The 54,739-nt window shown below is 67.6% G+C and carries 59 protein-coding genes (1 of these 59 cut by a window edge); 18 read left to right on the top strand and 41 right to left on the bottom strand.

Features of this window, described 5'->3' with window-relative positions; all coding sequences use genetic code 11:
* Positions 1–43, bottom strand: the start of a protein-coding gene (locus GRF61_RS03890; protein WP_169149403.1) for a CBS domain-containing protein. 404 nt of this gene lie to the left of the window's left edge; 43 of the gene's 447 nt are visible here — the first part of the coding sequence; its start codon is at positions 41–43; its stop codon lies off the left edge, out of view.
* 157 nt (positions 44–200) lie between these two features.
* On the opposite strand from GRF61_RS03890, the gene GRF61_RS03885 reads away from it, so the two are divergent.
* Positions 201–1,001, top strand: a complete 801-nt coding sequence (locus GRF61_RS03885) for a ferritin-like domain-containing protein (RefSeq protein WP_169149402.1) — start codon at positions 201–203, stop codon at positions 999–1,001.
* Positions 1,002–1,152: 151 nt separating this feature from the next.
* Here GRF61_RS03885 and GRF61_RS03880 read toward each other — a convergent pair whose 3' ends face one another.
* On the bottom strand, positions 1,153–1,779 hold the full coding sequence (locus GRF61_RS03880; protein ID WP_169149401.1) for a c-type cytochrome: 627 nt from the start codon (positions 1,777–1,779) through the stop codon (positions 1,153–1,155).
* Between the two features lie 121 nt (positions 1,780–1,900).
* On the opposite strand from GRF61_RS03880, the gene yihA reads away from it, so the two are divergent.
* From yihA to GRF61_RS03865, 3 genes are all read left to right on the top strand, one after another.
* Positions 1,901–2,524 carry a ribosome biogenesis GTP-binding protein YihA/YsxC gene (yihA, locus tag GRF61_RS03875; RefSeq protein ID WP_169149436.1) on the top strand — a complete coding sequence of 208 codons (624 nt, stop codon included), beginning with the start codon at positions 1,901–1,903 and terminating at the stop codon, positions 2,522–2,524.
* Between the two features lie 266 nt (positions 2,525–2,790).
* On the top strand, positions 2,791–3,807 hold the full coding sequence (gene hemB / locus GRF61_RS03870) for a porphobilinogen synthase (RefSeq protein ID WP_169149400.1): 1,017 nt from the start codon (positions 2,791–2,793) through the stop codon (positions 3,805–3,807).
* Positions 3,804–4,328: a GNAT family N-acetyltransferase gene (locus GRF61_RS03865; protein WP_248281098.1), complete on the top strand. Its 525-nt coding sequence runs from the start codon at positions 3,804–3,806 to the stop codon at positions 4,326–4,328. The genes hemB and GRF61_RS03865 overlap by 4 nt, the downstream gene beginning before the upstream one ends.
* Here the strand turns inward: GRF61_RS03865 and GRF61_RS03860 are convergent.
* From GRF61_RS03860 to bioB, 3 genes are read right to left on the bottom strand one after another with little or no spacing between them, the layout of a single operon-like run.
* The gene (locus GRF61_RS03860; protein ID WP_169149399.1) at positions 4,311–4,964 is read right to left on the bottom strand and encodes a pyrimidine 5'-nucleotidase; all 654 of its coding nucleotides are present in this window, start codon (positions 4,962–4,964) and stop codon (positions 4,311–4,313) included. The genes GRF61_RS03865 and GRF61_RS03860 overlap by 18 nt on opposite strands.
* Before the next feature lie 12 nt (positions 4,965–4,976).
* A complete protein-coding gene (locus tag GRF61_RS03855) occupies positions 4,977–5,870 on the bottom strand; it encodes a methyltransferase domain-containing protein (protein ID WP_169149398.1) in 894 nt (297 codons plus the stop codon).
* A gap of 19 nt (positions 5,871–5,889) precedes the next feature.
* A complete protein-coding gene (gene bioB, locus GRF61_RS03850) occupies positions 5,890–6,882 on the bottom strand; it encodes a biotin synthase BioB (protein ID WP_169149397.1) in 993 nt (330 codons plus the stop codon).
* Positions 6,883–6,982: 100 nt separating this feature from the next.
* Here bioB and GRF61_RS03845 point away from each other — a divergent pair, with 100 nt between their 5' ends.
* Entirely contained in the window at positions 6,983–7,663 is a 681-nt protein-coding gene (locus GRF61_RS03845; RefSeq protein WP_169149396.1) for a ComF family protein, read from the top strand.
* Between the two features lie 75 nt (positions 7,664–7,738).
* Positions 7,739–8,203 carry a tRNA (cytidine(34)-2'-O)-methyltransferase gene (locus tag GRF61_RS03840; protein ID WP_169149395.1) on the top strand — a complete coding sequence of 155 codons (465 nt, stop codon included), beginning with the start codon at positions 7,739–7,741 and terminating at the stop codon, positions 8,201–8,203.
* 39 nt (positions 8,204–8,242) lie between these two features.
* On the opposite strand, the gene GRF61_RS03835 is transcribed toward GRF61_RS03840, so the two are convergent.
* The 6 genes from GRF61_RS03835 to GRF61_RS03810 form a co-directional block, all read right to left on the bottom strand.
* Positions 8,243–9,226: an NAD(P)H-dependent glycerol-3-phosphate dehydrogenase gene (locus tag GRF61_RS03835; protein ID WP_211165723.1), complete on the bottom strand. Its 984-nt coding sequence runs from the start codon at positions 9,224–9,226 to the stop codon at positions 8,243–8,245.
* Between the two features lie 5 nt (positions 9,227–9,231).
* Positions 9,232–9,684 carry an SH3 domain-containing protein gene (locus GRF61_RS03830; RefSeq protein ID WP_169149393.1) on the bottom strand — a complete coding sequence of 151 codons (453 nt, stop codon included), beginning with the start codon at positions 9,682–9,684 and terminating at the stop codon, positions 9,232–9,234.
* 10 nt (positions 9,685–9,694) lie between these two features.
* The gene (gene secB / locus GRF61_RS03825; RefSeq protein ID WP_133594147.1) at positions 9,695–10,156 is read right to left on the bottom strand and encodes a protein-export chaperone SecB; all 462 of its coding nucleotides are present in this window, start codon (positions 10,154–10,156) and stop codon (positions 9,695–9,697) included.
* A gap of 63 nt (positions 10,157–10,219) precedes the next feature.
* Positions 10,220–10,495 carry a glutaredoxin 3 gene (grxC, locus tag GRF61_RS03820; protein ID WP_248281097.1) on the bottom strand — a complete coding sequence of 92 codons (276 nt, stop codon included), beginning with the start codon at positions 10,493–10,495 and terminating at the stop codon, positions 10,220–10,222.
* A complete protein-coding gene (locus GRF61_RS03815; RefSeq protein WP_169149392.1) occupies positions 10,492–10,908 on the bottom strand; it encodes a rhodanese-like domain-containing protein in 417 nt (138 codons plus the stop codon). The genes grxC and GRF61_RS03815 overlap by 4 nt, the downstream gene beginning before the upstream one ends.
* A 43-nt stretch (positions 10,909–10,951) precedes the next feature.
* Positions 10,952–11,278: a metalloregulator ArsR/SmtB family transcription factor gene (locus GRF61_RS03810; protein WP_169149391.1), complete on the bottom strand. Its 327-nt coding sequence runs from the start codon at positions 11,276–11,278 to the stop codon at positions 10,952–10,954.
* Between the two features lie 127 nt (positions 11,279–11,405).
* Here GRF61_RS03810 and gpmA point away from each other — a divergent pair, with 127 nt between their 5' ends.
* The 5 genes from gpmA (at position 11,406) to moeB (ending at position 16,196) form a co-directional block, all read left to right on the top strand.
* On the top strand, positions 11,406–12,155 hold the full coding sequence (gene gpmA, locus GRF61_RS03805; protein WP_169149390.1) for a 2,3-diphosphoglycerate-dependent phosphoglycerate mutase: 750 nt from the start codon (positions 11,406–11,408) through the stop codon (positions 12,153–12,155).
* 17 nt (positions 12,156–12,172) lie between these two features.
* The gene (locus GRF61_RS03800) at positions 12,173–13,483 is read left to right on the top strand and encodes a peptidoglycan DD-metalloendopeptidase family protein (protein ID WP_169149389.1); all 1,311 of its coding nucleotides are present in this window, start codon (positions 12,173–12,175) and stop codon (positions 13,481–13,483) included.
* A gap of 55 nt (positions 13,484–13,538) precedes the next feature.
* The gene (locus GRF61_RS03795) at positions 13,539–14,900 is read left to right on the top strand and encodes a S41 family peptidase (protein ID WP_169149388.1); all 1,362 of its coding nucleotides are present in this window, start codon (positions 13,539–13,541) and stop codon (positions 14,898–14,900) included.
* A 21-nt stretch (positions 14,901–14,921) separates the two neighbouring features.
* On the top strand, positions 14,922–15,368 hold the full coding sequence (locus tag GRF61_RS03790; protein WP_169149387.1) for a hypothetical protein: 447 nt from the start codon (positions 14,922–14,924) through the stop codon (positions 15,366–15,368).
* Between the two features lie 63 nt (positions 15,369–15,431).
* Positions 15,432–16,196: a molybdopterin-synthase adenylyltransferase MoeB gene (moeB, locus tag GRF61_RS03785; protein WP_169149386.1), complete on the top strand. Its 765-nt coding sequence runs from the start codon at positions 15,432–15,434 to the stop codon at positions 16,194–16,196.
* On the opposite strand, the gene ribD is transcribed toward moeB, so the two are convergent.
* From ribD to GRF61_RS03730, 11 genes are all read right to left on the bottom strand, one after another.
* A complete protein-coding gene (gene ribD / locus GRF61_RS03780) occupies positions 16,187–17,281 on the bottom strand; it encodes a bifunctional diaminohydroxyphosphoribosylaminopyrimidine deaminase/5-amino-6-(5-phosphoribosylamino)uracil reductase RibD (RefSeq protein ID WP_169149385.1) in 1,095 nt (364 codons plus the stop codon). The genes moeB and ribD overlap by 10 nt on opposite strands.
* A complete protein-coding gene (gene nrdR, locus GRF61_RS03775; RefSeq protein WP_169149384.1) occupies positions 17,262–17,777 on the bottom strand; it encodes a transcriptional regulator NrdR in 516 nt (171 codons plus the stop codon). Before nrdR ends, ribD begins: the two co-directional genes overlap by 20 nt.
* Positions 17,778–17,863: 86 nt before the next feature.
* On the bottom strand, positions 17,864–19,114 hold the full coding sequence (gene glyA / locus GRF61_RS03770) for a serine hydroxymethyltransferase (RefSeq protein WP_169149383.1): 1,251 nt from the start codon (positions 19,112–19,114) through the stop codon (positions 17,864–17,866).
* Positions 19,115–19,531: 417 nt separating this feature from the next.
* A complete protein-coding gene (locus GRF61_RS03765) occupies positions 19,532–19,831 on the bottom strand; it encodes a ferredoxin family protein (RefSeq protein ID WP_169149382.1) in 300 nt (99 codons plus the stop codon).
* Positions 19,828–21,129 (bottom strand): FAD-dependent oxidoreductase, encoded by a 1,302-nt coding sequence (locus GRF61_RS03760; RefSeq protein WP_169149381.1) that lies wholly within the window; start codon positions 21,127–21,129, stop codon positions 19,828–19,830. The genes GRF61_RS03765 and GRF61_RS03760 overlap by 4 nt, the downstream gene beginning before the upstream one ends.
* Positions 21,130–21,141: 12 nt before the next feature.
* Entirely contained in the window at positions 21,142–22,236 is a 1,095-nt protein-coding gene (locus GRF61_RS03755) for an electron transfer flavoprotein subunit alpha/FixB family protein (protein WP_169149380.1), read from the bottom strand.
* 10 nt (positions 22,237–22,246) lie between these two features.
* Entirely contained in the window at positions 22,247–23,092 is an 846-nt protein-coding gene (locus tag GRF61_RS03750; RefSeq protein WP_169149379.1) for an electron transfer flavoprotein subunit beta/FixA family protein, read from the bottom strand.
* Between the two features lie 11 nt (positions 23,093–23,103).
* Positions 23,104–23,292 (bottom strand): 4Fe-4S binding protein, encoded by a 189-nt coding sequence (locus tag GRF61_RS03745; protein ID WP_169149378.1) that lies wholly within the window; start codon positions 23,290–23,292, stop codon positions 23,104–23,106.
* A gap of 270 nt (positions 23,293–23,562) precedes the next feature.
* Positions 23,563–24,243, bottom strand: coding sequence for a two-component system response regulator KdpE (gene kdpE, locus GRF61_RS03740; RefSeq protein WP_169149377.1), 681 nt, complete (start codon positions 24,241–24,243; stop codon positions 23,563–23,565).
* A gap of 26 nt (positions 24,244–24,269) precedes the next feature.
* Complete coding sequence (locus GRF61_RS03735) at positions 24,270–25,697, bottom strand: ATP-binding protein (RefSeq protein ID WP_169149376.1); 1,428 nt, start codon at positions 25,695–25,697, stop codon at positions 24,270–24,272.
* 152 nt (positions 25,698–25,849) lie between these two features.
* Positions 25,850–26,518 (bottom strand): histidine phosphatase family protein, encoded by a 669-nt coding sequence (locus tag GRF61_RS03730; RefSeq protein ID WP_169149375.1) that lies wholly within the window; start codon positions 26,516–26,518, stop codon positions 25,850–25,852.
* A 139-nt stretch (positions 26,519–26,657) separates the two neighbouring features.
* Here GRF61_RS03730 and GRF61_RS03725 point away from each other — a divergent pair, with 139 nt between their 5' ends.
* Both GRF61_RS03725 and GRF61_RS03720 read left to right on the top strand, forming a co-directional pair.
* The gene (locus GRF61_RS03725; protein WP_169149374.1) at positions 26,658–27,245 is read left to right on the top strand and encodes a TRAP transporter small permease subunit; all 588 of its coding nucleotides are present in this window, start codon (positions 26,658–26,660) and stop codon (positions 27,243–27,245) included.
* The gene (locus GRF61_RS03720) at positions 27,242–28,906 is read left to right on the top strand and encodes a TRAP transporter large permease subunit (protein WP_169149373.1); all 1,665 of its coding nucleotides are present in this window, start codon (positions 27,242–27,244) and stop codon (positions 28,904–28,906) included. Before GRF61_RS03725 ends, GRF61_RS03720 begins: the two co-directional genes overlap by 4 nt.
* Positions 28,907–28,938: 32 nt before the next feature.
* Here the strand turns inward: GRF61_RS03720 and mnhG are convergent, their stop codons facing one another.
* The 11 genes from mnhG to pmbA all read right to left on the bottom strand — a co-directional run bounded on the left by mnhG (position 28,939) and on the right by pmbA (position 41,434).
* On the bottom strand, positions 28,939–29,247 hold the full coding sequence (gene mnhG / locus GRF61_RS03715) for a monovalent cation/H(+) antiporter subunit G (protein WP_169149372.1): 309 nt from the start codon (positions 29,245–29,247) through the stop codon (positions 28,939–28,941).
* Positions 29,244–29,525: a K+/H+ antiporter subunit F gene (locus tag GRF61_RS03710; protein WP_169149371.1), complete on the bottom strand. Its 282-nt coding sequence runs from the start codon at positions 29,523–29,525 to the stop codon at positions 29,244–29,246. The genes mnhG and GRF61_RS03710 overlap by 4 nt, the downstream gene beginning before the upstream one ends.
* Positions 29,522–30,010 (bottom strand): Na+/H+ antiporter subunit E, encoded by a 489-nt coding sequence (locus tag GRF61_RS03705; RefSeq protein ID WP_169149370.1) that lies wholly within the window; start codon positions 30,008–30,010, stop codon positions 29,522–29,524. The genes GRF61_RS03710 and GRF61_RS03705 overlap by 4 nt, the downstream gene beginning before the upstream one ends.
* The gene (locus tag GRF61_RS03700) at positions 30,007–31,617 is read right to left on the bottom strand and encodes a monovalent cation/H+ antiporter subunit D (protein WP_169149369.1); all 1,611 of its coding nucleotides are present in this window, start codon (positions 31,615–31,617) and stop codon (positions 30,007–30,009) included. Before GRF61_RS03700 ends, GRF61_RS03705 begins: the two co-directional genes overlap by 4 nt.
* 46 nt (positions 31,618–31,663) lie before the next feature.
* Entirely contained in the window at positions 31,664–32,011 is a 348-nt protein-coding gene (locus GRF61_RS03695) for a Na+/H+ antiporter subunit C (RefSeq protein ID WP_169149368.1), read from the bottom strand.
* 3 nt (positions 32,012–32,014) lie between these two features.
* Positions 32,015–34,879 carry a monovalent cation/H+ antiporter subunit A gene (locus GRF61_RS03690; RefSeq protein WP_169149367.1) on the bottom strand — a complete coding sequence of 955 codons (2,865 nt, stop codon included), beginning with the start codon at positions 34,877–34,879 and terminating at the stop codon, positions 32,015–32,017.
* Positions 34,880–34,976: 97 nt separating this feature from the next.
* Positions 34,977–36,671, bottom strand: coding sequence for a TRAP transporter large permease subunit (locus GRF61_RS03685; RefSeq protein ID WP_169149366.1), 1,695 nt, complete (start codon positions 36,669–36,671; stop codon positions 34,977–34,979).
* Entirely contained in the window at positions 36,668–37,264 is a 597-nt protein-coding gene (locus tag GRF61_RS03680; RefSeq protein WP_169149365.1) for a TRAP transporter small permease subunit, read from the bottom strand. The genes GRF61_RS03685 and GRF61_RS03680 overlap by 4 nt, the downstream gene beginning before the upstream one ends.
* Positions 37,265–37,399: 135 nt before the next feature.
* Positions 37,400–38,482 carry a TRAP transporter substrate-binding protein gene (locus tag GRF61_RS03675; protein WP_169149364.1) on the bottom strand — a complete coding sequence of 361 codons (1,083 nt, stop codon included), beginning with the start codon at positions 38,480–38,482 and terminating at the stop codon, positions 37,400–37,402.
* Positions 38,483–38,662: 180 nt separating this feature from the next.
* Positions 38,663–39,787 (bottom strand): TRAP transporter substrate-binding protein, encoded by a 1,125-nt coding sequence (locus GRF61_RS03670; protein ID WP_169149363.1) that lies wholly within the window; start codon positions 39,785–39,787, stop codon positions 38,663–38,665.
* Positions 39,788–40,093: 306 nt separating this feature from the next.
* Positions 40,094–41,434, bottom strand: a complete 1,341-nt coding sequence (gene pmbA / locus GRF61_RS03665) for a metalloprotease PmbA (RefSeq protein WP_169149362.1) — start codon at positions 41,432–41,434, stop codon at positions 40,094–40,096.
* Positions 41,435–41,511: 77 nt separating this feature from the next.
* On the opposite strand from pmbA, the gene yjgA reads away from it, so the two are divergent.
* Together yjgA and mog are read left to right on the top strand one after the other, a co-directional pair.
* Complete coding sequence (yjgA, locus tag GRF61_RS03660; RefSeq protein ID WP_169149361.1) at positions 41,512–42,099, top strand: ribosome biogenesis factor YjgA; 588 nt, start codon at positions 41,512–41,514, stop codon at positions 42,097–42,099.
* Entirely contained in the window at positions 42,096–42,683 is a 588-nt protein-coding gene (gene mog / locus GRF61_RS03655; RefSeq protein ID WP_169149360.1) for a molybdopterin adenylyltransferase, read from the top strand. Before yjgA ends, mog begins: the two co-directional genes overlap by 4 nt.
* A 139-nt stretch (positions 42,684–42,822) precedes the next feature.
* On the opposite strand, the gene GRF61_RS03650 is transcribed toward mog, so the two are convergent.
* From GRF61_RS03650 to GRF61_RS03625, 6 genes are all read right to left on the bottom strand, one after another.
* Entirely contained in the window at positions 42,823–43,530 is a 708-nt protein-coding gene (locus GRF61_RS03650; protein ID WP_133594617.1) for a protein-methionine-sulfoxide reductase heme-binding subunit MsrQ, read from the bottom strand.
* An 88-nt stretch (positions 43,531–43,618) separates the two neighbouring features.
* On the bottom strand, positions 43,619–44,557 hold the full coding sequence (gene msrP / locus GRF61_RS03645) for a protein-methionine-sulfoxide reductase catalytic subunit MsrP (RefSeq protein ID WP_169149359.1): 939 nt from the start codon (positions 44,555–44,557) through the stop codon (positions 43,619–43,621).
* A 127-nt stretch (positions 44,558–44,684) separates the two neighbouring features.
* The gene (locus tag GRF61_RS03640) at positions 44,685–45,488 is read right to left on the bottom strand and encodes an anti-sigma factor (protein WP_169149358.1); all 804 of its coding nucleotides are present in this window, start codon (positions 45,486–45,488) and stop codon (positions 44,685–44,687) included.
* Positions 45,485–45,988, bottom strand: a complete 504-nt coding sequence (locus tag GRF61_RS03635; RefSeq protein WP_169149357.1) for a sigma-70 family RNA polymerase sigma factor — start codon at positions 45,986–45,988, stop codon at positions 45,485–45,487. The genes GRF61_RS03640 and GRF61_RS03635 overlap by 4 nt, the downstream gene beginning before the upstream one ends.
* Positions 45,989–46,045: 57 nt before the next feature.
* Entirely contained in the window at positions 46,046–46,462 is a 417-nt protein-coding gene (locus GRF61_RS03630; protein WP_169149356.1) for a hypothetical protein, read from the bottom strand.
* Between the two features lie 89 nt (positions 46,463–46,551).
* A complete protein-coding gene (locus tag GRF61_RS03625) occupies positions 46,552–47,799 on the bottom strand; it encodes a cation:proton antiporter (protein WP_169149355.1) in 1,248 nt (415 codons plus the stop codon).
* 141 nt (positions 47,800–47,940) lie between these two features.
* Between GRF61_RS03625 and aroG the strand changes: the two genes are divergently transcribed.
* Together aroG and dinB are read left to right on the top strand one after the other, a co-directional pair.
* The gene (aroG, locus tag GRF61_RS03620) at positions 47,941–49,029 is read left to right on the top strand and encodes a 3-deoxy-7-phosphoheptulonate synthase AroG (RefSeq protein ID WP_169149354.1); all 1,089 of its coding nucleotides are present in this window, start codon (positions 47,941–47,943) and stop codon (positions 49,027–49,029) included.
* 84 nt (positions 49,030–49,113) lie between these two features.
* Positions 49,114–50,208 (top strand): DNA polymerase IV, encoded by a 1,095-nt coding sequence (dinB, locus tag GRF61_RS03615; RefSeq protein ID WP_348982337.1) that lies wholly within the window; start codon positions 49,114–49,116, stop codon positions 50,206–50,208.
* A 41-nt stretch (positions 50,209–50,249) separates the two neighbouring features.
* On the opposite strand, the gene GRF61_RS03610 is transcribed toward dinB, so the two are convergent.
* Both GRF61_RS03610 and GRF61_RS03605 read right to left on the bottom strand, forming a co-directional pair.
* Positions 50,250–51,329: a porin gene (locus GRF61_RS03610; RefSeq protein ID WP_169149352.1), complete on the bottom strand. Its 1,080-nt coding sequence runs from the start codon at positions 51,327–51,329 to the stop codon at positions 50,250–50,252.
* A 268-nt stretch (positions 51,330–51,597) separates the two neighbouring features.
* The gene (locus GRF61_RS03605) at positions 51,598–52,611 is read right to left on the bottom strand and encodes an alpha/beta hydrolase (protein WP_169149351.1); all 1,014 of its coding nucleotides are present in this window, start codon (positions 52,609–52,611) and stop codon (positions 51,598–51,600) included.
* A 290-nt stretch (positions 52,612–52,901) separates the two neighbouring features.
* Between GRF61_RS03605 and GRF61_RS03600 the strand changes: the two genes are divergently transcribed.
* Positions 52,902–54,739: ABC transporter ATP-binding protein (locus GRF61_RS03600; RefSeq protein ID WP_169149350.1), on the top strand; the 1,838-nt coding region annotated here is incomplete at its 3' end.

Below are 54,739 nucleotides of genomic sequence, written 5' to 3'. Positions count from 1 at the left end.
TGCTGCCTTTCTGTTCCAGTATCTGCTGTACCGTGGTCGTCATGCCTGCTCTTCCTCCTGTTCGATGGCGGCACCGTAGCCGTTCGAGTGGATCGCGGCGCCGGAACGTCTTCCTCCCTGGCTCAGCTTGGAACAGCAATCGGCGGGGCGCAAGCTGGGGGAACCCCCAGCGCCGATATGCGCGGCTAAACTTCCATCCCATGAAACACTCGCTTCATGAAGCTGCGCTCGCCGCCTTGATGTGTGCCGATCCGGCCGCCAAATGCGCCGCCACCGCCGGCCTTGCTGCCGATTGGCAAAGTGGAGCGCTGGTCTGCGTGCCCGGAGGCGATGATCCGACCCCCATCGTCGAGCCCGGCCGCCCGGCACGGCCCGAGCTCATCCCACCGCAGCAATTGCCGCAGCGCAAAGTCGGCAGCCGGGAAGGGCATGCGGCGCTGCTGCATGCCATCGCTCATATCGAATTCAACGCCATCAATCTTGCGCTGGACTGCGTGCATCGTTTCCGCAGCATGCCTCCCGGCTTCCATGCCGACTGGGTGCGTGTCGCCGCGGAGGAGGCGTACCACTTTGGCCTGGTAGAGGCGCGGCTGGCGGCGCTCGGCCATGGCTACGGCGATTTTCCCGCGCATGATGGCCTGTGGGGCATGGCCTGCCGTACCGCCCATGATCTGCTGGTCCGCATGGCTTTGGTGCCCCGGGTGCTGGAAGCCCGCGGGCTGGATGCGACTCCGCCCATCATGGAGAAGCTGCGCACGATAGGCGATAGAGCCAGCGTCGGCGTGCTGGAGATCATCCTGCGCGACGAGATAGGCCATGTCGCTATCGGTGACCACTGGTTCCGCCTGCTGTGCGCGGCCCGCGGCCTGGAGCCGGAGCGGACCTATCTGCGGCTGATCGAGGACTTCGATGCGCCGCGCCCACACCCTCCATTGCACCGCGAAGCCCGGTTGGCCGCCGGCTTCAGTGAGGCCGAACTGCAGGCACTGGCCCGCAAGTGAGGCGCGCGCAAGGGCCGCGCCTGGAGGCTGGCCTGCCTGCCCTGCCCAGGCCAGGGCTGACGAGGGGTAGGGCATAAAAGAAAAAGCCCGGCGGGAAGCCGGGCTTTCGTTCTGTACTTGGGGAAGGGCTGGCCTTCCCCTGGCCACGCGTTTAGCGCAGGCCGGCTGCGTAGTCGGCGACCGCCTTGATCTCGGCGTCGGTCAACTTCAGCGCGATCATCTGCATCATGCGGCTCGGATCGTTGCTCCGGAGGCCGTCGCGGAAGCCCTTCAGCTGGGCTTCGGTGTACTCGGCGAACTGGCCGGAGAGCTTCGGATACTGGGCAGGTAGGCCGCCACCGGCAGGGCCGTGGCAGGCCGCACAGGCGGGAACGCCTTTGGAAGCGATGCCGGCGCGCCAGATTTTCTGGCCCGCCTCGACGGTGGTGAGGCTCTTGGCGGGCTCGGGCTTCTGTGTCTGGCTGGAGAAGTAGTGGGCCAGCGCCCTCATGTCGCTGTCTTCCAGCGTGGCCGCCATCGCGCTCATGACGGCGTTGTCGCGCACCGGTTTCTGGCCATCATGCGCCTTGAACTCGCGCAGCTGCTTGTACAGGTATTCCGGGATCTGTCCTGCGAGCTTCGGGTTGGCCGGGAGCTGGCTGTTGCCATCTGCCGCATGGCATGCGGCACAGATCGTTTCGGCGATCTGTTTAGCTTTGTCCAGGTCGGGAGCTTGCTCCTGAGCCTGAAGACCGCCTGCGACCAGCAGCAGCGGAAGCAGCAGGGAACGCTTGATCATAATGTCCTCGGAAAAGCCGTCAGTGGTTGTCTCAAACTTGGTATTCTATAACATCAACCTGGATTTGCGCGACGCCAGAAGGGTTTTTCCCGACGGGCCGCGCTTCGCTGATTCAAGCCCCATGCCGCTCTTCCGCAACGCCTGCTTCGAAACCTCCATTGCCAAGCCCTCGGGGCTTCCACCCCCTTCCGGCCCCGAGATCGCCTTCGCTGGCCGTTCCAATGCGGGTAAGTCGAGTGCCATCAATACACTCGCCGGGCATGTTCGCCTGGCATATGTTTCGAAGACGCCCGGTCGCACCCAGCTGCTGAACTTCTTCCGCCTCAATTGCGGTGCGCTGATGGTGGACCTGCCAGGGTACGGTTACGCGGCAGTGCCGGAGAAGGTGCGCAAGCAATGGCAGGGGCTGATCGAGTCCTACCTGAAGCACCGCGAAAGCCTCATCGGACTGGTGCTGATCATGGATTCTCGCCATCCGCTGACGCCGCTGGACAGGCAGATGATCGACTGGTTTGCGCCCTCCGGCCGGCCCATTCACATCCTGCTGACCAAGAGCGACAAGCTCACTCGCGGCCCGGCCACTGCCACCCTGCAGGCGGTGAAGCGGGAGTTGGCGCCGCTGGGAGACAAAGTGACGGTGCAACTCTTCTCCAGCCTGAAGAAAACCGGCGTGGAAGAAACCGAGGCAGTGGTGGCGCGCTGGCTGGCGGCTGAGGCGGGCGAAAAGAACGCGACGCCCGAGTAAACAAAAACCCCCGGCTAAAGGGGATAAAGCCGGGGGTAAAAATGCCTTAAGTAGATTAAGGCACCCGCTCAGGGAGGTGAAGCGGGAGACGGCTCAGCACCATCTGCTTGGTAAGATAGTGAGCCGAAACGGGAAGTTCCCAGCGCAATTCGTTACTGGATGTGTCTGTTTCGCGGCGCTCCTGCTGCGTTTTCCGGGCTGCGAGAGGAACGAAAAGGCTGTCTTCCCACCCGTTTTGCCCCTTCCGTATCGTTTTCGAGATCATCATGCGACCCACTGGAGCCTTTCCCGCCACGCGCATGCGCCGCATGCGCCGTGATGCCTTTTCCCGTCGGCTGATGCAGGAGTCCGTCCTGACCACTGCCGATCTGATCTACCCGGTTTTCGTCCTCGAGGGCGAGGGGCAGGTCGAAGCGGTGCCTTCCATGCCGGGCGTGAGCCGCGTCTCGCTGGACAGGCTGTTGGCGGTGGCCGAAGAGGCGCTTACCCTGGGCGTTCCGGCTCTGGCGCTGTTCCCGGTGGTGGGAGCGGAGGGCAAGAGCGATGGCGCCGAGGAAGCGTGGAACCCGGATGGGTTGGTGCCGCGTGTGGTCAGTGCGCTGAAGCAGCGCTTCCCCGAGCTGGGCGTGATCACCGATGTGGCGCTGGATCCCTATACCAGCCATGGCCAGGATGGGCTGATCGACCCCAAGGATCCGCGCGGCTACGTCATGAACGACGAGACGCTGGAAGCGCTGGCCAAGCAGGCCCTTTGCCACGCCCAGGCAGGTGCGGACGTGGTGGCGCCCTCCGACATGATGGATGGCCGCATCGGTCGCATCCGGTCGATTCTCGATGAGCACGAACTGATCTACACCCGCATCCTGGCGTACTCAGCCAAGTACGCCTCCAGCTTCTACGGCCCTTTCCGCGATGCGGTCGGCTCCGCCGGCAATCTTGGCAAGGGCAACAAGTACACCTACCAGATGGATCCCGCGAACAGCGATGAGGCCATCCGTGAAGTGGAGTTGGACATCGCCGAAGGCGCGGACATGTTCATGGTGAAGCCGGGCATGCCTTACCTGGACATTGTGCGCCGGGTGAAGGCCGAGCTGCAGGTGCCGACCTACGCCTACCAGGTCAGCGGCGAGTACGCGATGCTGAAGGCGGCGGCGTTGAATGGCTGGTTGTCCGAGCGCGCTTGCGCGCTGGAATCCCTGCTGGCTTTCAAGCGGGCCGGGGCCGACGGGATCCTCACCTACTACGCGCTGGATGCCGCCCGCTGGTTGAAGGAAGGCGTTTGAGTATTCCCGCTGTCCAGGGCCTGCGGCTGATGCGGTCGGGCGATCTGCCCGCCGTGCTGCAGGTCCAGCGTGCCGCCTATGGCGATGGCTACCAGGAGTCGGCGGAGGTGTTGGGGGCGAAGCTGGCGCTGGCGCCGGCTTTTTGCTGGGTGGTGGAGCACGGGGGAGCCGTGGGCGCCTACGTTTTTGCCCATCCCTGGCGCCGTCAGGCGCCGCCGCCCTTGCATAGCAGGCTGGCGCATTTGCCGCCGGCTGCAGACTGCCTGTTCGTTCATGATGTAGCGGTGCTGCCGGCCTTGCGCGGTGCCGGTGCAGCCGGCGCGCTGTTCCGGCAGGTGGCGGCGGAGGCGGCGCTGAGGCGCATGTCCTGCCTGACGCTGGTGGCGCTGGCGGACGCTATCGCCTACTGGCAGCGTCACGGCTTCAGCGCGCAGTCTACCGGCTTGCCGGAGGGCTACGGGACGGGGGCTGCCTTCATGTCGCTGCCACTCCCTGCTGCAGTTTCAGGCTGCAGTCAGTAGGTAGCCACAGGCCCGGCGCAGGGCCAGAACGTTGGAAATCTTGATGTCCACATAGGATGGCCGCCGCAGGCTGCGGCTGACCCAGACGGTGCGCATGCCCAGGCGGCGCGCGGTCTTCAGGTTGAGCGCGGTGTCTTCCACCATCACGCATTGGCGCGGGTTCAGGCCGAAATGGTGCAGCAGCCGGCGATAGCCTTCGATGCCGGGCTTGGGATGAAAGCCGAGTTGCTCGATGCCCACCACGCTGTCGAAGTGGCCGGCGATGCCCATTGTTGCCAGCACCGCGTCCGCATACAGCCGCGGGGCGTTCGAGAACACGATCTTGCGCCCTGGCAGCCGGCGTAGCATGGCGCCCAGCGCACGTTCGAACACCATCAGCTCATGCAGCCGGTCGAAGCGGTGGGTTTCACGCAGGAAGTGATGTGGGTCGGTGCCGTGATGGCGGATCAGCCCCGAGAGCGTGGCGCCGTAGCGCTGCCAGTAGTGCATGCGCAGGCTGTTGGCGGCTTCGTGGCTCAGCGACAGGTGCTGCTCCAGGTAGGCCGTCATGCTCCGGTTGATGTGCGGAAAGATGTGCGGGCTGGCGTTGTGCAGTGTGTTGTCGAGATCGAAGAGCCAGACGGGCGGGGTGGGCATGCGGAGTCTTGCTCAGCGCTGCGGACGCGGCTGGAAGCGGATGATGCTGCGGCCGTCGTCGGTGGTCTTGGGCGCGGCCTTCCAGGCGTGGCCCTGGATGACTTCGAAGGTGGCCGGCAGGCGGCCGTCCTGCCGCAGCTTTTCATAGACGGCGCGGGCCTGGGCCCAGCCGCCACGGCCGGAGAGGCCGCGCGGGCGCGCCTGGCTGGCGTTGGCGCTGCCGGTGGCGCGCAGATCCTCCAGCAGGCCATCGAGCGCGGTGTAAGTCAGCGTCACCATCTCCATGTCCATGACCGGATCGGTGAAGCCGGCCTTGACCAGTGCGTCGCCGAGATCGTGCATGTCGATGAAGCGGTGGATGCGCTCGCCGGCATGCTTGGGCAGCGCGTCGCCCAGTTCCTTCAGCGTGTCAGGGCCCAGCGTGGAAAACATCAGCAGGCCATCGACTTCCAGCACGCGGTGGATTTCCTGCAGCGCCGGCAGCGGATCGTCCAGCGCCGTCAGCATGAGGTTGGACCAGGCCAGCGAGATGCTGCCGCGCGCCAGCGGCAGGGCCAGCGAGTCGGCGGCGAGCAGCGGCGGCGCCGGCCGCGCGCCCAGCAGACGTTTCAGCAAACCGGCCTGCGGCGTGACCCGGGCGCTGGCCCGGGCCAGCATCGGCAGCGCGAAATCGGCGCCGAAGGCAGCAGCGTCCGGATAACGCTCGGCCAGGCGCAGCAGGTCCTGCCCGGTGCCGCAGCCGAGGTCGAGAATGCGTTTGGGCGTGATGCGGATGTAGTCCAGGCGTTCGTCCATGCGCCGGGCGATTTCGCGGCCTAGGGCGTCGGCGCCGTCGCTGGTGGCCGCGGCGCGGCCGTAGCGCCGGCGCAGCAGGTTGCGGTCTAGCTGGAAGTCTGCTGCTGTCACGGAAGGCGGAGCTTGGGGATCAGACTGCCTTCAGGCCGAGGCGGGCCAGCAGGTTCTCGTCGCGGTCGGCTTCCGGGTTGCTGGTGGTGAGCAGGCGGTCGCCATAGAACATGGAGTTGGCGCCGGCCATGAAGCACAGCGCCTGCAGTTCATCGCTCATCTGCTCACGGCCCGCCGACAGGCGTACGTAGCTGGCCGGCATGGTGATGCGGGCGGCGGCGATGGTGCGGACGAATTCGAGCGGGTCCAACTGCTCGCTCTCGGCCATCGGCGTGCCGGGGATCGCCACCAGGTTGTTGATGGGCACGGAATCCGGCGGCGGCTCCATGTTGGCGAGCTGGGCGATGAGGCCGGCGCGGCTGCTGCGGCCTTCACCCATGCCGATGATGCCGCCGCAGCAGACGTTGATGCCCGCATCGCGCACCTTGTCCAGGGTGTTCAGCCTGTCCTGCATGGTGTGGGTGGTGATGACCTGGCCGTAGAACTCGGGCGCAGTGTCGATATTGTGGTTGTAGTAGTCGAGGCCGGCGTCGGCGAGCTGCTCGGCCTGGCCGTCGCGCAGCATGCCCAGGGTGACACAGGTCTGCAGGCCCAGTTTCTTGACCTCGCGCACCATCTCCAGCACCGGCTCCATGTCCTTCTCCTTGGGGCCGCGCCAGGCCGCGCCCATGCAGAAGCGCGAGGCCCCCTTGGCCTTGGCGGCGCGGGCGTGCTCCAGCACTTCGTCGATCGGCATCAGGCGCTCGCGCTCGAGGCCGGTGTCGTAGCGGGCGGACTGGGAACAGTAGCCGCAGTCTTCGGAGCAGCCGCCGGTCTTGATCGACAGCAGGGTAGAGCGCTGGATCTCGTTGGCATCGAAGTGGGCGCGATGAACTTGCTGCGCGCGGAAGAGCAGGTCGAGGAAGGGGAGTTCGAACAGCGCCTGCACCTCGGCGACTGACCAATTCTTGCGCTGAGCCTGTCCCGGATTGTTCTGGCTGGTGGCGGGAGGGACGGTCAATGTTGTTGTCATGAGGTGCGTTCCGGGCTTAAATGCGGCAATCCAGCATGTTCATTCAAGGGCGGAAAACTTGTCAAATACGCCAGGGGCGTCAAGCGCATGGCGGCGCGGCATGCGCGCGGTGCTGGACGCGGTTCTGCCGCAGCGTTGCTGCGTCTGCGGGCTGGAGCAGGGCGGCGCGCCGGTGTGCCCGGAATGTGCTGTCGATCTGCCCCACGTGCGCAACGCCAGATGCCGGGTTTGCGCTCAGCCGCTGCCGGCTGGCGGCGTCTGCGGCCAATGCCTGAAGCGGCCACCGGCCTTCGATGCCAGTCAGGCGCTTTTCGATTACCGCTTTCCTCTGGATGGACTGGTGCAGGCGCTGAAGTACCGCCAGCGTTTCTCCCTGGCCGGCTTTTTCGCCGAAGAGATGATGGCGGCGATGTTTCCGCGCGAGCTCGATCTGATCCTGCCCATGCCGCTGCATCCGGCCCGTCTTGCGGAGCGCGGTTTCAACCAGGCGGTGGAGATAGCCCGGCCGCTCGCACGGCTGGCCGGTCTGCCACTGGTGTTGCGCGGCGTGGCGCGAGTGCGCGCCACGCCCAAGCTGGAGGGGCTGTCGCGGCAGGAGCGGCGGGCGGCATTGCGCGGCGCCTTCGTCTGCCGAAGCGATGTCAACGGCATGAGGGTGGCTGTGGTCGACGATGTGATGACCTCCGGCGCAAGCCTGGATGAACTGGCGCGTTGCCTCAAGCGCAGCGGCGCCGCATGGGTGGAGAACCTGGTGGTGGCACGGACGCCGCCGCCGGGTTGAGGCGCCGCCGTGGCCAACCGCCGCCGGCTTCTGGGCTAAAGTGCGCGCTTTCCGTCTGCCCCGCCTGTCCGGCCCATGTTCGATATCGTCCTGTTCCAGCCTGAGATACCGCCGAATACCGGCAACGTCATCCGCCTGGCGGCGAATGCCGGCGCGCACCTGCATCTGGTGGAGCCGCTGGGTTTCGTCATCACCGACAAGACGCTGGCGCGGGCCGGGCTGGACTATCACGACATGGCCCAGGTCACGGTGCACAAGGATTGGGATAGCTGCGTTTCGACCTTGGTCGGACGCCGCTTCTTCGCCCTGACGACCAAGGCGAGCGCCCGCTACGATCAAGTGGCGTTCCAGGCTGGCGATGTCTTCGTCTTCGGGCCGGAGAGCCGTGGGCTACCGGCGGAGATACTGGATGCGCTGCCGCCGGAGCGGCGGCTACGGATACCGATGAAGCCCGGTTGCCGCAGCATGAATCTGTCCAACTCGGTGGCCGTGCTGGTGCTGGAGGCTTGGCGGCAGCAGGGGTTTGCCGGCGGCGTTTGAGTTGGAAGGCGAGGCGCTGTCTGAGCCCTCGCTCTCGGCTTACTCGTGCTTGGGATCGCGGGACAGCAACTGTTCCACCACCTCGCGGGCGACCAGTCCGTCGTGCAGCAGGCCATGGACCGCCTCGCAGATCGGCATCTCCACGCCCAGCCGGCCAGCCAGGCCGACGACTTCGCGCGCGGTGGACACGCCCTCGGCGACATGGCCGAGCTCGCGCAGGATTTCGTCCAGGGTCTTGCCGGCAGCCAGCGCCAGGCCAACGCGGCGGTTGCGCGAGAGGTCGCCAGTGCAGGTGAGGATGAGATCGCCCATGCCGGCCAGGCCCATCAGCGTATCCGGGCGGCCGCCGAGGGCGGCACCCAGGCGGGCGATCTCCGCGAGCCCGCGGGTAATGAGCGCGGCGCGGGCATTGAGGCCGAAACCCATGCCGTCGGACACGCCGGCGGCGATGGCCATGACGTTCTTGACCGCGCCGCCGATCTCGCAGCCAACGAGGTCGGTATTGCCGTAAATGCGCAGCAGCGGCTGGTGCAGCTGGTTGACCCAGAACTCGGCGAAGGCCGCATCTGCCGCTGCCAGCGTTACCGCAGTGGGTTGCTGGCGGGCGACCTCGGCGGCGAAGCTGGGGCCTGTGAGCACGCCGCAGGCCGCGTCCGCGCCCAGTTCTTCGGTGACGATCTCATGCGGCAGCTTGCCGGTGCCGGCCTCCAGGCCCTTGCAGGCCCACAGCAGCGGCGTGTCCGGTTGCAGCTGGCGCAGCGTTCTGACCGTGGTGCGCAGGCCGGAGAGCGGGGTGACGACGAGGTGCAGATCGGCGCCGGTGGCCGTCGCGGCGAAATCCGCGCTCAGCGACAGCGCCGGTGACAGTGGAATGCCGGGCAGGTAGCGGGCGTTCTCGCCCGACTGCCGCATGGCGTCGATATGTTCGGAATTGCGCGCCCACAAGGTGGTTTCATGGGCGGAGGAGAAGGCCTGGGCGAGGGCGGTGCCCCAGGCGCCGGCACCGAATACAGCTATTCGCATCCGGCTCACAGCCCCCAGACTTCGCCGACGCGGATGTAGCCGCTGGCGCCGTCCTGGTGGCGGACCTTCACCCAGCCGTTGGCGGGCGCTTCCACGAGTTCGAGCACGAGGTCGCGCACCGCCTCGAAGGCCGGCGGGGCCTCCTCGGAGGCGTGCTGGCGCACCAGGGTGCGCGGGGCGGTGACCATCAGCGTGCGCTTGTCGCTCAGCGCGCCCCGTTCTATCCAGTTGATCGCTCCCGCCGGATCGCGCACCTTCACCCATTTGTCCAGCGCCACCACGACCTCCACCGGCGTACCGGGGGCGACGATGAACAGCCGCTTGCCTTGGTTGGATGGGGAGTCGTAGAGGATGGCCGGCGCGGCGACCGAGCGGAACTCGATGGCCTGGGCGAGCGGGCTGGCGCAGGCGAGCGCCAGGCCGAGTCCGAGAGAGAGGCGCAGGCGGGAAGCGATCATAGCAACGTCCTTACTGGACCGGGACCTCGCCCGGCTGGGCAGCGGCTTGCTCGCGCTGCTGCTGGTAGAGGGCGTCGAAGTTCACCGGCGCCAGCACCACCGGCTGGAAGCCGGCGCGGGTGATCGCGTCGGAAACCGCCTCGCGGGCATAAGGGAAAAGAATGTTGGGGCAGCCGACCATCATCACCGGCTCCAGGTCTTCCTGCGGGATGTTGCGGATCTGGAACACGCCTGCCTGGGCCACTTCGACCAGGAACACCGTCTTGGATTCCGGCAGCTCGGCCGACACGGTCACGGTCAGCACGATCTCGAACAGGCCGTCGTTGATGCCCTTGCCTTCGGTGCGCAGCTGCACGTTGATCTGCGGCGTCTCGCGCTCGAGGAAGACCTGCGGGGCGTTGGGGACCTCGAGGGAGAGATCCTTCACGTAGATCTTCTCGATGGAGAATACGGGTTGCGCGTTTTCGGTCATTTCGGAAAGCCTGCTCGGTGGTGTTTTGGTGAAGATGATTGTTACAGCGGGATGCCGGAGGGCTCAGGCCCCCTGGCCTTGAAGCAGTGGATCCAGGCCGCCCCGGTGGTCGAGGTCGTGCAGGTCGTCGCAGCCGCCGACATGGTAATCGCCGATGAAGATCTGCGGAACCGTGCGCCGGCCGCTGAGTTGCATCATTTCTGCACGGCGGGAGGGGTCGATGTCCACCCGGATCAGTTCCAGTTCGTCGCCCACCCCCTTGCTGCGAAGCAGGTGCTCCGCGCGATGGCAATAGGGACAGGTGCCGGTAGCGTACATGCGGATGTGGGGCATGGTCATTTCCTCTTGCGGCTCAGCGGCTGGCCTGCCTTCTCCCATTCCATGATGCCGCCGCGCAGGTTGTACACCTTCTCGAAACCGGCTTTGCGCAATTGGGCCAGCGCGCCAGCCGAGCGGTTGCCGGTGGCGCAGCAGAGGATGATTGGACGCGATTTGAACTTGTCGAGTTCGCCACTGCGCCGTTCCAGTTCGCCCGCGGGGATGTGGCGGGAGCCGGCGATGTGGCCGGCGGCATATTCGCCCTGATCCCGCACATCGACGACGATGGCGTCTTCGCGGTTGATCAGCAGCGTGGCCTGGACCGGCGAGAGTTGCGCCTTGTTGTTGCCGCTGCGCACGGTTTCCACGAGCAGCCAAGCGCCGCTGGCCACCGCCAGGGCGGCCCAGTACCAGTTCTGTTGCAGGAATTCCACCAAAACGTCGCTCCGGTTGGGTTGGGAAAATCGATGGACGGGCTCAATGCCTGGGCGGCACGCCGCAGAAGACCTCGCGCATGAGCACGATGAGTTGCAGGGTGCGTTGGTCGCCCACACGGTAATAGACCCGGTTGGCATCCTTGCGCGTCTGGAGTACGCCCTTGTCGCGCAGGATGGCCAGATGTTGCGAGATGTTGCTTTGCGAGGTGCCCACCGCTTCGACGATGTCCTGCACGCAGACCTCGCCTTCGCCCAGCACGCACAGGATCTTCAGCCGCAGTGGATGGGCGATCGCCTTCAGCGCCCGGGCGGCCATCTCGATGTGCTCGTGCTTGTCTATCAGCTCGAAGATGTCTTCTTTGTTCACGTGAAGGCCGGGCGGGCAAAACCGTTAGTATAAAATATCGCGCCGCGGTCTTGCTCGGCTGGCGCCGCATGGTTGCCGCCCGGGCCGTCATCCCCGTTCAAACCCCTAAACCGGACTCGATCCCCACATGTACAAGATCGTTCTGCTTCGCCATGGCGAATCCACCTGGAACAAGGAAAACCGCTTCACCGGCTGGACCGATGTAGACCTTACCGAGCAGGGTACGGAAGAAGCGCATCGCGCGGGCAAGCTGCTGAAGGCCGAGGGCTATGGCTTCGATCTCGCCTTCACCTCGGTGCTGAAGCGCGCGAACAAGACCTTGAACATCGTGCTGGAAGAACTGGATTCCCTGTGGCTGCCGGTTGAGCATTCCTGGCGTCTCAACGAGCGCCACTACGGTGCGCTGCAGGGCCTGAACAAGGCCGAGACTGCTGCCCGCTTCGGTGACGAGCAGGTGCTGGTGTGGCGCCGCTCCTACGACACTCCGCCCGACCCGCTGCCCGAAGGCGACGAGCGCCTCACCGTGGATGACCCGCGCTACGCCGGCCTGCCCAAGGCCCAGTTTCCGCGCACCGAATGCCTGAAGGACACGGTGGCGCGCGTGGTGCCTTACTGGGAAACGGTGGTCGTGCCACAGATTCTGGCCGGCCGCCGCATCCTGGTCGCTGCCCACGGCAACAGTCTGCGTGCGCTGATCAAGTACCTGGACGGGATTTCCGACGACGACATCGTCGCCCTCAACATTCCGACTGCCCAGCCGCTGGTCTATGAACTGGATGCCAACCTCAAGCCGGTGAAGCACTACTACCTCGCCGACGAAGAGACCATCCGCGCCGCCCAGGCTGCGGTTGCCAGCCAGGGCAAGGCCAAGGCCTGACTTTCCCGCTTCGCCAGATGAGGACATCACGCCGCGTACTGCGCTGCCTGCTGGTTGCAGTGGCGGTGTCGCTCGCCTGGCCGGCGCTGGCGCAGCAGGCGGGCGACCTGGCCGAGAAGCGCTCCGACCTGGACGACCTGAAGCGCCGCATCCGCGAGTTGCAGAAGGACATGGCGCAGACCGAGGCGTCCCGCTCCGGCGCGGCCACCGCGCTGGCGGAAGCCGAGCGGGCCGTGTCCCGGGTGGAGCGTGAGGTGCGCCGGCTGGGGGGCGAGAAGGCGGATGCCGAGCGCAAACTGGCGCTGCTGGAAGCCGAGCAGCGGGAAGTCGAAGGGCGCATCGCCGCCCGCCAGGACGAACTGGCGGAGTGGCTGCGGCGGCACTATATGCATGGCGCCGCCGATGGCGTGGCGCCGCTGCTGTCGGCGCGCGATCCCAACCAGCTCGCCCGCGATGCCCATTACCTGGAACACCTTGGTCGCGCCCGCCTGGGGCTGATCGAATCCCTGCGCGCGGATCTCAAGGAAAAGGCGATGCGCGCGGCCGAGATCGGCCAGCGCCGCGACCGCGTCGTCGCACTGGCGGCGGAGCAGCAGGCACGGCAGGCCGAGCTGGCCTCGGTCCATGAAACCCGCAAGCAGGCCCTGGCGCTGATTTCCGATCAACTGAAGACCCAGCAGAAAGAGGTGAGTGCCCTGCGTCAGGACGAGCAGCGCCTGGGCCGGCTCATCGATACCCTGGTACAGCGCGCCCGTGAAGCGGCGGCGCGCCAGGCCGCAGCACGCCGTGCCGCCGAGCAGCAGGCCGCGCGCGAGCGGGCGGCGGCTGCCGCGGCCAGCCCTCCATCTCAAGGCAGCCAGACGCCGCGCCGCTCCGAACCGGTGGTGGGCGAGGTCCGCCATGCCGCTGGAGCCACGCCCACCGGCGTCAGTTTTGCGCAGTTGCGCGGCCAGCTCAGATTCCCGGTGCGGGGAGAACTGGTGGGACGCTTCGGTGCTCCAAGGGCCGAAGGCGGCACCACCTGGAAGGGCGTCTTCATCCGCGCCGGCAACGGCAGCGAGGTGCGCGCGGTTGCGGGCGGCGAAGTGGTCTTCTCCGACTGGTTGCGTGGCTACGGCAATCTGCTCATCATCGACCACGGCGGTGACTACCTTTCGGTTTACGGCAACAACGATGCCCTGCTGAAGGAAGTCGGCGACAAGGTGGGCGGTGGCGACGCAATTGCCAGCGTGGGGGCCAGCGGGGGCGTTGCGGAATCAGGTTTATACTTTGAAATCCGTCATCAGGGCCGGCCGCTGGACCCGATGCTGTGGGTCAGGCTCAACTGACGAAACGAACGAAGATGCGGCCCGGAAGGCCGGGACGCGCCCCGATGGAGTCCTTATGCGCAGCAAGCTGAAGCAAGTCGGCCTGGTGATGACCGGCGTTTTCGCCGGGGTGATGATCAGCCTCAATTTCTCCGCCAACGCCGACAAGGTCACGCCGGCGCCGCTACCGGTGGAAGAACTGCGCGCCTTCGCCGACGTGTTCAACGCGATCAAGCAGGGCTACGTCGAGCCGGTCGAGGACAAGAAGCTGATCACCCAGGCGATCAGCGGCATGCTGTCCGGGCTGGATCCCCACTCCGCCTACCTGGACGCGGAGGCCTTCAAGGATCTGCAGGTCGGCACCCAGGGCGAGTTCGGGGGCCTCGGCATCGAGGTTGGCACCGAGGACGGCTTCGTCAAGGTCATCTCGCCGATCGAAGACACGCCGGCTTTCCGCGCCGGCGTCAAGGCGGGCGACCTCATCGTCAAGCTGGATGACACCCCGGTCAAGGGCATGAGCCTGAACGATGCGGTCAAGCGCATGCGCGGCAAGCCCAAGACCGACATCACACTCACCATCATGCGCAAGGGCGAGAACCGGCCGGTGGTGATCACGCTGACGCGTGAAGTCATCAAGGTGCAGAGCGTCAAGTCCAAGATCGTCGAACCCGGCTATGGCTACGTGCGTGTCGCCCAGTTTCAGGAGAACACCGCCTCCTCGCTGGTTCAGCACCTGGACAAGCTGGTCAAGGAAGGTCAGCTGAAGGGGCTGGTGCTCGATCTGCGCAACGACCCGGGCGGCCTGCTGCACGGTGCGGTCGGCGTCGCCGCTGCCTTCCTGCCGGCCAACACGGTGGTCGTCTCCACAGACGGCCGCACCGAGGATGCCAAGCGCGAATACCGCGCCGCACCGGAAGACTACCTGCGCGGCACCCGGGACGACTTCCTGAAGTCCCTGCCGCCCAGCATCAAGGATCTGCCGATGGTGGTGCTGGTGAACGGCGGCTCTGCCTCCGCTTCTGAAATCGTCGCCGGTGCGCTGCAGGATCACAAGCGTGCGGTGGTGATGGGCACCCAGACCTTCGGCAAGGGTTCGGTGCAGACCATCATTCCGCTGAATGCGAATACCGCGATCAAGCTCACTACCGCGCGCTACTACACGCCGGGGGGGCGCTCCATCCAGGCCAAGGGCATAGAGCCGGACATCGTCGTCGAGGAGAGCACCAACGGTTCCGCCCGTCGTGTGCGCGAGGCGGACCTGCAGGGCCACTTGGGCAACGACCGCGATCCGGAAGCCGAGCGCCTGCTGCAGAACAACGGCAAGGGCGACGACGAAGACATGCCGCCGCGCTTCGAACTGGCCGGCAAGGACGACTACCAACTGGCTCAGGCGGTGAATCTGCTGAAGGGACTGCAGATCGTCCAGAACAAGAAGTAATCGCGCTCATGGAGGTGGGTGATGCTGAGGGAAACGGCGTACAAGCTGGCCGGCAGGCGTCACCATCATCCGGCGCCGGGCGGAGGCGTGCTGAAGCGGCGGGTGCTGCGGCTGCATCCCCGCTGGCCGCAGCAGTGCGAACAGGCGATTGCGGTCCTCGCGGCGCTCCAGGGGGTGACGGTAGTACGTGGGGCCGCAGCTGAGCTGCTGGTGAGCTACTCGGTGCTGGAGCACTCCCTCCAGGGCTTGGAGGCCCGCCTGCGGGCTCAAGGGTTAGTGCTGGACGAGGGTTTGCGCTGGCAGCTGGGTCGCTGGCTGATCCGTTTCAGCGAGGAAACGCAGCGGCGCAATCTGGGGTCGCCGGAGCGTCTGCTGAAGCAATCCCACAAAGTGTATGTGCATGCCTGGGAGCACCACCCTCACGGCGATCACGACACCACGCCACCGGATCTCCGGGGCTACAAGTAGGCCGGCTTCGCCGGGTTGGAGAGCTTCGGACCGCACTGCGGTCCTTTTTCATTTCCTGATGTCATGAACGACGATCAACTGCTGCGTTACAGCCGCCACATCCTGTTGCCTGAAATCGGTGTGGAGGGGCAGGAGGCCATCCTGGGCGCCCGCGCGCTGATCGTCGGCGCTGGCGGCCTGGGGTCGCCGGCGGCCATGTATCTGGCCGCGGCTGGCGTGGGCACGCTGGTGTTGGCCGACGACGACACGGTGGACCTCACCAACCTCCAGCGGCAGATTCTGCACAGCGCGGAAGGCGTGGGGCGGCTCAAGGTGGAGTCCGGCCGGGATACGCTGCATCGCCTGAATCCGCTGGCGCGGGTGGAAACACGAGCGCTACGCTTGCAGGGTGAGGCGCTGGAGGCGGAGGTGGCCGCCGCCGACGTGGTGCTGGACTGTTCGGACAACTTCGCCACCCGTCATGCCATCAACCGCGCCTGTGCCCGCCATGCCCGGCCGCTGATTTCCGGCGCGGCGATCCGCTTCGATGGCCAGATCTCGGTGTTCGATCTGCGTCAGCGGGAGGCGCCCTGCTACCACTGCCTGTTCCCCGAAGGCGAGGATGTGGAGGAGGTGCGCTGCGCGGTGATGGGCGTGTTCGCGCCGCTGACCGGCATCGTCGGCGCCACCCAGGCGGCCGAGGCGCTGAAGCTGCTCAGTGGCTGTGGCACTACGCTGGATGGTCGCCTGCTGTTGCTCGACAGCCTGGGCATGAACTGGCGCAGCGTGTCCTTCGGGCGTGATCCGGCTTGCCCGGTGTGCGCCGAGCGCGCGAGGGCTCAGACCTGACGCGGGCGCGCCAGCAGGCGGAAGTCGTCGCCGATTTGGCGCAGGTCGCGGATGTCCAGGCGCAGGGCCTGGTCCAGCGCGCTCAGCGGCGCCAGGTTGAATAGCCCCTGCGCGGCATCGCCGACCAGCATGGGGGCGAGATAGAGCAGCAACTCATCCACACAGCCTTCCCGCAGCAGCGAGCCATTGAGTTTGAAGCCGGCTTCGACGTGGATTTCGTTGAGGCTGCGCGCGCCGAGGGCGCGGAAAAGCTGCGGCAGATCCACCTTGCCAGCCGTGTTCGGCAGCACCAGAACCTCGTGGCCGGCGGCCCGCAGTTCCGCCTCGCGTATCGGATTGCCGCCGGCTGTGGCGATCAGGATGGGCGGGCCCGCCAGCAGGCGCGCGGTGGATGGGAGCTCCAGCCGGGCGTCGATGAGGATGCGCAGCGGCTGGCGTTCGCAGGGCACGTCGCGCACGGTGAGCTGGGGGTCGTCTTCCCTGACGGTACCCATGCCGGTCAGGATGGCACAGGCGCGCGCACGCCAGCGATGGCCGTCGCGCCGCGCGGCTTCGCCGGTGATCCACTGGCTGACGCCGTTCTCCAGTGCAGTTTTGCCGTCCAGGGTGCTGGCGGCCTTCAGCCGCACCCAGGGGCGGCCGCGGGTCATGCGCGAGACGAAGCCGATGTTCAGCTCGCGCGCCTGGGCTTCCATCAGCCCGCTCTCGGCGATGATGCTGGTGGCCCGCAGGCGGGCGAGGCCACGGCCGGCGACCAGCGGGTTGGGGTCTTCCATCGCCGCGACCACCCGGGCGACGCCGGCGTCCACCAGCGCGTCGGCGCACGGCGGGGTGCGGCCGAAGTGGGAGCAGGGTTCCAGGGTGACGTAGGCGGTCGCGCCGCGGGCGGCTTCGCCGGCCATGCGCAGTGCATGGATTTCGGCGTGCGGCTCGCCGGCGCGCTGATGCCAGCCTTCGCCGACGATGACGCCGTCGCGCACCAGCACGCAGCCGACGCGGGGATTCGGTGTGGTGGTGTCGAGGCCCTGCTCGGCGAGCGCCAGCGCGCGCGCCATCGCGGCGTGATCAGCCGCCGAAAAGGTCATGTTCGGGGTCTGGCGTGGCCGGGCCGCTGCCGCGGCCGCGCTTGGGTCTGGCCTGCACTTCGCGTACGACTTCGGCGAACTCGTCCACGTCGGCGAAGTTGCGATACACCGAGGCGAAGCGGATGTAGGCGACCTTGTCGAGCTTCTTCAGCTCCTTCATCACCAGTTCGCCAATCTTCTCGCTGGGGACTTCCGGCTCGCCCAGTGACAGCAGACGGGCCTCGATGCGGTCTACCGCGGCTTCCACGTCTTCGGTGGTCACCGGCCGCTTGCGCAGCGCCAGCTGCATGCTGGCGGTGAGCTTGCGGTGGTCGAACTCGCTGCGGCTGCCGTTGCGTTTGACGATGTGCGGCATCTTGAGATCGATGCGCTCGTAGGTGGTGAAGCGCTTGTCGCACTTCACGCAGCGGCGGCGGCGACGCACCACGTCACCGTCCTCGTTCTCACGGGTGTCGGTGACCTGGGTGTTGGGGTCGTCGCAGAAAGGGCACTTCATGGACGTGGAGCCGTTTGGCCTGACGGGGAGGGTGCCGCCGCAGCGTACACCGCGGACCTTCCCCGTGGTGGCGCCTTACGACCGGCTCAGGCGCCGTAGACCGGGAACTTGGCGCACAGCTCGGCAACCTGGCCGCGCACCCGCTCCAGCACCGCCTCGTCGCTCGGCGCGGCGAGCACGTCGGCGATCAGGTGGGCGATCTTCTCGGCTTCGATCTCGGTGAAGCCACGGGTGGTCATCGCCGGCGAGCCGATGCGGATGCCGGAGGTGACGAAGGGCTTTTCCGGATCCTTCGGGATGGCGTTCTTGTTCACCGTGATGTGGGCGCGGCCCAGCGCGGCCTCGGCTTCCTTGCCGGTGATCTTCATTGCCCGCAGGTCGAGCAGGAAGACGTGGCTCTCGGTACGGCCGGAGACGATGCGCAGGCCGCGCTCCTCGCCCAGCACCCGTGCCATGACACGGGCGTTGGCGATGACCTGTTCCTGGTAGTTGCGGAAGGCCGGCGTGGCCGCTTCCTTGAAGGCCACCGCCTTGGCCGCGATGACGTGCTCCAGCGGGCCGCCCTGCAGGCCGGGGAAGATGGCGGAGTTGATCGCCTTCTCGTGCTCGGCCTTCATCAGGATGATGCCGCCGCGCGGGCCGCGCAGGGTCTTGTGGGTGGTGGAGGTGACAACGTCGGCGTGCGGCACCGGGTTCGGGTAGTAGCCGGCGGCGATGAGGCCGGCGTAGTGGGCCATGTCCACCCAGAAGATGGCGCCGACTTCCTTGGCGACCTTGGCGAAGCGCTCGAAGTCGATGCGCAGGGAGTAGGCGGAGGCGCCGGCGACGATGATGCGCGGCTTGTGCTCGCGGGCCAGCGCTTCCATCGCGTCGTAGTCGATTTCTTCCTTCTCGTCGAGGCCGTAGGCGACGACGTTGAACCACTTGCCGGACATGTTCAGCGGCATGCCGTGGGTGAGGTGGCCGCCTTCGGCCAGGCTCATGCCCATGATGGTGTCGCCCGGTTTGGCGAAGGCCATCAGCACCGCCTGGTTGGCCTGCGAGCCGGAGTTGGGCTGCACGTTGGCGGCCTCGGCGCCGAACAGCGCCTTCAGGCGGTCGATGGCCAGTTGTTCGACCACGTCCACATGTTCGCAGCCGCCGTAGTAACGCTTGCCCGGATAGCCTTCCGCGTACTTGTTGGTGAGCTGGGAGCCCTGGGCTTCCATCACCGCGTGGGAGACATAGTTTTCCGAGGCGATCAGTTCGATGTGATCTTCCTGGCGGCGGTTCTCGGCCTGGACGGCGGACCAGAGCTCGGGATCGACCTTGGCGAGGGTGTCTTGCGAGGAGAACATGGGGGCTCGAAACGCGTGGTTTTTAAAAGCGGATGTTACCACGCAGCCTGCACGGAAAAGTGGCATCGGCGTCGGTGAGCTGCATCCCGTGCGGGCGCTCAGCAGATGTGCTTCAGGGAAGGGGGGCGGGGCGGCCATTGCTGTTGCCGGCCTCGGGCTCTTCGCGCTTATCGCTTTTGAATCATGTTGTCCGCATGGATGCGGTTTCCGGCTTTTTTGCCCGGTGGCCGGCGGTGAGGCTGGCTGGGCTTGCGTCCAGCTCTTGTCACGGCGATGCTCTCCCGCGCCGTTCTGGATTCGGAGTTGCCGGCCTGCGGCCCGCCCGCTCTTCTGCAGGGCTGCGAAAGGCCTGGCCAGGTGCGGCTGCCGGCATCCCGCCGTGGTGCAGGGGTGCGGGAATGCCGGCGGCCTGCTTCGTCAGCCGAACTTGAACTGGATGCCGTAGCCGCCGCGCGGATATTCCCATTCCACGTTGCGGTGGGTGGTGCAGATCACCCGGCAGGTGCCGCATTCCAGGCAGCCGTCGGTGGTCAGCACCACCTTGCCTTCGGCGCCTTCGTAACAGCCGGCCGGACAGCAGACGGTGCACTGGCGGGTGGTGCAGCTGGCGCAGATGGCTTCATCCCTGATCTGGATGTGCGGGCGCTCGGCGTCGACCAGGTAGCGGTTCTGGTACAGCTTGTCTTCGACCTTGATGCTGACCGCTTTGTCGCTCATCGAAATGCCCTCCACAGTTTGTAGGCGTCGCCGAGCAGGCCGAAGAGGCTGCGTTCGGCGCGGAAGCCGCGATAGATGTCTTTCTGTTTGCTGCGCTTGTCCTCGCCATCCACCTTGAGCATGGCGTAGGCGGAACGGTTGAGCAGTTCCGGGTAGGTGGTGAGGAACTGCTTGTTGGTGTCGAGCAGGTCGGGCAGATCCTTGTACTTCTTCAGATCCTTGATGACGAAGCTGTCGTCCAGGCGCTGACGATAGAGCGCAAGGTTGGCGGCGCTCATCGCCTTGCCGGCGCGGCTGAGCTCGATGGCGGTCTCGGCGGCAATGCGGCCGGTGGTCATGGCGAGGTTGGAGCCTTCGCGGTGCACCGCATTCACGAACATGCCGGAGTCGCCGACGATCAGCCAGCCGTCGCCGTAGATCTGCGGGATGGCGTGGTAGCCGCCTTCGGGAATCAGGTGGGCGGCGTATTCCTTCATCTCGCCGCCTTCCAGCATGGGCGCGACCGAAGGATGCGCCTTCAACTGTTCCAGCAATTGGTAGGGCGTGATCTTCTGCTCCATGAAGTCGGACAGCAGGCAGCCGACGCCGACGCTGATGGAATCGCTGTTGGTATAGAGGAAGCCGGTGCCCATCATGCCGTGGGTGATCTTGCCCATCATCTCGATCACCACGCCTTCTTCATCCTGGATGTTGAAACGCGACTCGATGACGTCCTTGGGCAGGAAGTGGATTTCCTTCACCGCCAGCGCGACGTGCTTGGGGTCCAGCTCCGGGCGGAAGCCGGCCTTGCGCGCCAGGGTGGAGTTCACCCCGTCGGCGAGGATGACGAGGTCGGCGTAGATCCTGCCGTCGGCGCGGTCCACCTCGACGCCGATGACCTTGCCCTTGTCGTCGCGCAGCAGCTCCTTGACCGTGGTTTCGCAGATCACCAGCGCGCCAGCCTCCTTCACCTTGTCGGAGAACCACTTGTCGAACTTGGCGCGGATGATGGTGTAGCGGTTGTAGGGCGGCTTGTTGAAGTCGTCGGAGCGGAAGTGGCTGCCGACGTAGGAGCGCTCGTCCATCACCCACATGCGCTGCTCGATGATGTGGCGTTCCAGCGGCGCTTCCTCGCGGAAGTCGGGAATGATGCGTTCCAGCGCATCGGCATACAGGATGGCGCCCTGCACGTTCTTGGCGCCTGGCGTTTCGCCGCGCTCCAGCTGCAGCACCTTGAGGCCGGACTTGGCCAGGGTGTAGGCGGCGGCGTTGCCGGAGGCACCTGCGCCGACCACGATGACATCGAATTTCTCACTCATGATGCGGCTCCTTCAGCCTGCGCGGCGGGTGGTGGCGAGCTTCTGCCGGAAGGCCTCGGTGAGCGCCGGCAGGATCTGCAGCGCGTCGCCGACGATGCCGTAGTGGGCGAAGTCGAAGATGGGCGCGTTGGGGTCGTTGTTGATGGCGATGATGCAGTCCGCGCCTTCCATGCCGACGCGGTGCTGGATGGCGCCGGAGATGCCGGCGGCAATGTAGAGCTTGGGCCGCACCGTCTTGCCGGACTGGCCGACCTGGCGGTCCAGCTCGGCCCAGCCGGCCTGCACCACCGGGCGGGAGGCGCCCACTTCGGCTCCCAGCACCCGGGCCAGGTCCCACACCAGCTGGAAGTTCTCCTGTTTGGCGAGGCCCTTGCCGCCGGAGACGATGATGTCGGCGAAGGGCAGCTGCGGCTTGTCGCGGCTGTCGTCGGGGATATAGTCCAGCACCTTGGTGATGATGGATTCCTCGGCCATCGCCAGCGGGTGCTCCACGATGCGCGCGTTGATCAGTGCGCCGCGACCTTCCTGGCGCTCCGGCATCGCCATCACCCGCGGCCGCACCGTGGCCATCTGCGGCCGGTAGTTCAGCGTCACGATGGTGCACAGCAGGCTGCCGCCGAAGGTCGGGCGGGTGGCGGCGAGGCTGCGGTTTTCCAGGTCTATGGTGAGGCTGGTGCAGTCGGCGGTGAGGCCGGTGAGCAGGGTGGTGGCCACCGAGCCGGCGAGGTCGCGGCCCTGGGTGGTGGCGCCCAGCAGCAGCACTTCCGGCTGGTAGGTGTTGACCAGCTCGGTCATGCCGCGGGTGTAGGGGTCGTTGCGGTAGTCCTTCAGCACCGGGCTTTCCATCAGGTAGCAGAGGTCGGCGCCGTAGGCGAAGGCGTCGTGGCAGAAGCGCTGGCCATCGTCGCCGGGGGCGGCGAGCACCACGCCGGCCAGCTCCACGCCCAGCATGTCGGCCAGCTTGCGGCCTTCGCCCAGCAACTCCCAGGACACCGGATGGACCTGGCCGCGTTCGTGTTCGATGAAGACCCACACGCCCTTGTAGGCGGCCAGCCGCGGGTCGAGTTCGAATTTGCGCTTCTTCTTCACGGGTGCGTCGTTGCTCATGTTCGTCTCCTTAGCCGGCGCGGCGGGCGAGTTCCGCTTCCACCACCGGGAAGCGCTGGCCCAGGCGGGCGATGAGTTCGACGGCGAGGTCGGCCGGTCGGCCGCTGTCCACCGTCACCATTTCCGCCTTCTCGGCGCGCGGGCTGGGGGTGAAGACCTTGTTCACCACCGTAGGCGAGCCCTTCAGGCCGATCTTGGTGACGTCCTCGATGCCGGCGGCCACGCGGTCCCAGCGCGTCAGCTCGTGACGCGCCGCGCGCAGCTGGTCGGGCAGGCTGCCGCGGCGCATCTCGTTGGTGCCTTCCAGCATGGTCACCAGGCAGGGCAGGGCGGTCTTGAGCAGCTGCACGCCGCCTTCGGCGCGGCGTTCCACCGTGATCGTGCCGCTGGCCCCATCCAGTTCGTTGATGCGGGACACATAGGTGAGCAGCTGCAGTTCCATGCGCTTGGCAATGCCGGGGCCGACCTGGGCGGTGTCGCCGTCTATGGTCTGCTTGCCGGTGAACACCAGGGTGACCGGATGGGTTTCGTCGATCTTGCGGATGGCCGAGGCCAGGGCGAAGCTGGTCGCCAGCGTGTCGGCGCCGGCGAAAGCCTTGTCGGTGACGAGGATGATCTCGTCGGCACCGTAGGACAGCGCCTTGCGCAGCGCGGCTTCGGCCTGTGGCGGGCCCATGGTGATCACGGTGACCCGGCCGCCGTGCTTGTCCTTCAGCCGCAGCGCCTCTTCCAGGGCGAAGAGGTCGTAGGGGTTGATGATGGCGGGCACGCCCTGCCGCATGATGGTGTTGGTGACCGGATGCACCCGGATCTGGGCGCTGTCGGGTACCTGCTTGATGCAGACGACGCTGTGCATGGTGGCGGCCCTCAGGCGTAGGAAATACAGCCGTCGACCGGGCAGTTGTCCATGCACTCCGGATCACCGCCGTCGCACTCGGTACAGCCGTCGGCATCGATGCGATACACGCCTTTCCGCTCGGCGATGGAACTGGTCGGGCAGACGGATTCGCACATGCCGCAACTGGTGCACTGCACCGGATCTATCTTCAAGGCCATGACTCACTCCTGGATGGGGGATGAGTCCAGCTTAGGGATTGCGATGGCTAATTCCGGTAAACAGTCGATGCTGCGATGCAAAAAAAGCGTAAATGCGGAGAGAGTGGAGAGGCGGGCGGCTACTCGCGGAAAGCCTTTCTTTCGGCCTCGGCCTCGGCCTCGGCAGCGGGAGGATTCCAGGGCCTTCAGTGCGCTCCGGAGGGCGTGCGGGCGGCGCGGAAGCCGAGCGTGCTGGTTTGCCGCCACCGGGCGCGAGGGGCGCTTGCGGACTCAGGGCTGGAAGCGGTAGCCGACGCCGGTTTCGGTGAGGAAGTGCACTGGCTGGGCGGGGTCGGCCTCCAGCTTCTGGCGCAGGCGGCCGACGTAAATGCGCAGGTAATGGTTGCTGTCCGCATAGGCGGGGCCCCACACCTCGCGCATCAGGTGGCGATGGGTGAGCACCTTGCCGGCATTGCCGGCCAGTACCGTGAGCAGGCGGTACTCGATCTTGGTGAGATGCAGGGCTTCTCCGCCACGGGTGACGGTGCGGCGCACGAAGTCGACTTCCACGTTGCCGAAGGCGAGGCGGCCGGAGTTGTCCTCGTGGCGCACGTGGCGGCGCACCAGCGCCCGCACCCGCGCCAGCAGTTCGGCAACGCCGAAGGGCTTGGCGAGGTAGTCGTCGGCGCCTTCGTCCAGCGCGCGCACCTTGTCATCTTCCTCGCCGCGGGCGGACAGGATGAGCACCGGCACATGGCTCCAGCTGCGCAGGTGGCGCAGCACCTCCATGCCGTCCATGTCCGGCAGGCCGAGGTCGAGTACGATGAGGTCGGCCTTGCGGGTGCCGGCTTCGATCAGGCTGCGCTCGCCGGTGGCCGCGGTAAACACCCGGTAGCCCTCGCCCTCCAGTGCGTTGCGCACCAGGCGGCGGATCTGCGGTTCATCCTCGACGACGAGCACGGTCACGTCCATGGCGTTCGATTCTACTCCGGCGCCCATCACTCTTCGCCGATGGCCGGCGGGTTGCCGAGCGGCAGCCAGAGCTTGACGCAGGCGCCGCCTTCGGGGCGGTTGCGCACCTCGATCTCGCCGCCGTGGGCGGCAACGATGCGCTGGCAGATCGCCAGCCCCAGGCCCATGCCGGGCACCGAGGACTCCGGGTTGCCGCGCTCGAACAGTTCGAACATCCGCGCCAGCTTGCCGGGGGGGAAGCCGGGCCCGTGGTCGCACACCTCGATGCAGGCGCGGCCGCCGGCCTCATCCACATAGGTGCCGATCTCGATGGGCGCGCCGGCGGGTGAATACTTGGCGGCATTGTCGATCAGGTTGCACACCACCCGTTCCATCAGCACCGCGTCCAGCTCCACCAGCGGCAGATCGGGCTGCAGGCGGACCTTCACCGGACGCTCGGCCAGTTGCGGCTTGAGCAGGCGCAGGCTGGCGGCGATGACGTCGTCGAACAATTGCCATTCGCGCCGCAAGCGGGTCTTGCCGGAATGCAGCCGCGCCATGTCGAGCACATTGTTCAGCAGGCTGCCGATGGCGCGGGCCTGGCGCAGCAGTGCCAGCGAGGTTTCCGCTGCCGCGGGGGGCAACGGTTCGCGGGAGAGCTGCAGGCTGTCGGCCAGCCCGATCAATACCGTCATCGGCGTGCGCAGGTCATGGGAAACGGCGGCGAGCACCGAGTTGCGCAGGCGCTCGGCGGCAATCTCCACCTGGCTGTTCTGTGCCAGCTGCACGTAGTGCACCCGTTCCAGCGCGGTGGCGAGCAGCGACGCCACTGCCTGCAGGCGCACGTTCTCGGCGTTGCGTTCGCTTTCCTCCCAGGGGCTGTTCTCGTCCCCCTTGCTGTCCGCCACGTACAGCGTGCCCAGGGCGGTATCGCCCGCCTCCAGCGGATAGGCCCGGTTACCCTCCGGCGCCGGCTCCCGGCTACCGAGGTGCAGCGTCACCCGGCGGCCATGACGGGCCGAGTAAGCCGCCAGCGCCGCATGCACCTGTTCCACGTTGGAGCTCCCGGCCAACTCGCGGGCGAGTTCGTAGAGTGAGCGGGTTTCGCGTTCCTGAAGCGCCGAGTGGGTTGCCTGGCGGCGCAGGCCGTCGGCGAGCTGGGCGGTGACCAGGCCGACGGTGAGCATCACCACCAGGGTGACGACGTACTGCACATCGGTGGGGATGAAGCCGAAGTGGGGCGGCACGATGACGTAGTCGAGCAGCACCACGTTGGCGCAGGCGGTGAGTACCGCCGGGCCGCGGCCCAGGCGCAGGGCGACGAAGAAAACGACGATGAGGAAGAGCATGGCGATATTCGCCGGGTCCAGCAGGTGGCGCAGGGGCGCTGCGGCCAGTACGGTGGCCAGGCTGGCGAGCAGGGCGACACCCCAGGCGCGGGCGCGCCTGCGCGGGGTGGGGGCGGACCGGCTCATTGCTGGAAAGGCATCGTCGGCGGGGCGGGCATGCGGCTAACGATAGCGCAGCGCCCGCGAGGCGCTGCGTAAAAAAGCCGTCAATTTAACGTTGTCGGTTTCATCTCTTGTCCTGCCGGCGCCGTCGCGGCCGCAGCCCTGCGGGGGCACGATCAGGAGGTTGGGAGTTCGTCCAGGGCGCCGTCGAGGTGGTCCTGCACCGCCCAGGCGAGCAGGCGCCAGCCGTCGCCGTCGTGTTCTATCCAGTTCAGCGCGGCGTTGGGAATGGCGAAATCGCGCGCCGCCTGCAGCGGTTTGCCGGTGGCGAGACGGTGGGCGATATCGAGCACGCCGCCGTGGGTCACCACCAGCACTTGCTCGCCGGGGTGGCGGCGGGCGATTTCGTCCAGCGCCTCGCCGATGCGGCGGGAGAACACCAGCAGGCTTTCGCCGCCTTCGGGAAAGGCGAACTCCGGGTCGCGCTCCTTGAAGCTGCGATAGGCCTCCGGGTGCCGGGCGGCGGCTTCGTCGTAGGTCAGGCCCTGGAACACGCCGTAATGGCGCTCGCGCAGGCGGGGATCGTTCTGGATGGCGACGCCCTGGGCATCCGCCACCGCGGCGGCGGTGCGGCGGGCGCGTTCCAGGTCGCTGCTGTAGATCGCGGCGAAGGGCTGGCCGGCGAGGCTGCGTGCGGCGGCGGCGGCCTGGGCGAGGCCTTTGTCATTGAGCGGAATGTCGATGTGGCCTTGCAGGCGGCGCTCGGTATTCCATGGCGTTTCGCCGTGGCGGACGAGGCAAACCCTGCAGTGGCGCGGGTTGCGGGGAGAAAAAACACTGTTCATCGGTAGGTGGATACCCTAGCTGTTCGGCACCTTGGGCCATTGAAATAATCCCGCCACCGTGGTGGCCATGGCGCAGGCCGGTACAAGACGCGACGCTGCCACGGTGTGCGGACGGCTGTCCCCTCCAAAGGAGCCTCTCGTGTCGATCTTGCTGAGACTATCGCGGGCCATCGATCGTATCAACGAGTGGCTGGGACAGGGTGTGATGTGGCTGGTGCTGGTCGCGGTGCTGGTCAGCGCCGGCAACGCCCTGGTGCGCAAGCTCTTTCACACCAGTTCCAACGCCTTCCTCGAGATCCAGTGGTACCTCTTCGCCGCTATCTTCATGCTGGCGGCGGGCTATACCTTCCTGCGCAACGAGCATGTGCGCATCGACATCTTCGTCGGCCGGCTGACGCCACGCGGGCAGAACCTGGTGGACATCATCGGCATCCTGCTCTTCATGCTGCCGATGGCCTGCCTCATCCTGTGGCTGTCCTGGCCCATCGTGATGCTGTCCATACACTCGGGCGAGATGTCCTCCAACCCGGGCGGGCTGGTGCGCTGGCCGGTGAAGCTGCTGTTGCCGGTGGGCCTGTCCTTCCTGGTGCTGCAGGCGCTCTCCGAGCTGATCAAGCGCATCGCCTTCCTGGCCGGGCAGGGGCCGAATCCGCTGGAGAAGCGGCGCGGACCGAGCGCGGAGGAAGAGTTGGCGGCAGCGATCAAGGCGCAGGAGGCGACGCGATGAGCGCTTTCCTGATCGCCAACATGGCGCCGCTGATGTTCGCGGCGCTGGTCTTCTTCCTGCTGTTCGGCTTTCCGGTGGCTTTCGCGCTGGCGGCCAACGGCATCCTGTTCGGCCTTGTCGGCATCGAGCTCGGCCTGCTCAGCCCGGCCCTGTTCCAGGCGCTGCCGGAGCGCATCTTCGGCATCATGGCCAACGACACCCTGCTCGCCATCCCCTTCTTCACCTTCATGGGGCTGATCCTGGAGCGCAGCGGCATGGCGGAGGATCTGCTGGACACCATAGGCCAGCTGTTCGGGCCGATACGTGGCGGTCTGGCCTACGCGGTGATCTTCGTCGGCGCCTTGCTGGCGGCCACCACCGGCGTGGTCGCCGCCTCGGTGATCTCGATGGGGCTGATCTCGCTGCCCATCATGATGCGCTACGGCTACGACAACCGGCTGGCCTCCGGCGTCATCGCCGCATCCGGCACGCTGGCGCAGATCATTCCGCCCTCGCTGGTGCTCATCGTGCTGGCGGACCAGCTCGGCCGCTCGGTGGGCGACATGTACCAGGGCGCGTTGCTGCCCGGGCTGGTGCTCACCGGCATGTACATGCTCTATGTCTTCATCATCACTGTGCTGCGGCCGGTCCACGCGCCGGCGATGCCCGCCCATGCCCGCACCATCCGCGAGGCGGACGGCGGCAGCGGCCTGCGCTCGCTGGCGGCGCTGGCGCTGATCGCGCTGGCGGCGGCGTGGCTGTTCGCGCGCTGGTACGGCGAGACGCAGGCGCGGGACGAAGTGGTGGTGGTCGCCGCGCTGGTGGCCATCGGCGCGGCCTTCGTGCTTGCCCTCGGCAACCGGCTGTTCAGGCTGGGCCTGCTGTCGCAGATGGCGGAGCGGGTGACTTTCGTGCTGATTCCGCCGCTGGGGCTGATCTTCCTGGTGCTGGGCACCATCTTCATCGGCGTGGCGACGCCGACCGAGGGCGGCGCGATGGGCGCGGTGGGCGCGCTGGCGATGGCGGTGGCGCGCGGGCGCTTGTCCTTCCTGCTGCTGCGGCAGGCGATGGACACGACCACCAAGCTGTCCTGCTTTGTCGTCTTCATCCTCATCGGCTCCACCGTGTTCGGCCTGACCTTCCGCGGCGTGAATGGCGACCTGTGGGTGGAGCACCTGCTGACCGCGCTGCCCGGCGGCGAGCTGGGCTTCCTGATCGTGGTGAACATCCTGGTGTTCGTGCTCGCCTTCTTCCTCGATTTCTTCGAGCTGGCCTTCATCATCGTGCCGCTGCTGGCGCCGGTGGCGGACAAGCTGGGGATAGACCTGGTGTGGTTCGGCGTGCTGATCGCGGTGAACATGCAGACCTCCTTCATGCACCCGCCCTTCGGTTTCGCCCTGTTCTACCTGCGCTCGGTGGCGCCGCCGCAGGTGAAGACCTCGCAGATCTACTGGGGCGCGGTGCCCTTCGTCTGCATCCAGCTGGTGATGGTGGCGCTCATCATCGCCTTCCCTGGGCTGGTGTCCTACGACCACGGCCGGGCAGCCGGGGAGGTGCCGCCGCTGCAACTGGAGCTGCAGGCCCCTGGGCAGGGTGAAGGGCCGCCGGCCGAAACCGCACCGGCGCAGGAGCAGGAGGGACCCTCCTCGGATCTGCTGAAGCAGCTGCAGGGCGGGCGCTGACGGGTGCCGCTTGCGCTGGCCGCCGGCGGCGTTCAGCGATCGCGATAGATCGCGGCCCGCATCAGCAGCATCGCGGTGACCGGCGAACTGAGGATCACGCACAGGGTGATCAGCACCTCGTGCACCACCGGCCGCTCGGCGATGGCGGATGACACCAGGATGGAGGCGATCAGCACGCAGCCGGCGCCCAGGGTGTTGCCCAGCGTGGGTGCGTGGATGCGGGCGTAGAAGCCGGACAGGCGAAGCAGGCCGAGCGCGCCCAGCAGGCCGAGCAGACCGCCGGTGATCAGCAGCGCCGCCGCCGGCAGCGCGATCCAGGGCGAAAGTTCGGTGCCGTTCATGGTTCGATCACCTCGCCGCGCAGCAGGAACTTCGCCATCGCGGTGGCGCCGACGAAGCCGAACAGGCCGATCAGCAGCGCGATGTCGAAATACACCGTGGTGCCGAAGCGTATGCCCAGCACCAGCGCGCCCAGCATGCCGTTGATATACACCGCGTCCAGCGCCAGCACCCGGTCCGGCGCGGTGGGGCCGATGATCAGGCGCACGGTGCCGAACACCATGGCCAGCGCGAAGCACAGCGTGGCGAAATGGATCGCCCAGTCGAGGATTGCGTTCATTCGAAGATCTCCATCAGGGGGCGCTCGTAGCGGTCCTTGATCAGGCGTATCCAGCCCGCTTCGTCCTTCAGGTCGAGCACATGCAGGGTGAGTTTGTTGGTGTCGGGCGAGAGGTCCGTCCACACCGTGCCCGGCGTCGCCGTCAGGATCACGGCCAGCATCGCCAGGCCGTGGGGATCGCGCATGTCCAGTGGAATGGTGATGAAGCCGACGTTGGGCTGCTGCCGGTTGGCGCCGAGGATGACCGCCGCCACCGCGATGTTGGAGCGGATGATGTCGAGCAGCACATGCCACAGCAGGCCGAACAGCAGGTGCAGCCGGTGGGGTTGCGCCGCCAGCGGGCGCAACTGGCGTATTGCCAGCGAGATCAGCATGGCGAACAGGGCGCCCAGCAGCACCTGGCCGAAGCTCAGGGTGTCGTTCAGCAGCAGCCAGGCGACCAGCAGGGCCAGCGGCAGCAGGATGCGGCCGGTCAATCGTCTCATCGGCCCACTCCTTCGGCCTGCAGCACCGCGTTGATGTAGCGCTCGGGCGCGTGCAGCGTGGCTGCCGTGCCCTGCAGGTAATCCATCGCCGGCCCGGCAAGGGCCGCCAGCGCCACGCACAGCAGCAGCAGCGCCGCCACCGGGCCGGCCTCGGCCACCTGCAGCCGCGGCGTGCTGCGGGCGTTGCTCCAGAACACCCGGATGCCATTGCGCGTCAGCGCGATCAGCCCGGCCAGGCCGGACAGCAGCAGGGCCGCGATCAACACCCATGAACCTACCGGCGTGAGGCCGGCAGCGCCTTCCAGCGCGGCGGCGATCAGGCCGAACTTGGCGACGAAGCCGGACAGCGGCGGCAGCCCGGTGATCAGCAGCGCGCACATGACGAAGCTCAGCCCCAGGAAGGCCATCGCCGCCGGAATGGCGATGCCGACCACGTCATCCGGGCCGGTCGGATCGTCCGGGTCGGCCAGGCCGAAGGCTTCGAAACTGACCGCCAGCAGATCGGCGCCATAGCTGCGGTTGCGTTCCACCATCTCGATCAGCATGAAGAAGGCGCCGGTGGCCAGCACCGAACTGCACAGGTAGAGCAGCATCGAAGGCGTGTACTGGTTGCCCAGCAGGCCGATGGCGGCGAGCAGGGTGCCGGAGGAGACGATGACCGCGTGGCCCGCCAGCCGCCCCAGCTGCTGCGCCGCCAGCATGCCGGCGGCGCCGGTGGCGATGGTGGCGAGGCCGCCGTAGAACAGCCAGTCGCCGCCGAACAGCGGCGGCCGGCCGCCGGGCTCGAACAGCGTGCCCATGCGCAGCAGCGCATACACGCCCACCTTGGTCATCAGCGCGAACACGCCGGCCACCGGCGCGGCGGCGGAGGAGTAGGCCGGCGTCAGCCAGAAGTTCAGCGGCCAGGCGGCGGCCTTCACCAGGAAGACGATGCCCAGCAGCACCGCGCCGATGTCGAACAGGCTGCGGTCGGCGCCGGTGAGGGCCGGCAGCTTGCGGGCGATGTCCGCCAGGTTCAGCGTGCCGGTGACGCCGTAGATCAGCGCGGCGCCGAGCAGGAAGAGCAGCGAGGCGACCAGGTTCACCGCGATGTAGTGCAGCCCCGCGCGCACCCGCGCCGCGCCGGAGCCGTGCAGCAGCAGGCCGTAGGAGGCGGCCAGCAGCACCTCGAAGAAGACGAAGAGATTGAACAGGTCGCCGGTGAGGAAGGCGCCATTCAAGCCCATCAGCAGGAACTGGAACAGCGGCAGGAAGTTCACCCCGGCGCGGTCCCAGCGCGCCAGCGAGTACAGCAGCGTCATCAGCCCCAGCGCGGCGGTGAGCACCAGCAGCAGGGCGGAGAGCCGGTCCACCACCAGCACGATGCCGAAGGGCGCGGCCCAGTTGCCGGCGGCATAGACGCCGATCTCGCTGCCCCAGGGCGAGTGCAGCAGCCCGCCGGCGATGCCGGCCAGCCACAGCGCCACGCCCAGTTGCGCCAGGGTGGCGAGCACCGCCAGCAGCGCGCGCAGCGGTCGCTTGCCGTCGTCGATGAGCACGATGGCGGCGCCGGCGATCAGCGGCAGCACCACCGGCAGGACGGGCAGATGGGCGGTCCAGCCACTCATAGGCCGGCTCCATCAGCGGGGAGAACGGGGAAGGGCGGGCGCTGCGTCATCGGTGCTCGCCCTCGCTGCCATCCACATGGTCGGTGCCGGCGAAGCCGCGCGAGGCCAGCAGCACCACCAGGAACAGCGCGGTGGTGGCGAAGCCGATGACGATGGCGGTGAGTACCAGCGCCTGCGGCACCGGATCGGCGTACTGGGCGACATCGATCACGCGGGTCGGGTCCAGCACAGGCGCCTGGTTCATGTTCAGCCGGCCCATCGCGAAGATGAAAAGGTTGACTGCGTAGGACAGCAGGGCCAGCCCCATGATGACCTGGAAGGTGCGCGGCCGCAGCAGCAGCCACACGCCGGAGCCGGTCACGATGCCTATCGCCATTGCATAGACGAGTTCCATTGCTCACTCCTCGCCGGCGCGCGCCGGCTTGCGATGATGGGCGCGCAGCGACTGGTGGGCCAGCGCCACCAGCATCAGCACGGTGGCGCCGACGACCAGCATGTACACGCCGATGTCGAACAGCAGCACGGTGGAAATGTGCAGCTCGCCCACCAGCGGCAGGCTGCCATGCCACGCCAGGCTGGTGAGGAAGGGCAGCGAGGCCAGCCAGGCGCCGCAGCCGGCGGCGGCGGCCGCCAGCAGGCCGAGCGCGATCCAGTGCGGCGGATGCAGCCGGCTGCGGGATTCCACCCACACGGTGCCACCGACGATGTACTGCAGGATCACCGTGGTCGCCAGCACCAGCCCGCCGACGAAGCCGCCGCCGGGCGCGTTGTGGCCGCGCAGCAGGAAGTACAGCGATACCAGTAGCGCCAGCGGCATCAGCAGGCGCACCAGCACCGCCGGCACCGCCATCGGTCCGGGCGGCAGCACCGCGTCGGTATCCGGCGGCGGCGTGCTGTGTTCCTGCTGCTGCTGGGTCAGCTCCATGCTCTCCGGCGCCGGGCGGAAGCGGCGCAGCAGCGCATACACGGTGAGGGCGACGATGCCGAGCACGGTGATCTCGCCCAGGGTGTCGAAGCCGCGGAAGTCCACCAGGATCACGTTCACCACGTTGAGCCCGCCGCCCAGCGGCAGCGCCTGCTCCAGGAAGAAGGGCGAGATGCCCTCGCCGGCCGGCCGGGTGAGCATGATGTAGGCCAGGCTGCCGAGGCCGCCGCCGGCCAGCAGCGCGATGCTGCGGTCGCGCCAGCGGCGCAGCCGGGTGGAGGTGGGAATGTCGGGCGCGCTGGCGTCGTTGCGCCGGGGCAGCCAGCGCAGGCCGAGCAGCAGCAGCACCACGGTGACCACTTCCACCGTCAGCTGGGTCAGCGCCAGGTCGGGCGCGGAGAACCAGGCGAAGGTGAGGCAGGTGGCCAGGCCGGTGCCGCCGGACAGGACCAGCGCCGCCAGGCGGTGGCGCTTGGCCTTGTAGGCAGTGCCCAGCGCGCAGGCGCCGCCCACCAGCCACAGCAGGGCGAAGGCGGGGTCGGGCAGGCTGGGCCTGGCGAGGGTCCAGCCGGCGCGGTCGGCGGTCAGCGGCAGCAGCACCGCGGCCAGGGCGAAGACCACGATCAGCAGCAGCTGCACCTGCAGGCGGCGGGAAACCAGGAGGCGCATCAGGCGTTCGGAGCCGGTGCTCAGGGCCGTCTGCACGAAGTCGAACGCGCGCTTGCCGTCCAGTGGCTCCAGCAGCGGCACGCTGTCGGCACGGCGGCGCAGCAGCTGGTAGAGCACGATGCCGCCGGCCAGCGCGGCCAGGCTCATCATCAGCGGCAGGTTGAAGCCGTGCCAGATCGCCAGGCTGTATTCCGGCGTACTGGCACCGAGCAGGGAGTGGGTGGCGACGGCGAGGAAGGGGCCTATGGTGTGGGCGGGGAACATGCCTACCAGCAGGCAGGCGAACACCAGCAGCGCGCTGGGCACCAGCATCCACCCCGGCGGCTCGTGCGGCGCGCGCGGCAGCTCCTGCGCCGGGCGGCCGAAGAACACGCAGTGGATGAAGCGCAGCGAGTAGGCGACGCTGAAGATGCCGGCCAGGGTGGCGGCCATCGGCAGGCCGACGCGCTGGAAGTCCGGGCGGGCGATGAACACCGTCTCGGCGAAGAACATCTCCTTGGACAGGAAGCCGTTCAGCAGCGGCACGCCGGCCATGGAGGCAGCGGCTACCAGCGCCAGCGTGGCGGTGATCGGCATCGCCCGGTAGAGGCCGGAGAGGCGGGTCATGTCGCGGGTGCCGGTTTCGTGGTCGACGATGCCGGCGGCCATGAACAGCGAGGCCTTGAAGGTGGCGTGGTTGATGATGTGGAACACCGCCGCCACCAGCGCCAGCGGGCTGTTCATGCCCAGCAGCAGGGTGATGAGGCCGAGGTGGCTGATGGTGGAGTAGGCGAGCACGCCTTTCATGTCGCGCTGGAACAGCGCCAGGTAGGCGCCCACCACCAGCGACAGCAGGCCGGCGCCGCCGACGATCCAGAACCAGGCGTCGGTGCCGGCCAGCACCGGCCACAGGCGGGCGAGCAGGAATACGCCGGCCTTCACCATGGTGGCCGAGTGCAGATAGGCGGAAACCGGCGTGGGCGCCGCCATTGCGTGCGGCAGCCAGAAGTGGAAGGGGAACTGGGCGCTCTTAGTCAGCGCGCCCAGCACCACCAGCGCCAGCGCCGCCGGATACCAGGCGTGGGCGCGGATCTTGTCGCCGGCCTGCAGCACCACGTCCAGGTCGTAGCTGCCGGCGACGTGGCCGAGGATCAGCATGCCCGCCAGCAGGGCCAGGCCGCCGGTGGCGGTCACCGTGAGCGCCATGCGGGCGCCGCGGCGGGCGTCCACCCGGTGGTTCCAGTAGGCGATCAGCATGAAGGAGGCGAGGCTGGTGAGCTCCCAGAACATCGCCAGCTGGATCAGGTTGCCGGACAGCACCACGCCCAGCATCGCCCCCATGAAGGCGAGGAAGAAGGAGAAGAAGCGCGGCACCGGGTCTTCCGGCGACATGTAGTAGCGCGCATACAGCACCACCAGCGTGCCCATGGCGGCCACCAGCAACGCGAACAGCCAGGCGAAGCCGTCCATGCGCAGCGAGAACTCCAGTCCCAGCGAGGGGGCCCAGGGCACCGAGGCGCGCAGCACGCCTTCGCTCTGGATGTCTCCATACAGGCTGGCGACCAGCAGGGTGGTCGCGAGTGCAGCGGTGCCCGCCAGCCAGGCTTCCGCATTGCGGGCGTTGGCAGGCATGAAGGCGGCGCAGAGGCTGCCGAGGAAGGGCAGCAGGATGATGGCAAGAAGCGACATGATGGCCCGATGGTAACCTGCGTCGCTCTCACGGAGTCGCTTTGCCGCAAAGGGTTCCCCCGCGGGCGGCTTCAGCCCGCGGGGGTGTCATCGCCCCTTATTGATTTGGTGTACCCCAGGCGCCGCCTTCATTGTCACCCCAACCGCCACCGCCAGTCGGTGCTTCGATGCGGATGTCCTTCACGTCCACATCGCCGCCGCTGTCGAAGCTGCTGGTGACCATGCCGGGGTAAGCCAGCAGCAGGCCGACGACGACGAGCTGCAGGATGATGAAGGGGATTACGCCGCGGTAGATCTGTATCGTCTTGATCCCTTCTATCCGCTTGCCGGTCACCCGGTCGATGAAGCTGTTGGTTGGCGCCACGCTGCGCAGGTAGAACAGTGCGAAACCGAAGGGCGGGGTGAGGAAGGAGGTCTGCAGGTTCATCGCGATCAGGATGCCGAACCAGATCAGGTCTATGCCCATCTTGTCCGCCACCGGCGCCAGCAGCGGGATCAGGATGAAGGCGATCTCGAAGAAATCGAGGAAGCAGCCGAGGATGAACACCACCACCATGACGAAGAGCAGGAAGCCCATCTCGCCGCCGGGCAGCTTGTCGAACAGGTGCTCCACCCAGTGATTGCCCTCCACCGCGGTGAAGGTGAAGCTGAAGATGGTGGAGCCCACCAGGATGAGCAGTACGAAGCATGACAAACGGGTGGTTGACTCCAGCGCCTGGCGCAGCGTCTTCCAGTCCAGCCGGCGGCGCAGCGCCGCCATCAGCAGCGCGCCGACCGCGCCCATTGCGCCGCCCTCGGTGGGCGTGGCGATGCCGAGGAAGATGGTGCCCAGCACCAGGAAGATCAGCGTCAGCGGCGGCACCAGCACGAAGGTCAGGCGCTCGGTCATGCGGGAGAGCAGGCCCAGACCGAGCAGGCGGTTCACCCCGGCCAGGATCATCGCCAAGATGGTGCCCAGCGTCAGTGCCACGACGATGGTTTCGTCCCGCGGCGGATCCACCGCGTGGCCGCGTATCCAACTCGCCACCTCCGGGTAATAAATGCCGAAGGCCACCGAGACGGCGGTGACCAACAGGGTGAATACCAGCAGCGAGCGCATGCCCGAGCTGCCGTCAGGCTCGCGGAAGGTGCGCGCCTCCGGCGGCAGCGCAGGCACTATGGCCGGACGGAACAGCGCCAGCGCTGCGATGTAGAGGGCGTACAGGCCGATCAGGATGAAGGCTGGCAGGAAGGCGCCGCGATACATGTCGCCGACGCTGCGGCCGAGTTGGTCGGCAACCACGATGAGCACCAGCGAGGGCGGCACCGCCTGGGCCAGCGAGCCGGCCGCCGCGATGGCGCCGCTGGCGAAGGCACTGCTGTAGCCGTAGCGCATCATGATCGGCAGCGAGATCAGCCCCATCGAGATCACCGCCGCCGCCACGACGCCGGTGGTGGCCGCCAGCAGCGTGCCGACGAACAGCACTGCGAAGGCGAGGCCGCCACGCACCGGGCCGAAAACCTGTCCCACCGTGTCGAGCAGATCCTCCGCCATGCCGCTGCGCTCCAGGATCAGCCCCATCAGCGTGAAGAAGGGAATGGCCAACAGGGTTTCGTTCTGCATGATGCCGAACACCCGCAGCGGCAGGGCCTGGAACAGAGAGGAGGGCAGCAGGCCGAGTTCGATGCCGACGAAGCCGAACACCAGCCCGCAGGCGGCCAGCGAGAAGGCGACGGGGAAGCCGGAGAGCAGGAAGAGCAGGGTGGTCCCGAACATGATCGGGGCCAGGTTGGCGCTGAAGAATTCGATCACGGCTGCGCTCCTTCACCGGCGGTGGGCACGGTCTTGGGAAGCGCGTGGCCGCCGCCGTCATCCTGGTCGCCTCCAGCCAGCGGGTCCGGCCCGTGGCCGGTGAGGAAGGCGAAGCGCTTGATCAGTTCGGACAGCGCTTGCAGCGCCAGCAGGCCGAAGCCCAGCGGGACCAGCACGTAGGCCGGCCAGCGGATGAGGCCGCCTGCGTTGGATGACATCTCGCCGGAGGCATAGGCGCCGGCTACGATGGGCCAGGCAAAGGTGGCCATGAAATAGCACATCGGCAGGACGAAAAGCACGATGCCGCCGATATCCACCCACATGCGCATTTTCTTGGACCAGAAGTGCGACAGCACGTCGATGCGGACGTGGGCGTTTTCGAGGAAAGTGTGGCCGGCGCCGAGTAGGAAGACGGCGGCGAAGAGATACCACTGGATTTCAAGGAAAGCGTTGGAGCCGACGTTGAAGGCTTTGCGCGCGATGGCGTTGAGTGCGCTGATGAGGGTTGCGAACAGGATCAGCCAGATGAGGGATTTCCCGATCAGCCGGCTGATCCGGTCGATCTGTCGGGCAAGGGCGAGCAGGGTGTGCATGGTGTCGGGGGAGCCTGTATGCGGCCCGTTTCCGACGGTTCGCCGGCGGGCCGGGGATGAGTCGGCCTTGCAGGGTTTCTGCATATGCCGATGGCTTGGCGCGGCCGGCATCGGGCCGCGCCTTGGAGTGCTTGCTTAGAGCTTCTGCGCCGCCATGTACTGGTCGTAGCTGCCTTCGGCGACCGGTTGCCACTGGTAGGACTCGGAGAGGAAGCGCTGGTAGTCGGGGTAGATCTTCTTCCACGCCGCGTTCTTGTCCATCAGCTCGGCATAAACCTCGTTGCGCGCCTTGAAGGCGGCGTCCATCACCTCGCGCGGGAAGCGGTGCAGCTTGGCGCCCTGGCCGATCAGCTGCTTCAGCGCGCCGGAGTTGCGGGCGTCGTAGCGCGCCTGGACCATGACGTGGGCGTCGGACGCGGCCTGGCGGACGATGGCCTGGTACTCCTTGGAAAGCGAGTTCCACTGCTTGTCGTTGATGTAGAGGCCGAACTGGGTCGCCCCCTCCCACCAGCCGGGGTAGTAGTAGTGCGGCGCCACCTTGTGCAGGCCCAGGCGCAGATCGTCGTAGGGGCCGATCCACTCGGCGGCGTCGATGGTGCCTTTCTCCAGCGCGGTGTAGATCTCGCCGGCGGGAATGTTCTGCGCCACCGCACCCAGCTTGGCCAGCACCCGGCCGCCGAAGCCACCGATGCGCATCTTCAGGCCGTTCACGTCGCCAACGGTCTTGATCTCCTTGCGGTACCAGCCGCCCATCTGCACCCCGGTGTTGCCCATCGGGAAGTTGACGATGTTGTACTGGGCGAAGAACTCGCGCAGCAGCTTCATGCCGTTGCCGTCATACATCCAGGCCGTCATCTGGCGGGAGTTCATGCCGAAGGGGATGGCGGTGTCAATGGCGAAGGTCTCGTCCTTGCCGAAGAAGTAGTAGCCGCAGGTATGGCACAGATCCACCGTGCCCTGCTGCACCGCGTCCACTACGCCGAAGGCCGGCACCAGTTCGCCGGCCGGGTGGGTGGAAATCACGAACTTGCCGTCGGTAGCCTCGGCGACGTTCTTGGCAAAGACTTCGGAGCCGCCGTAGATGGTGTCCAGCGTCTTCGGGAAACTGGAGGCGAGGCGCCAGCGGATCTGCTGCTGGGCATGGACGATGGCGGGTGCGGCGCCCGCCGCGAGTACGCCGGCAAGACCGGCGTGCTTGATGAATCTGCGTCGTTCCACAGGGGTCTCCTTCGGTGGTGTGGCTCGAAATATATGGTTTCGAATTCTTGAGCCGTGACCGATTATAGGAGCCTCGTTTGGGCTCGATACCTTGGAAAACCCTAATAAAAACAGCAAGCTTATTGTAAGCTTGGTGTAAGTTTTTCCTATGATGGCCCTTCCGAGAGCGAAGCGGAAAGGTCAGCGCGTGGACTGCAGGAAGCGGTCGGTGCTCGCCTCGGCCACGCTGAACCAGGCGTTCTGCGACTTCCGGTACTTGTCCCATTCGGTGAAGATCTTCGCCCACGCCGGATTGCGGCCGGCCTCCTCGTTGTAGAGCTCGAAAGCGGCCTTGTAGGCGGCCTTCATGATCTCGTCCGAGTAGGCCTGCAGCTTCACGCCATTGCCCAGCAGCCGTGCCAGCGCCTGCGGGTTCTTGTCGTCGTAGGAGGCCATCATGGTGACGTTGGCCTCGTGGGCGGCGGCGCGGAAGGCCTCCTGGTACACCCTGGGCAGCTTGGCCCACTCGCCCTTGTTCACGAAGAAGGTGATGGCCGGGCCCGGCTCCCACCAGCCGGGGTAGTAGTAGTGCGGCGCCACTTTGTAGAAGCCCAGCTTCTCGTCGTCGTAGGGGCCGACCCATTCGGCGGCGTCTATGGTGCCTTTCTCCAGCGAGGGATAGATGTCGCCGCCGGCGATCTGCTGCGGAATCGCGCCCAGGCGGGCGAACACTTCGCCACCCAGCCCGGCGATGCGGATCTTCAAGCCGTTCACGTCGCCCACGGTCTTGATCGGCTGACGGTACCAGCCACCCATCTGCACCCCGGTGTTGCCGCCGAGGAAGGACAGCACGTTGTAGTTGCTGAAGAACTCATCCAGCAGTTGCTGGCCGCCGCCGAACATCACCCACGCGTTCATCTGCCGGGCATTGAGGCCGAAGGGCACGGTGGTGCCGAAGCCGAAGGTCTTGTCCTTGCCCACGTAGTAATAGGAGCAGGTGTGGCACAACTCCACCGTGCCCTGCTGCACCGCGTCCAGCGCCTGCAGCCCGGGCACGATCTCCCCGGCGGGGAAGACGCGGATGTCGAACTTGCCGTCCGTCATCGCCCGCAGGCGGTTGGCCAGCACGTCGGCGCCGCCGTAGATGGTGTCCAGGCTCTTGGGAAAGCTGGAGGTGAGGCGCCACTTGACCTCGGGCAGGCCGGCTTGTACGGCGGGTGCCGCAGGCGCGGCTGCTTCCTCTTTTTTCGCGCAGGCCGCGAGGCCGACCGCAGCGCCTGCGGCCAACCCGGCGCCGGCTTTCGTCAGGAATGAACGACGTTCCACGATCTCCTCCACTTGGAATGGTCATGGGATGCGCGGCCGATTATAGGCGCCGCAATCCCGCGCGCCTGCTGGGAAAACCCTATTCGGGAGAGCCCTTAGGAGAGGAAGCAAAAGGAAGCGACGAGGCGCTGCCAGGCGCTTCGGAGCGGAGGGGCGGGGGAGCGCTCAGGGGGTGAAATGCCGGCGCAAGCGCTGCGGGTGGGCCGCGCCGGGAAGGACTGCGGGGCAGGCTCGCTGCCTGATCTGCCTGCCCCTCCCCCGTCAGGCGTCGGGAGAAGGGAAGAAAGAGGGAGAGGGAAAAGCGATTCAGCGGCCGGCGATCTTCATGCGGTCGATCAGCACCGAGCCGCAGTGCTTGGCGCCGCGGGGCAGGGCGTCGTTGCCGATGGCGACGATGCCGCGGAACATGTCGCGCAGGTTGCCGGCGATGGTGATCTCTTCCACCGCATGCTTGATCTTGCCCTTCTCCACCCAGAAGCCGGCGGCGCCGCGGGAGTAGTCGCCGTTCACGTAATTCACGCCGTGGCCCAGCAGTTCGGTGACGAGCAGGCCCTTGTCCATCTTGCGCAGCAGGCCGGCGAGGTCGTCGCTGCCGGCGGACACCCGCAGGTTGTGCGAGCCGCCGGCGTTGCCGGTGGTTTGCATGCCCAGCTTGCGGGCGGAGTAGCTGGAGAGGAAGTAGCCCTGCAGCACGCCGTCCACCACCACGTCGCGGTCGCGGGTGGCCACGCCTTCGCCGTCGAAGGCGCTGGAGCCGAAAGCCTTCTTCAGGTGCGGGCGCTCGGCGATGCTCACGACCGGCGAGAAGACCTGCTGGCCCAGGCTGTCGAGCAGGAAGGTGGATTTGCGGTACAGCGCGCCGCCGCTCACCGCCTGCACGAAGTTGCCGAGCAGGCCGACCGCCAGCTGCGCCTCGAAGATCACAGGCACTTCGCAGGTGCGTATCTTCTTGGCGCCCAGCCGCGCCAGGGCACGCTCGCCGGCCAGGCGGCCGACGTCTTCGGCGCTCTGCAGGTCGGCGGCTTCGCGGCGGGAGTCGTACCAGTATTCCCTTTGCATGGCGTCGCCCTCGCCGGCGATCACCGAGCAGGACAGGCCGTGGCGGGTGGTGGCATAGCCGCCGACGAAGCCGTGGCTGTTGGCGGAGATGAAGTGCGATTGCTGCACCGAAACGTTGGCGCCTTCGGAGTTGCTGATCTTCGGGCTGACGGCGAAGGCGGCTTCCTCGCTGCGGCGGGCGAGGGCGATGGCCTCGTCCACGCTGATGTCCCAGGGATGGAAGAGGTCGAGGTCGGGGAACTCGGTCGCCATCAACTCGGGGTCGGCCAGGCCGGCGCAGGGGTCGGGCGCGGTGAAGCGGGCGATGGAGAGGGCGGCATCCACGGTGGATTTCCACGCCGCCTTGGAGAAGTCGGAGGTGCTGGCGTAGCCGCGCTGCTGGCCGACGTACACCGTGACGCCTATGCCCTTGTCGCGGTTGTACTCGATGGTATCCACCTCGCCCTTGCGCACCGCCACCGACTGGCCGAAGCCTTCCGACACGTCGGCCTCGCTGGCGGTGGCGCCGCGCTTCTTCGCGTACTTGACGATGTCGGCGGCAATTTCGCGCAACTGCGCCTGGGAGAAGGAAAAGCCTTTGTCGGACATGGGCGGGAGACCGGTTGGCAAAGGCTATAATCTTACCCCGATCACGCCTGCCGCCGCTTCGCCGGCGCCTTTCCACGATGCATCCCCACTCCGACGCCGACCGCAACCCGCAACTCGACGAAGACGACGCCTACCCGGAACCGCCGAGCAAGAGCAGCCGCAAGCGCGAGATGCATGCCCTGCAGGACATCGGCCGCCAGCTGGTCGAACTGTCGCCGGAGCGCCTGCGCAAGGTACCGATGCCGGAAGAGCTCTACGACGCGGTGCGCGACGCCCAGCGCTTCACCAAGCACGAGGCGCGCCGCCGCCAGCTGCAGTACATCGGCAAGCTGATGCGCGCCATCGACCCGGCGCCCATCCAGGCCCAGCTGGACGCCTTCAACGGCGTTTCCGCCGCCGAGGTCGCCAAGCAGCACCGGCTGGAGCGGCTGCGCAGCGACTTCATCGAAGACGAAAAGGTGATCGCCGCCATCGCCGAAGCCTTTCCCGGCGCCGACCTGCAATATCTGCGCACCCTGCGCCGCAACGCGCTGAAGGAGCGCGAGCAGAACAAGCCGCCCAAGGCTTTCCGCGAGATCTTCCGCGTGCTGCGTGACCTGGAGGAAGGCGCCGCCGGTAACGCGGACGAAACCGCGGACGACGACCACGACCCGGAGCAGGCATGAGCGGCGAACACATCACCATAGGCGTGGTTTCCATCAGCGACCGCGCCTCCGAAGGCACCTATGAGGACCAGGGCATCCCGGCGCTGAAAGAATGGCTGGGCAAGGCGCTGGCCTCGCCCTGGAGCGTGGAATCGCGGCTGATTCCGGACGAGCGCCCGTTGATCGAGAGCACGCTGGTCGAACTGGCCGACCGCGCCGGCTGCGCGCTCATCCTCACCACCGGCGGTACCGGCCCGTCGCCGCGCGACGTCACCCCGGAAGCCACGCTGGCGGTGGGCGACAAGGAGATGCCCGGCTTCGGCGAGGAGATGCGCCGCATCAGCCTCAACTTCGTGCCCACTGCCATCCTGTCCCGCCAGGTGGCGGTGATCCGCGGCAACAGCCTCATCGTGAACCTGCCCGGCCAGCCCAAGTCCATCCGCGAGACGCTGGAAGGCGTGCGGGATGCGAATGGCAGCGTGCGCCACGTCGGCATCTTCGCCGCCATTCCCTACTGCATCGACCTCATCGGCGGTCCCTACATCGAGACCGACGAGACGGTGATCAAGGCCTTCCGGCCGAAGAGCGCGATCCGGGCGAAGTGAGCGGCTGGCGAAGCATTGCGTCGCTTTTTCCGCCTACGCCCCGCGCGGGGAGAGTGGGGCGCCAATTCCCGCCGAACGGTGGATATCCCGTCCGGAAGAGCGGTAGACCATGCTCCTGGGCTTCAGCCCGCTGCCCGCCTCACTTCGGCACGATCCGCACCACCCGCCCGTTGCCCCGCGCCTGCGGCACCGCCGCGGCCAGCTGCCGGCGGCGCTCCAGTTCCCGCCACCAGGCGCGCATGCCCAACAGCGCGGCGAGGACGAGGGCGTAGATCGCCGGTTCCAGCACGTCCGCCTTCACCAGCCACCAGAAATGCACCACGCCCAGGATGGCGATGGCGTAGGTGGAGCGGTGCAGCGCCTGCCAGCGCCGGCCGCCGAGGCGGCGCACCGCCAGGCGGTTGGAGGTGAGCGCCAGCGGCAGCATCAGCACCAGCGCGGCGAAGCCGACGGTGATGAAGGGGCGCTTCAGGATGTCGGCGGCGATGGCCGCCCAGTCGAAGAACTGGTCCAGCCACAGGTAGGTGGCGAAGTGGGCCAGCCCCCAGGCGAAGGCGAACAGCCCCAGCATGCGGCGCAGCCGCAGCAGCCAGTGCAGGCCAGTGAGGCGGCGCAGCGGCGTTACCGCCAGGGTGATCAGCAGCAGGCGCAGCGTCCAGGTGCCGCTGGCGTGGGTGATGGTTTCCACCGGGTTGGCACCCAGCGTGTCCGCCTGCCAGCCCAGCAGCAGCTGCAGGGCCGGCAGCAGACAGAGCAGGAAGACGAGCAGCTTGATTGCCGTGATGGCGGCAGCCGGCGGTGTGCGCAGGCTGGGTTTCAGGGGCTTTTCCCTTTCGATCGATGCCATTAGTTTCCTCGGTGGCGGATATGGGCGCCCGCGTTTCGCTTCATTGCGGCCCGCCTTCGCCACCGCGCTTGGGCGGGCGAGCCTGTGCTCAGTAATTCGCCTTCAGATCCATGCCCTGGTACAGCCCGGCCACCTGCTCGCCGTAGCCGTTGAACATCAGCGTCGGCCGCTTGCGCAGCTCGCCGATGCGGCGCTCGGTGGCTTGGCTCCAGCGCGGGTGGGCCACCTCCGGGTTCACATTCGAGTAGAAGCCGTATTCATCCGCCGCCGCGCGGTTCCATGAGGTGCGCGGCTGTTTTTCCACCAGGCGGATGGCGACGATGGATTTGGCGCTCTTGAAGCCGTACTTCCACGGCACCACCAGTCGGACCGGCGCGCCATTCTGGTTGGGCAGCACGTCGCCGTACAGGCCTACCGCCAGCAGCGTCAGCGGATGCAGTGCCTCGTCCAGCCGCAGGCCTTCCACATAGGGCCAGCTGAGCACCGGCCGGCGCAGCATGATGGCCGGATCGTAGTGGGTTACGAACTCCACATACTTGGCGCTGCCCAGCGGCTCCACCTGTTTCAGCAGCGCCGCCAGCGGCAGCCCCACCCAGGGAATCACCATGGACCAGCCCTCCACGCAACGCAGGCGGTAGATGCGTTCCTCCAGCGGCGCCAGCTTCAGCAACTCCTCGATGCCGAAGGTGCGCGGTTTGCCGGCCAGGCCCTCGACGCGCACGGTCCAGGGCTGCACCGACATCTTGCCGGCGTTCTCCGCCGGGTCGCTCTTGTCGGTGCCGAACTCGTAGAAATTGTTGTAGGTGGTGACCGCCTTCAGCGGCGTCTTTTCCTCGCTGGTGCTGAAGGGCGAGGGCGCATAGGCCGGCAGCCGGCTGGCGGCATGGCCGCTGCGCGGCAGCGCGGCCCACAGGGCGGCGCCGGCGAGCGCGCTGCTGGCGCCGAGGAGGAAGTGGCGGCGCTGCTCGAACAGGGAACGGGGTGTGATCTCGGAGGGCGAGATGTCGGTGGGGCGTTTGATCAGCATGTTGGGGCCGTTGGGAGGTGGTGCGGTCTTGGTGGCCGCTGTGATTGAGACGATATCAGCGACGTCGGGTTCAGCGCCGTGACGGAGGTGGGTGCCGGGTGGCAAAGTGGGCTGCGGTGAGGGCAGTTCAGGGCGCCAGCTGCCGATACACCGCATCGGCCACCGGCAGCAGGGCGGCGCGGGGCTGGCGGGCGGAGAGGGCGTAGGCGAAGCCGTTTTCCGCCCAATAGAACACGCTGATGCCTTCTTCCTCGGCGAAACGGAAGCTGGGGAGGCTGGCGGCGGTGTCGCCGGAGCGGGCGGCGCTGACGTACAGCGTCAGCCGCTCGCCGGCGGCGTTGTCGTACATGAACTGTGCGCCCGGGCCGGCCTCGGCGGCGAGCAGGCGGCCGCCCATCAGGTGGTAGCCCAGCGCGCCCAGTTCCGGTACCCGTAGCGGCGTGCCCAGCCGCTTGGACAGCCAGGCGACCAGGTGCTGTTCGTTGTCCGCGCCCACCTCTACCGGGTGGCGCTGCTCCGGGGCATAGACGGCATGGGCGATGGCGGCGCGGCGCGGCAGCCCGATCAGCGCATCCGCCGGCTGGGCGTGGTCGTCCGCATGGCGGGCGCCGCCGGGGGCGTTCCAGCCGGGGGCGTTCCACATTGCGCCTAGCACCGCGCCCAGGGCCAGCCAGCCGAGCGCGGCGGCCGCCCGCGGCGGGCGCCAGCGCTCGCCTGCCACGGCGGCGCGCAGGCGTGCCGGGACGGCTTCCGCCAGTACCGGATCGAAGGTGGCATGCAGCCGTGCGTTCTGCTGCCGCCAGGCGGCGAGCGCGGCCGCTTCCTGTGGATGCTCGGCGAGCCACGCTTCAACCTCCGCGCGGCGGGTGGCTTCCAGGCGGCCGTCGGCCCAGGCGTGGAGGTCGTCTTCGCTGATCGGGGCGGGCTTCATTTCACGATCTTCAGATGGGCGGGCAGGGCTTCGCCTTCGGCCAGCAGGCCGCGCAGGCGGCCGCGGGCGCGGGAGAGGCGGGACATCACGGTGCCGGGCGGGATGCCGACGATGCGGGCGGCTTCCTCGTAGCTCAGGTCTTCCAGGCCGACCAGCAGCAGGATTTCACGCTGGTCGGCCGGCAGGGCCTGCAGGGCGCGGCCAAGGTCGCGCAGCGCCAGGCCGTCGCCCTGGGTGGGGGCTACCGGCGTTTCCGGCAACTCGGCCGCGTCGCGGTATTGCAGCCGGTTCTCGGTGGCCAGCTGGTTGATGAAGACGTGGTGCATGGTGGTGAGCAGCCAGTTGCGCAGATTGCCCGGCCGCCACAGCCGCCACTTGTTCAGCGCCCGCTCCAGCGTGTCCTGCACCAGGTCGTCGGCGCGGGTGGCGTCGCCGGTCAGCGCGCGGGCGTAGCGGCGCAGCCGCGGAATCTCGGCGAGCAGGGCGTCGGTGGAGGGCATGGGCGGCGGGCTGGCGGCGTGGGGGACGAATTCCGGCTGGGGCGGCTCAGTGCGTGCTCACGGGCGCGCCAGGTGCCACACGCCCATCGCGCCATCGCCGCTGCGGTCGCCGGGTTTCTGGTCTTTCGCCCAGCGGTAGAGCGGCTTGCCCTTGTAGGCCCACTGGCGGCTGCCGTCGTCGCGCGTCACCGGCTTCCAGTCGTCGCCCGCCATGGCGGCGGCGGGGGCCATCAGCGGCGGCCAGTTCATCGCGCACTGGCCATTGCAGGCGCTCTTGCTGGCGTCGGCGGGGTCGCGGTCGAAGGTGTACAGGCTCATGCCGTCGGCGGTGACCAGGACGCCGTCGCGGGCGCTGGCGGGGGCGGCATGCATGGCGTCGTGCATGCCGCTGCCGTGATGCTGCTCGTGCATGCTGCCGCAGCCGGCGAGCAGGGCGAGGCTGGTGGTGAGAAGCAGGGAACGGGTCGGGCTCATGGCGTTACTCCTCTTGGTCAGGGGTAATGCGTAAACAGCCGGTGAGCCGCGATTATTCCCGCTCCTTCCGTTTTTTTCCGTGCCGCTGTTCAGTTGCCCGGGCGAGGGCACTCCGCCGCGGCGTCAGCGCGGGGAATCCAGCCCTTTCCCAGGCAGAAGCGGAATAGCGGCCCGGTCATGGTGGTGGATAGCACCGCGAGGGTCACCAGGGCGGCATAGGCGTGCTCGGAGAGCAGGCCCTGGTCGCGCAGGATGGTGGCGGCGACGATCTCCATCAGCCCCTTGCATTGCAGCAACGCGCCGACCGCCAGCGCCTCGCGGCGGTCGAGGTCGGGCGAAGGGGGGTAGAGGATGACCGCGCCCAGCTTGGTGAGCACCGACAAGGCCAGCAGGCCCAGCGAGGCGACCAGCGAGGTCCAGGTGAGGGCGTCGCCGTCGATGCGCAGTCCGCTGTGGCCGAAGAACAGCGGCGCGAGGCCGAACAGGGCGACACGGCCCAGTTGTTCCGGCGGCAGCAGGCGTACCCATTTGGGCGCCATCATGGCGCCGCCGAAGTAGGCGCCGAGCAGGGCGTGCAGGCCGAGCTGGGAGCTGGCCCAGGCGCCGCCGGCGAGGAAGAGCGCCGCCATCGCCCAGATCACCCAGCGCGGCGGCAGGCCTTCGCGTTTTTGCGCGTGCATGCCGACGATGGCCAGCGCCACCAGGATGCCCACCGCGAGCAGTTCGGTGCCGTCCCACTTGCTCAGGGCAGCGCTGCCGTTGGCGGCGAACAGCAGCAGGGCGAGGCCTATCCACAGCACCGCGTCGTCTATCACCGCCACGCCGAGCGCGACTTGGCCGTAGGGGCGCTGCAGGGGATTGAGCTCGCGCACGATGCCGATCAGTACCGGCAGCGCGCTCACCGCCACGCAGAGACCGATGGCGAGCGCGCCCAGCCAGCCTTCGCCGCGCGGCGCCGTCCAGCCGGGGAGCTGGTTGAAGTGGTAGTAGGCGGCCAGGGTGCCGACGACGAAGGGCAGGGCCAGCGCGGCGGCGGCGCTGGTGGCCAGCCGCGAGATCGGCAGCGACGGGCTGCGGGCGGTCTGCTCCTCGTCCGACAGGCGCATTTCCAGGCCGGCGCTGAAGGCGAGCAGCAGCACGCCTATCCAGCCGAGCTGGTCGCCAAGCGCGGAGGGGACGCCGAGCGAGGTGGGTTTCAGGCCGGCGGCGGCAAGGCCGAGGCCGATGAGGATGGGCAGGACCGCGAGGGGAAGCGAGCGGCCGAGAAGGCGCCAGACGGCCCAGGGAACAAGAACGAAGATCAGCGCATCGGCGATGAAATCGAACAGGGGGGGCATGTTTCATCTCCCCGGGATTCGTTGATTGGAGGGGCACCTTAGCACCGTTTTTTTTCGCACTGCAACATTGAGCCGGTCTCGGCGGCCATGAAAATTCGCTAGAATCGACGGCTTCCGCCCGTACCTGCCAAGAGCTTCGCCATGACTGCCTCAATCCGGATTCATATCGACGATGTCCGTATCAAGGAGATCAAGGAACTCGTTCCGCCCGCCCATGTGCTGCGCGAGTTTCCGGCCACTCCCAAGTCGGCGGAGACGGCGTTCGCGGCGCGCAGCGCGATCCATCGCATCCTCTACGGCGCCGACGACCGCCTGCTGGTGGTGATCGGCCCCTGCTCCATCCATGACGCCGACGCCGCGCTGGAATATGCCCGCAAGCTCAAGGCCGAGGCCGACCGCCTGCAGGACGACCTGCTCATCGTGATGCGCGTCTATTTCGAGAAGCCGCGCACCACCGTCGGCTGGAAAGGCCTGATCAACGACCCCTACCTCGACGGCAGCTTCGCCATCAACGAGGGCGTGCGCCTGGCGCGCAAGCTGTTGTGGGAAGTGAACGAGCTGGGCCTGCCGGCCGGCACCGAGTTCCTCGACATGATCACGCCGCAGTACATCGCCGATCTCATCAGCTGGGGCGCCATCGGCGCGCGCACCACCGAGAGCCAGGTGCACCGCGAGCTGGCTTCCGGCCTGTCGTGTCCGGTGGGCTTCAAGAACGGCACCGACGGCAATGTGCGCATCGCGGTGGATGCGATCAAGGCGGCGCAGTCGCCGCACCATTTCCTCAGCGTGACCAAGGCCGGTCATTCCGCCATCGTGTCCACCCGCGGCAACGAGGATTGCCACGCCATCCTGCGCGGCGGCAAGGCGCCCAACTACGACGCCGCCAGCGTGGACGCCGCTTGCAAGGAGCTGGCCGCCTCCGGCGTGCCGGGTAAGGTCATGATCGACTTCTCCCACGCCAACAGCCAGAAGCAGCACCAGCTGCAGGTGGCGGTGGCACGCGACGTCGGCGGGCAGATCGCCGCCGGCGAAGACCGCATCATCGGCGTGATGGTGGAATCCCACCTCAAGGAAGGCCGGCAGGACCTCAAGCCGGGCGTGGCGCTGGAGTACGGCAAGAGCATCACCGACGCCTGCATCGGCTGGGAAGACAGCCTGACGGTGCTGGACGTGCTGGCCGAAGCGGTGCGCAACCGCCGTGTGCGTCGGGCGGCGCCGGACACGGAGTAAGCCCTTGCGGCCAGCCCGCGCAGCGACGCAAAAGCCCGCCCCGCAGCGGGCTTTCTTGTTTTGGCGGCCGAGCCGGAGCGGGCGGTGAGCCAGCGCAAGATCATCCATTGCGATTGCGACTGCTTCTACGCCTCGGTGGAGATGCGCGACGATCCCACGCTGCGCGGCCGGCCGCTGGCGGTGGGCGGCCGGGCGGAGCACCGCGGCGTGGTCGCCACCTGCAACTACGAGGCGCGCGCCTTCGGCGTGCATTCGGCCATGTCCACCGCCCGCGCGCTGCAACTCTGTCCCCAGCTGCTGCTGATTCCGCCGGACTTCGAGCGCTACCGCGCCGCCTCCCGCCTCATCCTCGCCATCTACCGCGACTACACGCCGCTGGTGGAGCCGCTGTCGCTGGACGAGGCCTACCTGGATGTGACCGGCGTGGACCGCTGCCAGGGCTCGGCGACGCGGATGGCGGAGGAGATACGCGGCCGCATCCGCGACGAGGTCGGAATCACCGCCTCCGCCGGCATCGCGCCGAACAAGTTCATCGCCAAGGTGGCCAGCGACTGGAACAAGCCGGACGGCCAGTTCGTCGTCCGCCCGCAGGAGGTGGATGCCTTCGTCGCTGCGCTGCCGGTGAAGAAGATCTTCGGCGTCGGCAAGGTCACCGCATCCAAGCTGGCCCGCCTGGGCGTGCACACCTGCGGCGATCTGCGCGCCTGGAGCCTGGCCGACCTCACCCACCATTTCGGCAGCTTCGGCGCCGGCCTGCACCGCCTGTGCCGCGGCATCGACGAGCGCGAGGTGAAGCCGGACCGCATCCGCAAGTCCATCTCGGTGGAAACCACCTATGTCATCGATCTGCCCGATCTTGCCGCCTGCCGCGCCGCGCTGCCTGCGCTGATGGAGGAATTCGCCCGCCGCTTCGAGCGCACCCAGGCGCGCCGGCCGGTGACCAAGGCGGTGGTGAAGATCAAGTTCGCCGATTTCTCCCAGACCACCGTCGAGTGCGCGGCCAGCGGGCCGGATGTCGCCACCTGGCTGCGTCTGCTGGAGGAGGGTCATGCCCGCCGCGGGCTGCCGGTACGCCTGCTGGGCGTCGGCCTGCGCTTCGCCGAAGGCGAGGACGATGCCGACGAGGGCGAAGGCAAAAAAGCCCGGCAGATCAGCCTGTTCGGCGACCTGTCGGGCTAAAGGACCACCACGGGTCCAACTAGAGGAGATGCACTACAGAATCAGAAGCGGTGCACGATGCCGGCGCCGAACTGGTTCTGGTCGACCGGGCCGCCGGCCGCTGCCCCGGTACCGACCGGCGCCGTGCCGTTTTCAGTGCCAGTGAAGGGCAACGGGGTGTCGTTGTAGCGGCTGCCGAACACGTACAGGTTGGTGCGCTTGGACAGTTTGTGGGTGTAACCCAGCGCGAAGCCGCGGACGGCATCGTCTTGCGCAGCGCCGTAGACGTTCTCGTTGCGGCCCTTATTGTGCTGGTAGGTGCCGAACAGGCTGCCGTTCTGACCGATAGGGGCGCTCAGGCCCACCAGCCAGGACTTTTCCTTTTCGGCGCTGCTGACGTAGTTGCGCTTGCGCAGCTGACCATAGGCAGCATGCACCTTGACCGCGCCGAAGTCGTAGGTGCCGCCCAGCGCCAGGCTCTTGGCATTGTCGCGGCCGGTGGAGCTGAGGTTGTTGGCGTAGTTCTTTTGCTCATACACCAGCATTGCCAGCAGCGGACCATTCTTGTAGCGCAGGCCGGCGTTGAGGGCACGCTGGTCGCTGTCGTTTTCCACGGTTTCATCGTCGGTGATGTTGCCGCTGTAGCCCAGCGCGAAATCCAGGCCACCGAGATTCGGCGAGTAGTAGAACAGCGCATTGCTCAGGCGGTTGCTGATCTGGCTGTAGCCGAACAGGGTGTTCATTGAGGCCTGACCGTAGGTGGTGCCGAAGGGCGAAACCGCCGACAACCAGCCGAAGCCAAGACCATCCTGGCGGCCGACGCGGATCTCGCCCAGGCTGCTGACCACATTCACCCAGGAAGCACGGTTGCTGAAGGTGAAGGCGGAGCCGGAGTCCGGGCTCATGCCCATCTCGTAGACGAAGCCGACCTTGGTGCCGTTGCCGATGTCTTCGGTGCCGCGGAAGCCCAGGCGGGAGCCGGCGCTGGTGCCGCTGTCGATGGCCTGGCGGCTGTCCTGGCCGCTCGCCTTGACATAGGTGGCGCCGTAGTCGACCAGGCCGTAGATGGTGACGTTGGACTGGGCATGGGCGCTGCCCGCAAGGCCGGCGGCGAGGAGCGCGGCCACTAGGGTTTTTCTCACAGGTTGATCCTTGTGCGCGAGTGGGAGAACGCGGCCGCGGGCGAAGGATTTCGCAGCCGCGGGCGCTGCATGCCGGCGCATGGCACCGCATGTCCCACGGGCAAGAGCATTATGTATGCCAATTTATATATATATCGATTGGCGGCGACTAATGCCGGATAAATGCCGTGTAAATGCTGAATATTGGCTTATTTGCTTGCTGAGAGGCTTATGGGCTTTGAAGGGTTTACGACGAATTATTTGTTTCTTGTGCTACATAAAATGGCGCTCAAGGCCCGCTGCGGAAGCCGGGCAGTGAAGAGAGGAAACCATCCACCGCCGCCGTGTAGGCGCCGGGCAGGCCGAGCTGGCCGTTGATGTCGCCGTGGCTCAGTGGCTGCGGCAGGATCTCGGTGCGCACGCCCAGGGTCTTGGCCGCGGCCGCATAGCGGTTCGCTTGGGCGCAGGGATCGTCCGCCCGGCGGGTGGAGCAGACCAGCAGCATGGGTACGGCCTGGGTGCTCAGGTGATGTTGCGGCGAGGCGGCGCGCCAGGTGGCCGGGTCGGCGCCGAAGGCGCGGTCATAGAGCCTGGCATGGCGGCCTTCCATGAGCTGGACCAGGTCCAGCGCCGCACTGTCCAGGGCCACGCTGCCAGCCCAGGGGCGAGCGCCCAGCGCGATGGCCCGCGCCGGATCGGCGGACAGCAGGGCGATGAGGTGGGCGCCGGCGGAGTGCCCCATCAATACCAGCCGCTGCGGGTCCGCATGCCACTCACCGGCCTGAGCCTGGACGTAGGCCAGGGCGCGGGTGACGTCCTCCGCCTGCGCCAGCGGCTCCGCCTGTGGCAGCAGCCGGTAGTTGATCGAGACGAAGACCACGCCTTGCGCCAGCCAGTGGGCGGCCTTGTTGGCAACCACCCGGTCCGCGGCCTTGTCGCCCAGCCGCCAACCGCCGCCATGCACCATCAGCACGATGGCCGCCGGCCCGCTGCCGCTGGCCGCGGGAGGCAGATAGACGTCCAGCTTCTGCCGGCTTGCGGTGCCGTAGGCGAGGTCGTGCAGCACCTGGCTGCCAGCCGGCAGGGCGGATGCGCTCGCCGGGCGTTCGTCCACCTCGCCGGCCAGGGCGTCGTCCGCCGCGGCGCCGGCCCGTTCCGCCCGCCTTGCCTCCAGTGCCTCGCGCAGGCGGCCGGCTTCGGCCGGTGGCGTGCCGCCGAGGAGGGCGAGGGCGGCAAGCAGGGCGGCGGCAATCCGGGGAGCCAGGCGCAGCGGTGTGCTGCCTTGCGGACGGGGTAATGACATGGGAACTCCAGGCGCGATGAGCAGGATGAGGCGTGCCGCGCGAGAATAGCGAGCCGCCGAGGGCCGCGACAATCGGCTGCGGCGCCGGATGTATTACGGCCGGTTACGGCGGTCCGGCGACCCGGCGACCCGGCGACCCGGCGACCCGGCGACCCGGCATGATCTGCTGGCGTATGCCGCAATACCGCCGGCAAGCCCGCTTTGGCACCAGCGGGCCGCGGCCTTCGTAGAGAGCCTTGCCCGGCCGGGCAAGGCTGCCGGCCAACTTGGAACAACAAGGACAAAACACCATGTCAGAGCCGATTTCCGCCGACCCCGCCGCTGCCATCGTGGGGGAGAGGCCCCCGCCCGGCGGCATCGCCGAGGCGAGCGCGCCGCCGCCGGAAACGCCGGTCAGCCTGGGGGCCCTCTACCGTGCCTTGTGGCACCACGCCGCTGGCGCGCGCCACCTCATCCTGTGGGCCTTCCTGCTGCTGCTGGCGTCGCAGCTGTTCAAACTGGGCGTGCCCTGGCTGGCGGGCAAGGCGATAGACGCCATCCAGCACGGCGGCCTGGACGGACTGGCCGGCGCCGGGCGCTGGTTGGCGCTGGTGTTCGCCGCCATCGCCGCCAGCTGGCTGCTGCACGGGCCGGGACGCATCCTGGAGCGCAATGTCGCCCTCAGGGTGAGGGAGCGGCTGTCCGGCCTGCTGGTGGGGCGGCTGGTGGGCGCGCCGCTGGCCTGGCACGAGCGCCACCACTCCGGCGAAACCACCCACCGGGTGCAGCAGAGCAGCCATGCGCTGTACGACTTCGCCCAGAGCCAGTTCATCTACCTGCAGAACACGGTGCGGCTGGTCGGCCCCATCGTCGCGCTGTGCCTGATCTCGCCGCTGGTGGGCGTGGTCGCGGTGGTCGGCTATGGGCTGATCGGGCTGCTCATCACCCGTTTCGACCGCAGCATGATGCGGCTGGCGGTGGACGAGAACCGCGCCGAGCGCCGCTACACCGCCGCGCTGGTGGATGTGCTCGGCAATGTGTTCTCGGTGCTGGCGCTGCGCCGCGGTGGCGGCGCGGCGCGGCTGATCGCCTCGCGGCTCGCCGATGTGTTCGGCCCGCTCAAGCGCAGCATCGTGCTGAACGAAGCCAAGTGGTGCTCGGTGGACCTGCTCGCCAGCCTGCTGTGGTGCGTGCTGGTGGCGGTGTATGCGATGGAGGCGGGCGGCGCCGGCGGCGGCATTGCGCTCGGCAAGGTGTTCATGGTGTACGAGTACGCCCAGCAGGCCGGCGGCGTGATCACCGCTATCGCCGCCCACTTCCAGTCACTGGCGCGCCAGCGCGCCGACTATGCCGCGGCCGCACCGCTGCTGGCGGCGCCCTCGGCGCAGGATGCCGGCGCGCCCGCCATCCACGGCTGGCGCGAGCTGAAGCTGGAAGGGCTGCACTTCGCCTATGCCGCCTCGCACGGTGCCGGGGTGGAGATAGACGCGCTGACCCTGCAACGCGGCCGCCGCTATGCGCTGGTCGGCCCCAGCGGCGCCGGCAAGACCACGCTGCTGCGCCTGCTCGCCGGCCTGGACCGTGCCGGCAGCGGGATGCTGCTGCTGGACGGCGAGGCGGTGGACCAGCCCGGCGACAGCCTGCGCAGCTTCGCCACCCTGATCCCCCAGCAGGCGGAGATGTTCGACGGCACGCTGGAGGAGAACCTGGCGATGGGCGAAAGCGCCGCGCCGGAAACCATCGCCGCCGCGCTGTATTCCGCCAGCGCCGACACCCTGGTCGCTGGCCTGGGCATGGGGCTGGACACGCGGGTGGCGGAAGGCGGCGCCAATTGGTCCGGCGGCCAGCGCCAGCGGCTGGCCCTGGCGCGCGGGGTGCTGGCGGCGGAAGGCAGCGCGCTGCTGCTGCTGGACGAGCCGACCAGCAGCCTGGACCCGGAATCCGAAGCGCGGGTGTACCAGCGCCTGTTCCGCCATTTCGGCGAAGCGGCGGTGGTGTCCTCGGTGCACAGGCTGCATCTGCTGGACCGCTTCGACGAGGTGATCCTGATGCGCGCCGGCCGCATCGAGGCGGTCGGCAGCGCCTGGGCGCTGGCGCAGTCCTCGCCGCTGTTCAGGGAGTTGCTGGCGGCGCAGGGGGGTGAAGTGGG

Origin of the sequence: Azoarcus sp. TTM-91, assembly GCF_012911025.1 — a bacterium.
Lineage (GTDB): Bacteria > Pseudomonadota > Gammaproteobacteria > Burkholderiales > Rhodocyclaceae > Azoarcus.
This window is presented reverse-complemented; position numbering and strand designations above follow the sequence as displayed.

Coding starts and splice junctions, on each gene's coding strand:
- GRF61_RS03885 (WP_169149402.1), top strand. CDS start 201: ATGAAACACTCGCTTCATGAAGCTGCGCTCGCCGCCTTGATGTGTGCC.
- GRF61_RS03880 (WP_169149401.1), bottom strand. CDS start 1,779: ATGATCAAGCGTTCCCTGCTGCTTCCGCTGCTGCTGGTCGCAGGCGGT.
- yihA (WP_169149436.1), top strand. CDS start 1,901: ATGCCGCTCTTCCGCAACGCCTGCTTCGAAACCTCCATTGCCAAGCCC.
- hemB (WP_169149400.1), top strand. CDS start 2,791: ATGCGACCCACTGGAGCCTTTCCCGCCACGCGCATGCGCCGCATGCGC.
- GRF61_RS03860 (WP_169149399.1), bottom strand. CDS start 4,964: ATGCCCACCCCGCCCGTCTGGCTCTTCGATCTCGACAACACACTGCAC.
- bioB (WP_169149397.1), bottom strand. CDS start 6,882: ATGACAACAACATTGACCGTCCCTCCCGCCACCAGCCAGAACAATCCG.
- GRF61_RS03845 (WP_169149396.1), top strand. CDS start 6,983: ATGCGCGCGGTGCTGGACGCGGTTCTGCCGCAGCGTTGCTGCGTCTGC.
- GRF61_RS03840 (WP_169149395.1), top strand. CDS start 7,739: ATGTTCGATATCGTCCTGTTCCAGCCTGAGATACCGCCGAATACCGGC.
- GRF61_RS03835 (WP_211165723.1), bottom strand. CDS start 9,226: ATGCGAATAGCTGTATTCGGTGCCGGCGCCTGGGGCACCGCCCTCGCC.
- GRF61_RS03830 (WP_169149393.1), bottom strand. CDS start 9,684: ATGATCGCTTCCCGCCTGCGCCTCTCTCTCGGACTCGGCCTGGCGCTC.
- secB (WP_133594147.1), bottom strand. CDS start 10,156: ATGACCGAAAACGCGCAACCCGTATTCTCCATCGAGAAGATCTACGTG.
- grxC (WP_248281097.1), bottom strand. CDS start 10,495: ATGACCATGCCCCACATCCGCATGTACGCTACCGGCACCTGTCCCTAT.
- gpmA (WP_169149390.1), top strand. CDS start 11,406: ATGTACAAGATCGTTCTGCTTCGCCATGGCGAATCCACCTGGAACAAG.
- GRF61_RS03800 (WP_169149389.1), top strand. CDS start 12,173: ATGAGGACATCACGCCGCGTACTGCGCTGCCTGCTGGTTGCAGTGGCG.
- GRF61_RS03795 (WP_169149388.1), top strand. CDS start 13,539: ATGCGCAGCAAGCTGAAGCAAGTCGGCCTGGTGATGACCGGCGTTTTC.
- GRF61_RS03790 (WP_169149387.1), top strand. CDS start 14,922: ATGCTGAGGGAAACGGCGTACAAGCTGGCCGGCAGGCGTCACCATCAT.
- moeB (WP_169149386.1), top strand. CDS start 15,432: ATGAACGACGATCAACTGCTGCGTTACAGCCGCCACATCCTGTTGCCT.
- ribD (WP_169149385.1), bottom strand. CDS start 17,281: ATGACCTTTTCGGCGGCTGATCACGCCGCGATGGCGCGCGCGCTGGCG.
- nrdR (WP_169149384.1), bottom strand. CDS start 17,777: ATGAAGTGCCCTTTCTGCGACGACCCCAACACCCAGGTCACCGACACC.
- glyA (WP_169149383.1), bottom strand. CDS start 19,114: ATGTTCTCCTCGCAAGACACCCTCGCCAAGGTCGATCCCGAGCTCTGG.
- GRF61_RS03765 (WP_169149382.1), bottom strand. CDS start 19,831: ATGAGCGACAAAGCGGTCAGCATCAAGGTCGAAGACAAGCTGTACCAG.
- GRF61_RS03760 (WP_169149381.1), bottom strand. CDS start 21,129: ATGAGTGAGAAATTCGATGTCATCGTGGTCGGCGCAGGTGCCTCCGGC.
- GRF61_RS03755 (WP_169149380.1), bottom strand. CDS start 22,236: ATGAGCAACGACGCACCCGTGAAGAAGAAGCGCAAATTCGAACTCGAC.
- GRF61_RS03750 (WP_169149379.1), bottom strand. CDS start 23,092: ATGCACAGCGTCGTCTGCATCAAGCAGGTACCCGACAGCGCCCAGATC.
- GRF61_RS03745 (WP_169149378.1), bottom strand. CDS start 23,292: ATGGCCTTGAAGATAGATCCGGTGCAGTGCACCAGTTGCGGCATGTGC.
- kdpE (WP_169149377.1), bottom strand. CDS start 24,243: ATGGACGTGACCGTGCTCGTCGTCGAGGATGAACCGCAGATCCGCCGC.
- GRF61_RS03735 (WP_169149376.1), bottom strand. CDS start 25,697: ATGAGCCGGTCCGCCCCCACCCCGCGCAGGCGCGCCCGCGCCTGGGGT.
- GRF61_RS03730 (WP_169149375.1), bottom strand. CDS start 26,518: ATGAACAGTGTTTTTTCTCCCCGCAACCCGCGCCACTGCAGGGTTTGC.
- GRF61_RS03720 (WP_169149373.1), top strand. CDS start 27,242: ATGAGCGCTTTCCTGATCGCCAACATGGCGCCGCTGATGTTCGCGGCG.
- mnhG (WP_169149372.1), bottom strand. CDS start 29,247: ATGAACGGCACCGAACTTTCGCCCTGGATCGCGCTGCCGGCGGCGGCG.
- GRF61_RS03710 (WP_169149371.1), bottom strand. CDS start 29,525: ATGAACGCAATCCTCGACTGGGCGATCCATTTCGCCACGCTGTGCTTC.
- GRF61_RS03705 (WP_169149370.1), bottom strand. CDS start 30,010: ATGAGACGATTGACCGGCCGCATCCTGCTGCCGCTGGCCCTGCTGGTC.
- GRF61_RS03700 (WP_169149369.1), bottom strand. CDS start 31,617: ATGAGTGGCTGGACCGCCCATCTGCCCGTCCTGCCGGTGGTGCTGCCG.
- GRF61_RS03695 (WP_169149368.1), bottom strand. CDS start 32,011: ATGGAACTCGTCTATGCAATGGCGATAGGCATCGTGACCGGCTCCGGC.
- GRF61_RS03690 (WP_169149367.1), bottom strand. CDS start 34,879: ATGTCGCTTCTTGCCATCATCCTGCTGCCCTTCCTCGGCAGCCTCTGC.
- GRF61_RS03680 (WP_169149365.1), bottom strand. CDS start 37,264: ATGCACACCCTGCTCGCCCTTGCCCGACAGATCGACCGGATCAGCCGG.
- pmbA (WP_169149362.1), bottom strand. CDS start 41,434: ATGTCCGACAAAGGCTTTTCCTTCTCCCAGGCGCAGTTGCGCGAAATT.
- yjgA (WP_169149361.1), top strand. CDS start 41,512: ATGCATCCCCACTCCGACGCCGACCGCAACCCGCAACTCGACGAAGAC.
- mog (WP_169149360.1), top strand. CDS start 42,096: ATGAGCGGCGAACACATCACCATAGGCGTGGTTTCCATCAGCGACCGC.
- GRF61_RS03650 (WP_133594617.1), bottom strand. CDS start 43,530: ATGGCATCGATCGAAAGGGAAAAGCCCCTGAAACCCAGCCTGCGCACA.
- msrP (WP_169149359.1), bottom strand. CDS start 44,557: ATGCTGATCAAACGCCCCACCGACATCTCGCCCTCCGAGATCACACCC.
- GRF61_RS03640 (WP_169149358.1), bottom strand. CDS start 45,488: ATGAAGCCCGCCCCGATCAGCGAAGACGACCTCCACGCCTGGGCCGAC.
- GRF61_RS03635 (WP_169149357.1), bottom strand. CDS start 45,988: ATGCCCTCCACCGACGCCCTGCTCGCCGAGATTCCGCGGCTGCGCCGC.
- GRF61_RS03630 (WP_169149356.1), bottom strand. CDS start 46,462: ATGAGCCCGACCCGTTCCCTGCTTCTCACCACCAGCCTCGCCCTGCTC.
- GRF61_RS03625 (WP_169149355.1), bottom strand. CDS start 47,799: ATGCCCCCCCTGTTCGATTTCATCGCCGATGCGCTGATCTTCGTTCTT.
- aroG (WP_169149354.1), top strand. CDS start 47,941: ATGACTGCCTCAATCCGGATTCATATCGACGATGTCCGTATCAAGGAG.
- GRF61_RS03605 (WP_169149351.1), bottom strand. CDS start 52,611: ATGTCATTACCCCGTCCGCAAGGCAGCACACCGCTGCGCCTGGCTCCC.